Raw genomic sequence first — 56809 nt, forward strand, 5'->3', positions numbered from 1 at the left:
GTCCCGCGCCCCCGCCCCGAGCCAGCAGCGCCAAGAGCCAGCGCCCCAGCCGCCCCATGTCCGAGCCGGCCTACGCGGCGGAGATCCTGGACGAGGAGGAGGAGGCCCGGCAGCAGGGCCGCGGCGCACAGCCTCCGCGCGGTTCCAGGGCGCAGCCTCCACCGGAGGAGTTCGAGGACGAGGATCCGTACACGGGGCCCCGCTGGCTGAAGGACGTGCCGGGCCACTCGCAGAGCGTGCTGGGCGTGGGGCTGGTGGCGTTCTCGCTGTTGCTGTCCATCCTGCCGTTCTTCCCCAGCGTGGGCGTGCTGGGGACCCTGCTGACGCTGGTGGGCAGCGTGTCGCTCGTCGCGCGGGAGCTGCGCCGCGACGGCAACGCGCCCGGCTGGGTGGACTCCGTCCCGCTGGTGCTGATGCGGCCGGAGCTCCCCGCCGCGTTCACGCTGCTGCTGGTGGCGCTGTCGGTGCGGCTCTTGTCCGGGTTCAACCTGCTCTTCCCCATCTGGGCGGCGGGGACGGCGCTCATCGCCGTGGAGCAGTACAAGCTCGTCATCGCGGAGCCGGATGGCGTGGCGCGCGACTTCGACCTGCGCTCGCTCCTGGGCTTCCCGCGGGTGCTCGCGCTGGCGGGCGTGGCGGTGTGCGTGGTGGCGCTCTTCCTGCCGTGGGGCAAGGTGATGGCGGATGGCTCGGCCCTGCCGGACAACGCGCCGGTGCCGGGCAGCGTGCGCGCGGGGCCGTCCGAGCTGCGCGTGATTCCTACGACGCGGCCCTCGGATGACTCGCTCTACAGCGCGGGGGGCGGCGTCGCGTCGCGCTCGGGCTGGGACCTGCCGGTGTCGGAGCTGCCGCTGCTGGTGCTCCTGGCGGTGCTCGTGCTCGCGGCGCTGCGGCCGGACGTGGAGCGCCCGGCCTTCCTCAAGTGGGCGCCGGTGGGCGCGGTGAGCGTGAGCCTGCTCTGGGCGCTCGCGGGGGTGAAGCTCGCGGTGGGCCCCTTCGTGTTCCTCGCGGGCCTGGGGGCGGTGGGCTTCCATGCGGTGCGCCAGGCGCTGGGGCGCGACGAGCCGGCGGAGTATCTGCCGCCGGAGGACGATCCGTACGATCCGGACCAGGACCTGGAGACCGAGCCGGACTCGGGCTACCGAGGCTAGGCCCCTTGCCTTCCATCGGATGGGCTGCCCGGGCGGCGGGCGTGCGGCCCAGGATTCCGTGTGCAATACCCGTCAGGGGGCGGTAGTTAGGGACGGCCCCCGCTGGAGCCCCCGATGAATGCCGTCCTCGTCTCGTTGACCCTCGCCCTGAGCCTTGCCACGGGGCAGTTCGCGCCGCAGCAGGCCGCGAGTGATCCGCTCGCGCCGGCCCAGGAGGCGCGGGTGCAGCAGCTGGCGAAGAAGCTGCGCTGCGCGGTGTGCCAGGGCCTGTCGGTGGCGGACAGCCCGTCGTCCATGGCGCGCGCGCAGTTGGACAAGGTGCGCGAGCTGGTCTCCGACGGGAAAACGGACACCGAGATCGTCGACTACTTCGTGGCGCGCTACGGCGAGTGGGTGTTGCTGGAGCCGCGCGCGGAGGGCTTCAACTGGTTCGTGTGGCTGGGCCCGGTGGCGCTGGTGCTGGGCGGCCTCTTCGTCATCCTGAAGCAGCGTCAGCCCTTGCCCGAGGGCGCCGCGACCGCGGAAGCCGCGCCGGTCCCCTCCCCTTCCACACCCGCGCCGTCCACGGACGAAGCGGACCCCTACCTCCAGGCCGTGCGCCGGGAGCTGGAGCGCTAAGCCATGCAGCCCGAGCCCACCAACTGGTTGCCCGGAATCATCGTCCTCTCGGTCGCCTTCGTGCTGGCGGCCGCGTGGCTCCTCTACATGAAGATGAAGACGGGGAGCGCGCTGCCGGACACCACGCCGAAGACGGACGGCACGGTGGACGACCTGGCGCAGCGGGCGCAGTCGCTCATCGAGCAGCTGCGCACGCTGGAGGCGGAGAAGCACCACTTCACCGCGGAGCACTACACGGCGGAGAAGGCGCGGCTGGAGAAGGAAGCGGCCGCGGCGCTGCGCGCGAAGGACGAACACCAGAAGCGGCAGGCGGCGGGAGTGAAGGCGCCCGCGCGCAACGTGCCCGCGCCCACGGGCTGGGCGTCGCGCAACCCGCAGATGGTGGGCGCGATGTGGGGTGCGGGCGTGGTCGTGTTCTTCGGAGGGCTGGGCTACCTGCTCGTCTCCGAGCAGAAGCCGCGCGAGGAGGGCCAGATGGGCACGGGCGCGACGCCGCCGGGCATGGCCCAGCAGCCGATGCAGCAGATGCCCGAGGTGGACGACGAGTTGGAGCAGGCGCGCCAGCGGCTGGCGTCGAACCCGGGCGACGTGGAGGCCGCGTCGATGCTGAGCCACGAGCTCATCCGTCAGCAGCAGTTCGACGAAGCGCTGAAGGTGACGCTGAAGGGCCTGGCGGTGGATCCGTTCAACGTGGAGCTGCGGGTGCACCGGGGCGTGCTTCGCGCGGCGTCGCAGGGCGACCTGCAGGGCGCGGAGGCGGAGCTGACGGAGCTGGTGGACACGTGGCCGGACGCGCAGGAGGCGCTCATCTTCCTGGGCAGCCTGTCGCTGCGCCGGGGCGACAAGGCCGGCGCGATTGAGCATTTCGAACGCTTCACGGTGGAAGTGCCCAAGAACATGCAGCCCCCGCAGCTGGCCCCCGCCATCGCCCAGCTGAAGGCAGAGGTCGCGCAGCAGCCGCAGTAGCCTGTGCCCGGCAAGGGGCCGGGATGCCGGCCCCGTGAAGTGTGTCACCCCTGGAGGTGGGCCATGGGTGCATCAAGCTGCTGGAAGACCGCTGTCACGCTGTGTGGCGTCGCGTTGTCATCCGCCTGCGCGACCGGCGGTTCCGCGACGTACGTGGAGGGCGCCCTGCGCCCCCGTCACTTTGTCTTTCATGAAGTGGTGAAGTGGGACGGAGGGGAACCCGGGGGCTGGCGGGCAGCGTGCCTCCATGTCGGCATCGCCCGCGACACGGGGGAGCTGCACCTCTGCAGGTTCGGTGTGGAGATGCCCATCGCAAACAAGGCACAGGGGTTTATCTCTACCGAACAGGCACAAAGCCTTTCCGCAAGCTGCGCGAATCAGGCAGCAAGGGCCACCCTTTCCAGGGCGACACCAGCCACTCCGATCAGCATCGCCTGCGAGGAATTCAGGGCCTTCTACGAGCTCACGCTCAACGCAGCGATTGAGGGGGCACGTGTCCCAAAGGCCTGTGCATCCGGAATCAAGCCCATCGTGGTCACACCTACGGGACCCACCAGCCGCGGAGGCATGTAGCCCATGGTTCCATCCATAGAGAAGTTGCTGGAGGTTGCGCGGACCTACTGGCCCTCGCAGGAAGACCCCAATCAGGAACTTTCGCCCGAGGAACAGCGGCTCCATGAGCTCTGGCAGACGAAGTTGGCAGAGCCTGGCGCTTGGGACGTCCTGATCGAGCAACTCAGAACAACGTTTCCAGAGAACGGCGTCGGGAACATCACCACTTCCAGGGACGCATCCTTTTGGTGCGCAATCTATGCAACTCGCACTCGTGAGCCACCCGGCTTGCACTGGGTCTACGTCGGCTGCGCCAGCATCATCGCGCCCGTCTACACCGTGTACCGGGTCCAGTTTGAGTACGGCGAGCGCCGGTTCTTCCGGCAGCTTGACCTGGAGCCTCCCGCGGTAGAGCCAGCGGTCACGATGGCGAGACTCATGGAGTCCACGATGGATTTGAGCCTGCTGCCCCCTGATATCGCCAACCATCCAGCGCCTGTCTTCGTGGGCCGGAAGTCCCCTCCGAAGACAACACTCTTCGATGCGCTCTTCACCAGCTACGCAGACAACCTTCCCTGAGTCTCACCCCAGCCCGCGGATGAGCGCTCCATCCAGGAGCGCGCGGAAGTCCTCCTCCGCCGCGCCGCCCCGGGGCGTCAATTCACCGCGGCCTTCCGCCGACGGAACCGGCGCACCTTCTCCACCAGCTCGTCGGACAGGACACCCTTCACCGCGTTGCGCGTCTGGCGGGCCCACTCCTCGGAGCGGGTGAACCAGGTGCCCGCGAAGCCCGCGCCGTGCGCGCGCAGGGACACCGTCTGGCGCTGCTTCGTCACCCAGTCGGACTTGTACGTCTCCGTGCCTCGCAGGAAGTCGTACTCCGTCAGCCCCATCTCGATGGCGTCCTTGAACGTCTCGCCCACCAGCACCAGGCCCACGCTCCGGTTGCGCCACGCCGGGTCATACCCGGACTGGAAGTACACGAACGTCTGGCCATGCAGGATGCCGTACACGGACGCCACGGCCTGGCCGCCCACCTTCATCGTGTACATCCGCAGCCGGCCCCGCTCCGCCAGCCACTGCGTCGCGTCCCGGTGGAACGCCTCCACCCCGGCGCCCTTGATGCCCTGCGAGCCGCCATCCGACGACCAGCGCAGCGCGTGCAGCCGGAAGAAGTCCGTCATCGGCCCGGCCAACTGCCCCGGCGCATCCGTGCGCTCGATGCGGTAGCCGTCCTGCTTCTCCAGCCACTTGCGCCGGCGCAGGTAGTTGTCCCGGCGGCCCGTGCGCTTGAGGAATGCATCGAACGGCTCGCCCGGCACCAGCGTCTCGTACGGGCACACGTAGCGCTCCGTCACGCGCACATCGCCAAACACCTCGCGCGCCACGCCGAGCGTCGTCGAGCCTTCGCGCAGGTCCGTCAAATCCAACACGTCCCACTCGTCGCGCAGCCCCTGGAGCACGTTGAAGAACGCCCGGGCCACCTCCGCCTCACGGCCCTTGCGCGCCACCACGTCCAGGTAGTCGCTGCCCACGTGCGTCTCACCCAGGAAGCCCAGGCGCCGCACGCGCATCCCGTTCACCCAGCGGTGCTCCAATCCCAGCGGCAGCAGGCCCACCAGCGTGCCCAGCCGGTCGCGCGCCGTCAGCACCAGCGGCCGCACGTCGGGCGCGATGCGCCGGCACCACGGATACAGCCACTCCCACGCGTTGAACGGACCGGCCGTGCTCGCGTCCAAGAGCGAGTTCCACTCCGCCCGCATCCCCGCAAGCTGCGAGGCACTGCCCACCGCCGCCACGTCCAGTCGCGGCATCAACCTCGGCCCCGACGTCAACTCGTCTTCGCGGATCACCGCGTCACCCCGATGCCTTTCCCGAAGCACTGCCCCGGCCCCCGAGTGCCATTGCAACCCGGGAGCCAGCTCCTGTTCCCTCACGACGCGCGCTTGCTCGGACGGCGCTCGGACTTCAGCGCCTCCCGCACCACGTCCGCCACCTGCCCCATCACCTCCGGCGACAGGTCCTGGTGGCAGGGAATCTCCAGGATGGTGCGCCGCAGCTGCGCGACCTCCGGGAACTCCGACGGGTCGCACGCGGGATGGAAGCGCTTCCAGAAGTCGATGGCGTCGATGCCCTTCTCCCGCAGCTTCGCCAGCAGCAGCTCCTTGTCCTGCACCACCATCGGGTAGAACAGGGGGCTGACGCCCGGAGGCAGCTGGTTGAAGAGCGGCGGCGACACGTCGCGCAGCCGGCCCAGCAAGAGGAAGTAGTTGCGGCGGCGCGCCTCGACGATGGACTCCAGGTCCTGCGCCAGGGCGATCCGCTTCGTCAGCGGGCTCATGCCCAGGTCCACGTGCCGCCGGTCGAAGTGCTGCGTGCCCGTGGCCACGCGCTCGACGCTCGCGGCCTTCACCGCGCCGTGCCCCACCGTGCGCACCAGGCCGCGCAGCCCCCGGCCCACCGCCCCGCCGCGCAGCTCCAGGTTCTGCAAGAGCGCGGACACGGTGTGGCTGAACGTCGACGCCAGCGGCGGCGCCGGCGGCTCCGGCAGGCTGTACGAACGCTTGCCGTTGACGACCAGGGCACCCCCATTGGGTACCGGAAGGGTCTTGTAGAGGCAGAAGATGCCCACGTCACCCGTGGTGCCCAGCGGCGTCGCGCCGTCCGACGACAGCAGCGACAGCGCGCAGTCTTCAATCAGCGGGATGCCGTGCTCGTCCGCCAGCTTGCGCATGGCGTCCACCGGCCCCGGGAAGCCCGCGTAGTGGATGAGGTAGAGCGCGCGCGTCTTCTTCGTGATGCGCTTCGCCACGTCCGCCACGTCCACGTCCCAGCGGCTGCCCACGCGGTAGAAGCGCGGGATGGCGCCCGCGTCCACCACCGCCTCCACCTCCACGCCGTGGTGGTAGGCGGGCATCAGCACCTCGCCGCCGTCCAGGCGCAGCATCTTGATGGTCAGCCAGACGGCGTTGCGCGCGAAGTAGAAGTAGCGCGCGTTGGGAGACGAGAACGGCGGCAGCGCCCCCGGACGCGGCGGGGCCATCAACATGGCCGGCCACAGCGTGGGCAGGGACGGAACGAACAGCTTGTCGGTCGTCATCACTTCTTCCATCGCGCCATGACCTCTTTCGCCGCCGGCACCCACCGGAACTTCGCCGAGCACAGGGCCCGGCCGAAGGCGGTGTCGTTGAACACATAGAGCCAGGTGTGCCGGCGGACCTGATCCGTCCAGTCGCGCTTCCACACCATGTCCGGCCCCAGGAAATCGAACTCGGTGAGCCCCCGCTCCAGGCAGTCCCCCAGCACCTCCTCCATCAGGAGCTGCCCCGGGCTGCATTCCTTCAGGGACTCGTCGTAGCCGGGCTTCAGCAGGAAGTAGCGCCCGCCGAACTCCAGGCCGTACTGGAACGCCACCGCGCGCCCGTCCACGCGCAGGAAGTACAGCGCCAGGCGGTCGCGGTAGGCCGAGTCCCGCGCCAGCTCCGTGTAGAAGCCGCGCGTCTTCGCGTCCTGCGCCATGGCCGTGCCATTCGCGCCCTTCCAACCGCTCTGCTCCAGGAGCAGCCCCTCCTCCAGGGTGCCCTCCAGATCCAACCCGCCGGAGACGCGCTCGAAGGTGACCTTCCCCTTCTCCTCCAGCTTGCGGCGCCGGCGGCGGCAGTTGGCCTTGAACTTGGACGGCAGCTTCGCGAAGTACGCGTCCTTCTTCGCGGGCAGGGGCACGTAGGGCGACTGCAGCGACTCCCACTCACCCACCGGCAGGCCGCCCTGCTTCGCGGCCTCCAGCAGGCGGAAGCCCACGCCGCCGTCCGGCACGTCCGTCAGCCGCAGCACGTCCCAGCCGCCCGTCGCGCGCAGGTGCGCGAGGAAGGCCTGGGCCGCGGCATCCGGCTCCCGCGCCAGCATGTCGAAGCGGCAGGAGTGCGCGTTGGCCGCGGAGGTGAGCTGACGGACGCGCACGCCGTACATCGACGTGCGCTCCTCCACCAGCGGCAGCGCGGCGCTGAGCGTTCCATCCTCGCCGCGCAGGAGCAGCACGCGCATGCGCGAGCCGGCGGCGAAGTTGTCCAGCCACAGCCGCAGGAACTCATGCCGGTAGAACAGCTCGTGGGAGGTGGTCTCCACGAGCTGGTTCCACTCGGCTTCCAGGGACATGAAGACCGCCCGGTCGTTGACTTCCACGACCTGGGAGGCGGCCGAAAGTTGAATGGCTTCCATGTGAGAGGGCCCCAAGGTGGTGATGGACGGCGCGGCCTACAACCCGCTGCGCGCCATCTTCAGCAGGCAGGCGGCGACCTTGCGGCTGTCGTGTCGGATCTTGGAACCTTCCTTGAGGAGGTCCGCCTGCACCGGAATCACGCCGGAGGACAGGAGCTCCCGCGTCTCCGCTGTGACCATGAAGGAGCCCTTGCGCGCATAGCGCTGGATGGACTCCTCCGTGGGCGCCCGGCCGTTGACGAGCACCGCGTCCAGCACCGGCCCCACGTGGTCGATGACGGCCTGCACGTGGTCCAGGCAGTTCATGCCGTCCGTCTCACCCGGCTGGGTCATCAGGTTGGCCACCATGACCTTCAGCGCGCGCGTCTCCTTCAGCGCCTGGGCCACGCCGTCCACCAGCAGGTTGGGCAGCACGCTCGAGTACAGCGAGCCCGGCCCGATGGCGATGAGGTCCGCCGAATAGATGGCCTCCAGGAGGCCGTCCACCGGCGGCGGAGAGCGCGGGCTGAGCGACACCCGGCGCACGCGGCCCTGGGCACGGCAGATGTTGCGCTCGCCCACGACCTCCGTGTCGTCGTGCATCTGGGCCACCAACTGCACCGACGCGAGCGTGCTGGGCAGCACCAGTCCCTGCGCGCCCAACAGCTCCCCGGACAGCCGCACCGCCTCCAGGAAGTCGCCCTTGAGCTCCGCCAGCGCCGCGATGAGCAGGTTGCCCACCGCGTGGCCGGCGAGGCCCTTCGCGCCGCCGAAGCGGTACTGGAAGACGTCCTTCAGCGCGCTCTTGCCGCCCGCGAGCGCCACCAGGCAGTTGCGGATGTCACCCGGGGGCAGCATGCCGTGGTTGCGGCGCAGGCGGCCGGAGCTGCCGCCGTCGTCGCTCATCGCCACGACCGCGGTGATGTCCACGCCAGGCTGGCCGCCCTTGGGGGCCGCGCGGCGGGCCAGCCCCTTGAGCACCATGGGCAGGCCCGTCCCGCCGCCCATCGCGACGATGCGCGTGGGACGGTTCTTCGGCGCCTGCAGCAGCTCGTTGCGCTCCACCCCCTGCTGCCTGTTGCGCGCGTCGTCCTGGCTCCACTGCTCTGAGAACGGTGCGTCCACGTCCATGCCCACCATGTTCCGACCCCCTCGCCCATCCCAATCCATGGCTACCCACCCTTGGCATCCCGGCCTCCCCCGACAACCGGAGGCCGCGGACGGTCATCAACGCCTACTACTGAACCTGGCTACCGAGCACCCCGCCCCAACAGCACGTGCCGGACCGTGTGGAAGATGATGCCGACGTCCAGGAACAGCGACCCGTTCTTCACGTAGTACAGGTCGAACTCCAGCTTGTTGCGCGCGTCCTCCACCGAAGCGCCGTAGGGGTAGCGGATCTGCGCCCACCCCGTGATGCCCGGCTTCACCGCCTCACGCACGCCGTAGAACGGAATCTGCTGCTTGAGCTGCTCGGTGAACACCGGGCGCTCCGGACGAGGCCCCACGAAGCTCATGTGGCCCAGCAGCACGTTGAACACCTGCGGAATCTCGTCGATGCGCGTCTTGCGGATGAACTTGCCCACCCGGGTGACGCGGTCGTCGTTGGAGCGCGCCCACACCGCGCCGTTCTTCTCCGCGTCGGTGCGCATGCTGCGGAACTTCCAGAGCGGATACGCCCGGCCGCCCAGGCCCACGCGGTCCTGCCGGTAGAAGACGGGGCCCTTGGAGTCCAGCTTGATGGCCAGCGCCACCAGGATGAGGAAGGGCGACGCCATCAGGAGGAGCATCGAGGCCACCGCCACGTCGAACACGCGCTTGAAGGCCCGCCGCAGGGGCGACACCGTCATCTCATCCGCGAAGGCGAAGTCGCTGGCGCGCAGGAACTGCACCGGGATGCGGCGCAGCACGCGCTCGCAGAAGCCCGCCGCGTCGTACACCCGCCGCCCGTCCAGCCGGCAGCGCAGCAGGGAATCCACCCAGTTGGCGCCGCGCATGTCGTCCGCGGCCTGCACCACGTAGGAGGCGTTGAGGCGCGCCGCCATCGCGTCCAGCGGCTCCTCCACCTTGCGCGGGTCCACCAGGGCCACCACGCGGAAGGACCCCTCGCCGCCGTCTTCAATGGCGCTGGCCACCGCGCGGGCCTTGAGGCCATCCCCCACGACGAGCACCGCGTCGGGCTCACCGACCAGCGCCCGGATGGAGACGCGCACCACCAGGGTGCCGGCCAGGGCGCCCATCGCGCCGCCCAGCAGCGTCCCGGGGGGCAGCACCACCGGCAGGGCCAGCGGAAGGAGCAGCATCACCCCGCCCGCCACCATCGCGGTGACGCCCGCGGCCTTGAGGAAGCGGTAGCCGCGCGTCCGGTCCTCGGCCGCGATGCGCAGGTCGTACAGGTCCAACAGGTACAGCGTGAACTGGAAGGTGACGACGAAGGCCAGGCCCAGCCCCACCAGCGTCGGCCACATCGTGGCGAACGGAGGCTGGGTACCCAGGGGCGCGAAGAGGGCCGCGCAGGCCGCGGCACCCGCGACACAGGCCAACGCGATCGCCGAGGACTCGGCGAGGAAGAACGTCAGTTTCTTGGCTGAAAAATAGTGGTGGAAAACGCGAAGCACGTGACTCCTCCAACCCCAACCCGCCGCCGCTCCAGGCCCCCCGCCCATCGCACCTCATCGGCGCGAGGAGCGGGTCGGGCCACGAATCACTTCACTCGACAACCGACCCGCTACTTCTTCACGTAGTTCTTCAGGTACGGGGTCGCGTTCACTTCCGCCCCGTTGAGCACGCAGCCCACCAGCGCCGCGCCCGCCAGCTGCTCCACCGCCTGGTTCACCACCTTGGAGGGGGTGACGTTGGCGCGGATGACCATCAGCACGCCGTCCATCTGGTGGCCGAGGATGGCCGCGTCCGCGAACGGCAGCGTGGGCGGCAGGTCCACGTACACCTCGTCGAAGCCCTCGCGCACCGCCTTGAGGAACTGCTTCATGCGGGCGCTGGCCAGCACCTGGGTGCTCTCCTCCGGCGTGGCGCCGGCGGGGATGACCGCCAGCCGCGTGGAGTTGAAGCGGCGCACCACGTCGCGCACGTCGCACTCACCGGCCAAGAGCTCCGCCAGGCCCTGCTTGTTGCGCATGCCCAGCGTGGGGGCTACCTGCCCCCGGCGCAGGTCCGCGTCCACCAGCAGGATGCGGCGCTCCGGGTTCGCCCGGGCCGCGGCCAGGGCCAGGTTCACGCTCGTCACCGTCTTGCCCTCGCCGGGCATCGCGGAGGTGAGCGCCACCACCTTCATCGGGCGCTGCTCGCGCATGCGCTCCAGGCGGTAGTACAGGGTGCGGTACTGCTCGGCGGCCGCGGAAGCAGGGGCCGTGAGCGTCACCACCCGCCGGTCCACCGCGTTCGAGGAAGCCGCGCTCTCATCCACGCGGGGGAGGAAGTTCCCGGCCCGCTCCATCGTCGAATCCATCTGAGTTCTCCAATCCTTTCCGTAGGGGGTCGGCAATTAGTTCAGGGAAGTAGGCGAGGAGACGCTGTTCTTGCTCCCAGCCATCGGCATCAGAATCCGCTTCTCCGTCTTGCCTTGCATGTTCGGGACCACCGCCAGGACAGGCAGCGTCAGGCGCTCGCGGACCTCGGTGCCATCGCGCAGGCTGTCGTCGCGCATCTCGAGGACGGTGCCGGTGAGGACGCCCAGCGCCAGGGCCACCAGGGCGGCGATGAGCAGGCCCGTCATGCGGTCAGGGCGAGCAGGCGAGGAAGGCACACCGGCGGGCGAGATGACGTTGAACAGGCTCTTGGCGCTCTTGGCCTCCAGCTCCTGGGCGATCTCCGCCTCCACCTTGCGGCTCACCACGCTCTGGTACTTGGTGCGGGAGATTTCGTAGTCCCGGTTCATGACCGCCAGCTCCTGGGCCCAGCGCGGGGTGTTGTTCAGCCGCGCCTGGTACGCCTCGGCCTGCTTCTGGAGGTCCACGATGTCCTTCTGGATGTTGGTGATGAGCGTGGCCACGCGGGTGCGCTCGTTGCGCTCGGCGAACATGCGGCCCTCCGCGTCCTTGCGCTGGGTGCTGATGTCATTCAGCTCACGCTCCATCCGCTTCACTTCCGGGTGATCTGGCGTCCACTGCGTCTTGGCCTGCGTGAGGGTGCGGGACAGGCCGCTCTCCGTGGCCTCCAGGCGGCCGGCCTCGCTGTCCGCGGCGTTGCGGGCGCGGGCCAGGTCGGAGCGGCGGGCTTCGGCGCTGCGCAGCTCCTCGGACTTCGTCTGCAGCTGGGCGCTGATGCGCTCCAGGCCGCGCATGTTCATCTCCATCTGCTCGGGCAGCTCGCCCAGGTGGTCCACCTTGAACTTGGCGATCTTGCTCTCCCAGGAGGACACTGCCTTGCCCATGGCGACCATCTCCTCGGTGAAGAGGTCGGTGGCGCGGGCCGCCTGCGTCTGGCGGATCTTCAGCGTCTCCTCGGAGAAGATGGCCGGAAGGCGGTTGGCCACCTGCGCCACCACCTGCGGGTCGCGGCCCGCGTAGGTGAGCTCGAAGGCCGTCTCACCCTCGACGCGCACGGTGAGGTCCTTGCGCATCTGCTCCACCGCCGCCTCGATGCCCTTATCGGACACGAGCTCCGGGTAAAGGTTCATCTCCTCGATGGCCTTCTGGAGCACCGGCCGCGCCAGCAGCTCCTGGCGGACGGTGACCAGCCGCTGCTCGATGAGCTCGCTCACCGTGCGCTGGACCATCTCCTCGCCCGGGCGCTGCGGCTCCACACGCACCACCACGGACGCTTCATAAATGCTCGGCCGGGTCATCACGATGGCCGCACCCAACACGAAGATTGCTGCAGCGATCGCCCCCACCAGGGCCTTGCGGCGCCACAGCGCCGAAAGCAACTGGTCCGCCGTCATCCCACGCTCCATGATCCGCTCCTCCATCCTCGTAGCTCTCAAAGGTTGCCTACCAAGCTGTCATGACCAGACGGAGGGCGAACACGTTGCGTGTCAGGTCCCCCGCCACGGCGACATCCGCCGCACCCACCTGCGCGATGCGGTCGAACGCGCCCTGCAGCGCCAGCTTCCGGCTCAGCCGGTACTCGACGCCTCCACCCACCGCATAGCCCTGCGACACGTTCGTGGTGTTCCGCCACTCCGTGTAGTTCTCACCGGGCGCCGTGCCGTTCCGGAAGAAGCTGGCCGCCGCGAAGGCCGACAGCTTCTGCGTGAAACGATGCGCCCCCATCACCGACGCGTAGTCCGCCCACACCGCGCCGGAAAAACCGCTCGCGCCCACCAGGTCGTGGCCCATGGCGAAGCCGAAGTCGCTGCGCTCGCCCTCGCGCACCAGCTCCACCGCCACGCGGGGCAGCCACCCGCCGCGCGTCGCGTCCGAAGGCTGGTAGCGCACCGGCCCGCCCCGGAGGGTGAGCGTGGTGGGCCGCGTCAGCCGGTAGCGCAGGGCCGCGGAAGCGCCGTGCGCCTGGCTGTAGTCCTGGTCGTACAGGAAGCCCTGGTAGCGGTACTCGGCGCCCAGGGACAGCCGGCGCGTGGTGCGGTACCACAGCTCCACGGACGGGGTGTGCGCATAGCCCGCCACCCGCCCCGGCTCGATGATGCGCGTCGCCTCGAACATGTAGTTGCCGCGCACGTCCATCCGCTCCGTGACGCGCCCGGTGAGCCCCACCTTCGTCTGCGCATAGAAGGTGGGCGCCGTGGAGCGCGCCAGGCCGTCACGCGGCAGCGACGTGGGGTCGGTGACGCGGAAGACCCGCGCGCTGGCGTCCAGCCGCAGCCGCCGGGACAGCACGTCCCGGAAGCCCACGCCCGCGCGGTGGTCCACCGTCGTCGTCCCGGAGCCGTGCCGCGCGAGGACGTCCGTGGCGTAGAAGGACTCGAGCGTCAGCTGCTCGTTCTTCACGTCCAGGCCGACCCGCGGCGACAGCTTCGTCATGAACTGCCCGTTGGTGCCAGGGCCGCCCAGCCGGATGTCGTTGTCGAAGCGCTCCTCCGCCGTGAGGCGGAGCCGAGGCTCCAGGATGGTGGCCGCCTGCGCGGCCGGCGCGGCGATGAGACAGCCTGCAATCACTGCCCGCTTCCAGTTGCCCCTCACCGCCGCCCTCCCGTCCTGACCCACGCCCACGTTCGTTGCTTCCCGATGTCTTTCTTTGAAGTCCGCTCGCCCGTCCCGCTTCACGGGACGACGACGGTGTCACCCGGCCGCAGGATGACGCTCTGACCGTCGGGGGAGACCAGGTCGCTGTAGCGCACCGGAATCTGCCCGCCCTTGCCGTCCGTGCGGATGACCACGATGCCGTCGGAGTTGGCGAAGTCCGTGAAGCCGCCGGCCAGCGCGATGGCCTGCAGCAGGGACACGCGGCCGCGCAGCGGGTAGGCGCCCGGGTGGGCCACTTCGCCCGTGACGAACACGCGGCTGCTGTTGACCTCGCGGACGATGACCGTCACGCGCGGCTCCTGCACATACGGAGACAGGCCCGACTTGAGCGCCTCCGCCAGCTCCGTGGGCGTCATGCCCGCGGCTTGAATCTCACCCACCATCGGAATGGAGATGAAGCCGTCGGGACGCACCGGCACCGTGCGCGACAGCTCCTGATCGCGCCACACGCTCACGTCGAGCACGTCCTCGCGGCCGATGCGGTAGGGCTGCTCCGCGTTGTCGACCTTCAGCGTCTGCTGGTGAGCACAACCCGACAGGAGGAGCATCCCCATCACCGTCCAGAACCCCGTGCGCCGCATTCCCATCTTCCGCTCTCCTTCGTTCACTGATGTTCCGCGCGAGCCACCGTTCACACGCCCTGAAGGGCCGGGTGGCTCGCTTCTGGCGGAGGCTCTTAGCAGCGCGTGTGCCAGCGGTCGGGGGGAGGGAAAACCCTTGGAATGCAGTGGGTTACGGCGTGCCACATCAGGCGCACCTGGGCGCATCCGGGAAAAATTCCGGTCCTACCCCGGTGTTCGCCCCTGTGCTTTCTGCCGATCGCTTCCACGGGGTGGAAGAGGATTGCCCAACGTGAGCCCCGTACCTTCCACGCACTTGCGGGCTCCCCCCGGGCCCCCCGTGCCAAAGCCCTGGCACGCGTCTTGATAAGGGTCTGGGTGTCGAACAGCGGTAGTGGTTCAGGGGTCCAATTCAGTCCAGAGGGGGACAGCGGATGGGCAAGGTGGCAGGGGCGGTGGGGGTGGTCTTCATGCTCGGAACCAGCATCGTGGGGCTGATGGGGGCATCGCTGGGCAACGGCATCGAAGCCGGCGTGCTGGGCATGGTGGGCCTGGCCCTGTACGGCGGCAGCTCGCTCTTGAGCGGCAAGGCGGCGGAGCCCGCGGGCGTCGCGAAGCAGGCTTGAGCCCAAGCGCCAGCGAAGTCTGAAACGCTGTAGGAAGCACAGGGCCTTCGGGCCGGATCAGCGAAGTGGGAAGCCAGGCTTCCTCCCGCTGCCGGCCCGTGGGCCCTTGCTGTTTCCGGGCCCTGCCCTTCCCTTCACTTCAAGGCTGGTGGGGCCCGGCCTCCGGGGCGTGGGAGGCGTTCGCCTCCGCCAGCGCGCGCGGCTCCTCGATGACGTCGCGCGGCGGCACCTCCTGCTCCGGCAGCGGCTGCTGTTCGGTGCCCTGGGCCTCCTGGCGGCGCAGGCGCAGGGCCCGGCTCCACAGCGCGATGCCGGCCCACGCGCCCACGAGCGCCGCGGGCACGGCCACGACGTGGGGCCAGTAGAGCGCGACGCCGGCCAGGGCCAGCGGCACCACGCCCGCGCCGAAGACGACCTTGGATTCGGTGCGGCCCAACTCGCGGTGGTTGGTGACGGCGGCGCCCACGGTGTTGCCCAGGCGCACGGCGCCCGCGGCCGCGCGGCTCATGCTGCCCCGCCGGCCGCGAGGTCTCCGCTGCGCGCGAGGCAGCGCGGGCGCGGCGCTCATGCGGCGGTCCCGTCCGCTGAGCACCACCTCCGTCGCGTGCTCCAGGTCCTGGAGGTACATGTCCTCCATGCACCGGGCGAAGGGGGCGTCCTCCACGGCGACGTCGATTTCGGAGTTGCCCAGCCAGCTGGCGGGGTTGAGGTTGGACGAACCGACGCGCGCCCAGGTGCCATCCGCCACCGCCGTCTTGGCGTGGAGCATGGTGCCATTCCATTCATAGACGCGGATGCCGGCCTCCAGGAGCGGGCGGTAGCCGGCCTGGGTGAGCGGGCGCAGCGCGGGGATGTCGCTGCTGCCGGGCACGAGCAGCCGCACGTCCACGCCGTCGCGCGACGCGGCCCGGAGCGCCTGTACATAGGTGGCGGTGCCCACGAAGTACGCGTCGGTGAGCCACAGCCGCTTGCGCGCGAGCGACGCGATGAGCTGGTCCACGCGGAAGAGGCCCGCGCTCCAGGGCACGCCGGCCACCACGCGCAGGGACACGTCGCCCCTGGGCAGGGAGGCGCGGGCGGACAGGCAGCCCTCTTCATCCAGAGGAGGGCCCACGGTGCTCCAGCCCTGGGCGAAGGCGCGCACCAGGTCCGCCACCGCGGGGCCGCGAATCTCCAGGCCGGTGTCACGCCACGGGGCCACGCCCTTCTGTTCGTCGCCCACCCACTTGTGGCTCACGCACAGGCCGGAGACGAAGCCCACCTCGCCGTCCACGGTGAGCGTCTTGCGGTGGTTGCGGCCCAGCCACGCCAGGGGCCGGTCGAACTGGAAGGGATTGAACGAGCGCACCTCCACGCCCGCCTCGCGCAGGGAGCGCCAGTAGCGGCGGGACGCGGGGCCCTGGCAGCCCAGCCAGTCATAGAGGACGCGGACCTGCACGCCGTCACGGGCCCGGGCGGCCAGCGCGTCCGCGAAGGCACGGCCCACGTCATCGTCTTCGATGATGTAGTTCTCGAAGAGGATGGAGCGCTCGGCCTGCTGGATGGCGCGCAGCCACGCGGGGTAGTTCTCGCGAGCGTCTCGAAGGAGACGCACGTCGTTGCCCGTCACGAGCGGCGCGCCCGCGGCGCGGGAGAAGACCTGTTCGGCCAGGTTGTGCTGCCGGCCGCTGATGCCCGATGACTTCACGATGGCCACGGCGTGTCTCCTCGGGAAAACGGGGCGCGCCCGAAGGCTCTGGGTGAGGTGCGGTTCCCTGGGGACGGTCGCAAGGGTTTCGCGTGAAGGGATTCCGGCGCGCTCGCGCGGGCGTCGAGGGCCTGGCTGCCCGGCTGTCCTCCCCTCGAGTCCGGGGGCCTGGGGATGCGCTGTGTGGCGCGAGGATGCATGAGCAACCTCACTTCCTACCCTTCCCGCGCGTCTCCGCCCAGGGGGACGGGCGACGAGGAGCCGAAGGCGTGAACGAACAAGCCCCTGCCCTGCCCCGCCTGTCGTTCGACTTCCCGGACGGCGCCGACTTCAGCAACGGCGTGCACCACGAGTGGCTCCTGACCAACGGCAGAGGGGGCTACGCCTCCGGCACGGTGGTGGGCTGCAACACGCGCCGCTACCACGGCCTGTTCATCCCCACCTTGGAGAAGCTGGGCCGCACGGTGCTGATGGCCCGGCTGGAGGAGACGGCCCTGGTGGACGGAGAGCGCTACCGGCTCACGTCCGAGGAGCACGACGACGGCACCACGCTGGAGGACGGCGCGAGGCACCTGCGGCACTTCCACCTGGAGGGGCTGATTCCCGTCTGGGAGTACGCGGTGGGGCGTGCGCGGCTGAGGCGCCGCTGCGTGATGGTGCACGGCGAGGACACGGTGTTCCTTCAGTGGGAGCACCTGTCCGGTCCGGAGGTGACGCTGCACCTGCGGCCATACCCGGTGCTGCGCCCGCATGACGGGCCGCTGTTGAAGGAGATCGGAGCACCCATCGTCACGCTGCGAGGCCCGCTGGTGGAGCTGCGCAACGGAGAGGACGGCCCGCCCCAGCGGATGCGGCTGTATTCGGACGGGCCCACGCCGTACGTGAGCCTGGCGGAGACGTCCAGGCCGCAGCACCTGCGGACGGAGAAGGCGCGCGGCTACGACTTCACGGAGGTGCAGCACTCGCCGGGCCACTTCACGGCGACGCTAAAGCCCGGGGGCACGCTGTCCTTCGGGCTCACGGTGGAGGCGCCGGGGCACCTGCTGGAGCGCAATCCCAAGGAGGTGTTCGAGCGGGAGCTGGGCAGACAGGAGCGGCTGTTGGAGCGCGCCCCGGAGCATGGGCGCACGGGAGTGCCGGCGCGTCTGGTGTTGGCGGCGGACCAGTTCATCATCGATCCGCCCAGGCCCGCGGACGCCGCGTGGGCGCGGTCGATGGGCCTGGACGCGAGGAGCGTCATCGCGGGCTACCCGTGGTTCACGGACTGGGGCCGGGACACGATGATCAGCCTGGACGGGCTGACGCTGGCCACGGGGCGCTACCGCGAGGCGGCGGCCATCCTGCGTACGTTCCAGCATTACGTGCGCGACGGGCTGATTCCGAACTACTTCCCGGACGGAGAGAACGAGGGCGTCTACCACACGGCGGACGCAACGCTCTGGTTCTTCCACGCGGTGGACCGCTACCTGGAGGAGACGGGAGACGAGGCGCTGTTGCGGGACCTGTTCCCGACGTTGCAGGACATCGTGGCGCACCACCAGAAGGGCACGCGCTTCCACATCGGCGTGGACCCGGCGGACGGGCTCCTGAGGCAGGGTCAGGAGGGCTACCAGCTCACCTGGATGGACGCGAAGGTGGAGGGCTGGGTGGTGACGCCGCGCCGGGGCAAGGCGGTGGAGATCAACGCGCTGTGGTTCAACGCGCTCAGGCTGATGGCGGGCTGGGCTGAGCGGCTGGGATTGGAATCAGGACCGTACCGGGCCGCGGCGGAGAAGGCACAGGGCAGCTTCAACCAGCGCTTCTGGAACGAAGCGGCCGGGTGCCTCTACGACGTGGTGGACGGAGAGGACGGCCGAGAGGACGCGAGCGTGCGGCCGAACCAGGTCTTCGCCATCTCGCTCAAGCATCCGGTGCTCAAACGGGACAAGTGGGCGCAGGTGCTGGAGATGGTGCGCCGCGAGCTGGTGACACCGGTGGGCCTGCGAAGCCTGGCGCCGGGGAGCAAGGACTACAAACCGAAGTACGACGGAGACCTGCGGGCCCGCGACGCGGCCTACCACCAGGGCACGGTGTGGGGCTGGCTGATTGGCCACTACGTGGACGCGACACTGAAGGTGTCCCCGGACATCAAGGCCGCACGGGCCCTGCTGTCTGGAATGGAGGACCACTTGTCGCACGCGGGGATTGGACAGATTTCGGAGATCTTCGACGCGACGGAGCCCTACCGTCCGCGAGGCTGCTTCGCCCAGGCCTGGAGTGTCGCGGAATCGCTGCGGGTGTTCAGCAAGACAAGCGTGGGGTGATCAGGGATAACAGCACCTAACGAAAGTCAGGACTGGGCTGGCAGAGCGCAAGGGGCGTCCCCAGGTTGAGGGGCATGGTCCGCGAACTCGTCCCCGACGCCTTCTGGCAGCGCGTGGCACCGCTGCTGCCGCCGCCCCGGCCCAAGAAGAAACTGGGCCGTCCTCGGGCGGATGACCGCGCGGCGCTGGAAGCCATCGTCTTCGTGCTCCGAAGTGGCATCCCTTGGGAGATGCTGCCTCGCAAGCAGTTCGGCCTGTCGGGCATGACGGCCTGGCGCAGGCTGGAGGAATGGACCCGGGCTGGCGTGTGGGAAAAGCTCCAGGCGCGATTGCTGGATGAACTGGGCCTGCGCGGCAAGGCGGACTTCTCCCGCGCCGCTATCGACTCCTCGTCCGTCCGGGCGTCAAAAAGGGGGCCCTCACGGGCCCAAGCCCGACGGATAGAGCGAAGGCGGGTAGCAAGCATCATCTTCTCGTAGACGCCCAGGGGCTGCCGCTCACCGAGTCCGTGACGGCCGCCAACGTCCACGACACGCACGAACTTTTCCCGCTCGTCGACTCCGTGCCTGCGGTGCGGATGCCTTCGGGGCAGCGCCGCTTCCGCCCGGGAAAACTCCACGCCGACAAGGCCTACGCCTCCAGGAAGAACCGGAGCGGGCTTCGTCTACGCAGCATTGCCGCCCGCATCGCGCGTCCCGGCGTTGAGTCCAAGGAAAGGCTCGGACGCTACCGATGGGTCGTGGAGCGCACGCTGGCCTGGAAGAACCAGTTGCGCCGCCTTCGCGTCCGCGACGAGCGCAGGGACGATGTCCACTTCGGCTTTCTCGTCCTCGGCTGCTGCATCATGCTCCTACGACGCCTGTGTCCTGGCATTTGTTAGGAGCTGTAAGACTACGGGTCAATCTCTCTCAAGAGGCGCACGAAGCTCGCATCAGAAGCCAACTGCGTACGCGTCTCCCAGTCGAGTTGCCTCTGTTCGTTCGGAGGCGCCGACGCTCGCGAGGCCAGCACAGAAAAGCGCCGTGCCTGGATCTCCACGACGTCCTTGTCCCGGTCCCTCAGCACGGGTTCCCCGGTCGCGCCCACGGGCAGCACGGTGGAGAACGAATAGGACAGGAGCCCTGCGCTCGTGGTTTCCATGGGGAACTCCACGACGATCCAGCATCCCGTCGGGACCCGAGCTTCCTGGAAGGGCCAGGTCACCGCCCCCAGGTCGTGAAAGCACAGCCAGACCCTGCGGAGCTCCGTGTCAGCTGTCTCGCTGAGGGGCGAGTCCAGGTCGAGCACCAGCCCCCAGGGGAGTACGTCCCACCGGATCGCCGTGACCCGCGAGCCTTGCGCGATTCCGATTCTCTCGGCGCCATCAAGCACCACTACCTCTTCAGCCATGGTTTCGTTACTCCCTGTAAAGTGGTGGAGGACGCCGCTTCGGGGGGAAACATGCTCAAGCTCATCCGGCACATCCTCAACGGCAACGCATTGACGGCCCTGGCCATCCTTGTCGTGGTCCTCCTGGTGTGGTGGGTGTTCTCCCTCGTCACCGCGTCCACGACCGGACACGCACCACCGGAGCCAGCCGACCCTTCTGGCTCGCCGGGCTACGCGAAGGTGGCGCTGGGGCTTCTCGCGGCGGCTCTGGAGATGTGGGGGCTGTTCGCGCTCAGCAACAGCGATGGGCCTCCTGCTCCCAAGGGTGGGCTCCTCCACGTCGTGGCCACGGGCCAACAACCTGACCGCGACATCGTCCTGCGCGTGGATGACCAGCCCGTGGCGCCGGTGCTCCACGTCGACCATCACCTCGCGTTTCCGGTCCCCAGCGGTCGCCATGCGGTCTTCCTGAAGGACTCGGCCGTCGACGGTTCCCGCGACTTCGAGGTCGATATCCGCGAGGGCGATGCCCTCATGCTGTCCGTCCATCCGGACCTTTGCACCGTGCAGATCGACATGTCGGCCCTGACCTACGGCCGACCCTCGCGCTCCACTCCGACACCGCTAGAGGGCGTCGTCATCCGGCCCCTGCCCGTGGTGGGGGTGTTCACCCGGACGGAGCGCCCCATGCCGCTTCCTCCGGGAGCAGTCCTCTCCTTCAACGAGCTGCCGGATGCACTCTCCCCAGGGCTGAGCGCCAGCATCCTGCTCCCCTCCCCTGCACCATGTCCCAGAACGACCGGACCCTCTGGGCCGAGGCGCGGAAACGCTTCCCCGGACTCGACGACGCCGCACGGCGCGTAGGCTACACGGAAGCGGACCCCACACGGCGTGAAGTCGCTGCGATGGACGAGGAGCGGCTCTTCGAACTCTTCAAGCAACAGGGCGCGGCGCTGGCGCGCAAAACGCCCCCGTGAGCTAGGGTGCGCCGCCATGGCGACTCCGCGGTACTGGTTGATCAAGAGCGAGCCCTCCGTCTACGCGTACGCGAAGCTGGAGGAGGACGGCAGGACGGAGTGGACGGGCGTGCGCAGCTTCGAGGCGCGCAACAACATCCGGGCCATGACGCCTGGGGACCTGTGCCTCTACTACCACTCCAATGAGGACAAGGCCGTCGTCGGCGTGGCGTGCGTCCTCTCCAAGCCGGGCCCCGACCCCACCGCTCCCGGCGAGGACTGGGCCTCCGTGGACGTGGGCCCCGTGGTCGCGTTCACCACGCCGGTGACGCTGGCCACCATCAAGGCCACGCCCGCGCTCAAGGACTTCCCGCTCATCACCCGCAGCCGTCTCAGCGTCACGCCCACTCCGGTCGAGCATTTCAAGCTCGTCCTCGAGATGGGCAAGACGAAGCTCCCGAAGACCTCCGCTGCCAAACCCAAGCCGAAGGCCAAATCCAGAGCAACCCCATGAGCACAGCCCGCGAAGTCCGCGCCGACTTCGACCGAGCCACCATCGTCGTGTATCAGGCCTACTCGGACGCCATCGCCGACGTGGCCGTGAAGCAGCAGAAGTTCGGCCCGCCGTTCTCCGTGGGCCGGATGACGTGGATCAAACCCAGCTTCCTGTGGCTCATGCACCGCTCCAACTGGGGCCGCAAGAGCGGCCAGGAGCGCACGCTCGCGGTGCGCATCAAACGCTCCGGCTGGGAGGAAGCACTCGCTGCCGGCGTCCTCACCGGCTTCGAACCCAAGGCCCACGGCTCGCCGGACGCGTGGCGCAAGGCCTTCGACACCGCGCCCGTCCACATCCAGTGGGACCCGGAGCGCAGCTTGCGCGGCGCGGGCCTGCCCCACGACAGCATCCAGGTGGGCTTGAGCCGCGCCGTCATCCAGCGCTTCGTGGACGACTGGACCGTGTCCATCACCGACCTCACGACACTGGTCCAGAAGCTGCGCAAGCACATGGACGACGGCCGCGCGGATCAGGCCACGCGCCACCTGCCGAAGGAGTCCGTCTACCCGGTCCCTCCGGACCTCGCCCGGCGCCTGGGGATGTGAAGGCCCCCGCGCCTTCGACGCGAGTTGTTATGTTCCGGGCATGGCGGACATCCCCTCCCTGGAGACCCTGCGGACCCAAATCGAACGCATCGATGAGGACGTCCTCGATGCGCTCCAGCGGCGCATGGCCCTGGCCGACGATGTGGCGCGCGCCAAGCTGGTGACGGCCTGGCCCTTCCGGGACCCGCAACGCGAGGACCTGCTCCTGCGCAAGCTGCGCGGCCGGGCGGCCGAGCGCGGCCTGGATCCGCACGAAGTCGAGCGCCTCTACCGCGTCATCCTGGACATGTCCGTGGCCCGGCAGCAGGCCCTGGTCACCCGCCTGGACACCACGCCCCTGCGCGTGGGCTACCTGGGCGTCGAGGGCTCCTACAGCCACCTCGCCGCCCGCCAGCGCTACGGCCACCGGCCAGGCGGCGTGCTCCTCACCGGCTTCGACACCGCACGCCAGGCCGTGGAGGCCCTCAAGCAGAGCGAGCAGGACGTGCTCCTGCTGCCCATCGAGAACACCACCGCCGGCAGCATGAATGAGACGTACGACGTGCTCGCCGCGGGCGGCGGCGTCATCACCGGCGAGGTGGTGAGCCAGGTGGACCACCGGCTGCTGGGCGCGAAGGGCGCGAAGGTGGAGGACCTGCGCGAGGTGCTCTCCCATCCGCAGGCCCTGGCGCAGTGCGAGGACTTCCTGCGCACGCACGTGCCCTGGGCGCGCGCCGTGCCGGGGCCGGACACCGCCATCGCGGCGCAGATGGTCGCGGACCGCAACGACCCGACCGTGGCCGCCATCGCCAGCGAGTCCGCGGCGGGCCGCTTCGGGCTCGTGGTGCTCGCCAGCAACCTGCAGCCCGCCGGCGCGGACTTCACGCGCTTCGTGGAGGTGTCGCGCCAGCCCACGCCGCTCGCGCCGGACGTGCCGTGCAAGACGTCGCTGCTGGTGGTGCTGGAGCACCGCCCGGGCGCCCTGGGCCAGGTGCTGCAACGGCTCACGCAGCGCGGGGTGAACCTCTCCAAGCTGGAGTCGCGCCCCATCCCCGGGGCGCCGTGGAAGTACCGCTTCTACCTGGACGTGGAGGGCCACGCCGCGTCCGCCTCGGTGACGGCGGCGCTGGAGGACCTGCGCCCGCTCACGTCGTCGCTGCGCGTGCTGGGCACCTATCCGCGCGCGGAGCCCATCGATGGCTGATGCCGCCCCACGCCGCATCGCCTTTCAAGGTGAGCGCGGCGCGTACGGCGACGAAGCCACGGGCGCCCTCTTCGGCGCCTCCGTGACGCGCATCCCCTGCCCCACCTTCCGCGCCGTCTTCGAGGCCGTGGCCGAAGGCACGGTGGATGGCGCCGTGGTGCCCATGGAGAGCGCGCTCGCGGGCCCCGTGGCGGAGGTGGTGGACCTGCTCCTGGAGTTCACGCCGGCCCTCTCCGGCGAGCTGCGCCTGCCCGTGCGCCACTGCCTTCTCGCGCCGCCGGGCCGCACGCTGGAGGGCCTCACGCGCGCGCTGTCCCATCCGCAGGCGCTGGCGCAGTGCGGAGGATGGCTGCGAAAGCACCACCTGCACCCCGTCCCCGAGGCGAACACCGCCGTGGCGGCGCGGCGCGTGGCCCAGGAAGCGCTGGAGGGCACGGCGGCCATCGCCAGCCGGACCGCGGCGGAGCTCTACGGCCTCACCGTGCTCGCGGAGGGCATCGCGGACTCGCCGGACAACGCCACGCGCTTCCTCGCGGTGGGCCCGGCCGTGCCGCCGAAGCTGGGTTCGCGGTGGAAGACGTCCCTGGTGCTTACGCTCGACAACGGCCCTGGCGCGCTCGCGGGCGTGCTCACGGCCTTCGCCGCGCACGGGGTGAACGTCGCGCGACTGGAGTCGAGGCCCGGCGGCGTCCGCGCATGGGACTACCGCTGGTGCCTGGACGTGGAGGGCGCGGTGGACTCCGCGCCCGTGAAGGCGGCCCTGGCGGAAGCCCGGAGCGCGTGCACGTCGCTCCGGGTGCTGGGCAGCTACGCGCTCAGCGACTGAGGGCCTGGGCCGGGGCGGTGGCCTGCGTCCCGTCGCCGTTGCGCACGGCCTCCGTGTACGCGGTGCGCACGATGTTCGTGTAGCGCTGGAGCGCGGCCAGTTGCTCCAGGCGCAGCGCCTGCGGCCCGTCGCACAGCGCCTTCTCCGGCGTCGGGTGGAAGTCCACCAGCACCATGGACGCGCCCGCGATGAGGCCCTGGCCAATGGCGTGGAAGATGTCCGGCAGCCCGTCCGGCGGGGCCTCCGCGCGGCCAATCGCGTGCGAGGGGTCCACGCACACCGGCATGCGCGTGAGGCGGCGCACCACCGGCACGTGCGCGAAGTCCACCATGTTGCGGTGCGGGTCGCCCAGGTGCGTCTTCACGCCGCGGAGGCAGAAGACGATCTTCGGGTTGCCCTCGCTGGCCACGTACTCGCACGCGTTGAGGGACTCCTCCAGCGTGATGCCCATGCCGCGCTTGAAGAGCACCGGGAAGGTGCGCTGCTGGCCAATCACCTTGAGCAGCTCGAAGTTCTGCGCGTTGCGCGTGCCCACCTGGAGCATCACGCCCGTGGGCGCTCCCGACTTCTTCAGCGCGTCGTTGATCTCGTCGATGTGGCGCGGGTGCGTCACCTCCATCGCGATGACCTTGATGCCGTGCTTGCCCGCGGAGTCGAACACCCAGGGCAGGCACTTCGCGCCCAGGCCCTGGAACTCATACGGGTTGGTGCGCGGCTTGTACGCGCCCATGCGCGTGGTGGTGATGCCGCAGCGAGCGAGCGCCGCCATCATCGCGTCCACGCTCTCCAGCGAATCCACCGCGCACAGGCCGGCGAACAGGTTCACCGAGCTGTCGCCGAAGCTGACGCCGTTGTAGTCGAAGCCCGCCGTGGTGCGCTGGCCACCGTGCCGGCCGATGATGCGGTACTTCTGCGAGACGCGGACCACCTGACGCACGCCGGGAAGCTGCTGGAACGGCTCCAGCGGCACCTGCGCGGTGGAGCCCAGGAGGTACAGCTCCGTGATGGTGGACTCGGCGCCCTGGACCACATGAGCACGCGGGGTGACGCCCTCGTACTGCGAAGCGAGTTGGAGGACGGCGTTCACGACGGATTCCGGGGAATCCGGCTCGAGCATCACGATCATGCGAAGGGTTCTCCTGGGTGGGGGGGCCGCTTCGGCATTCAACACCGGCCTCCCACCCTTTCCCTCCGCTTTTGTAAAACTTTGATGAGAGCGGCCTCAAGAGGAGGCGGGGCGCAGCCGGGTCGCCAGCTGGGTGTAGTGCTCCCGCTGGGTAGGGTCGCCCAGGTGCTCCCACACGTCCGCCAGGGCCTTGGCCGCCTCCACGTAGGCGGGCGACAGCTCCAGGGCCAGTTCGAAGACCTGACGGGCCAGCCGGTAGCGGGCCTTGTCCGGCCGCCGGCCCTGGGTCAGGAGCGCGTTACCCAGGTGGTAGATCTCGATGGCGGCGGCCTCGCGGTAGCCGGGGGTGGGGTTGAGTTGAACCGCCCGGTGCATCAGGAGGGAGGCGGCCTCCGGCTCACCCAGCTCCAGTTGGCAGAGCGCGGCCTCGCGGTGGGGGTCCGCCGCGGAGGGATCCAGCTCGATGGCGCGCTGGAAGCCCTTGAGGGCCTCCTCGGTGCGCCCCAGCTGCTTGAGGGCGAAGGCCTTCGCGGTGAGCGCGGGGAAGTGGCGTGGATCCACGGCGAGGACCTGGTCGAACGACTGGACCGCGGCCTCGTGGTTGCCGGCCATGGAGCGGTGGACGCCCTCGTTGAACGACGCCAACAGCAACGACCTGGACATCTTCGGTTCCCCCATGGGACTGGGTTCGCAAGGCGGCGCGCTTCACGCGGCCCGAAAGCGCAAGCCTGTCACCGGGGGCCCACGCCTCGCAAAGGTGCGCCCCATTTCCGGCTGATGGCACCCATCGCGTCCGGCTGATGACGCGGGCGGCCTCCGCCGGGACGCGGGGTTCCTCCGTCCGGAATTCGCCACTGTCCCCCGCGGGCCCTCCTGCGCTACGTCGCCGGAAGTCCAGGGTGGACTGCTCCCCGAGGCCCTCATGCTGGTGTTCGAGATCGTCATCGCGCTCTTGCTGGGAGGCGCGGGACTGGCGGCGCTGTCCCGGCGGCTCGGCACGCCCTACCCCGCGCTGGTGGCGCTCGCCGGGGCGGTGCTGGCGCTGGTGCCGGGCAGTCCGGAGCTGGTGTTGGATCCGGAGCTGGCGCTCACCCTGTTCGTCGCGCCGGTGCTGCTGGACGCGGCGTTCGACGCGTCTCCGCGCGACTTGCGCGCGAACTGGCGGCCGGTGGCGAGCCTGGCCCTGGGGGCGGTGGTGCTCACGGTCATCGCCGTCGCGGTGGCGGTGAGGTGGATGGTCCCGTCGATGCCCTGGGCCGCGGCCATCGCGCTGGGCGCCATCGTCGCGCCCCCGGACGCGGCGGCGGCCACGGCGGTGCTGAAGCAGCTCAAGCCCCCGCACCGGCTGATGGTCATCCTGGAGGGCGAAAGCCTCTTCAACGACGCGAGCGCCCTGCTCATCTACCGGCTCGCGCTGGGGGCCGTGGCCGCGGGCGGCGTGCTGGGCTGGAGCGCGGTGCCCACGCTGCTCGTCGTCACGGTGGCCAGCGTGCTCCTGGGCCTCGTGCTGTCGCGGGTGAGCCTGCGCATCAACGCCAGCGTCGAGGACGTGTCCACGGCGGTCATCACCCAGTTCGGCAGCACGTTCGCGGTGTGGATCCTCGCGGAGCGGCTGCACCTGTCCGGCATCCTGACGACGGTCGTCTATGCGATGACCATCTCCCGCACGGCCTCCGTGGTGACGCCCGCGCGGATCCGCATCCCGTCCTATGCCGTATGGGAGGTGGCGACGTTCGTGTTGAACGTGCTGGCCTTCGTGCTCGTGGGCTTCCAGTTGAAGGGCATCGTCGCGCGCTTCGACCGGGAGACGTGGTGGGAGTACACGGCCATCGCGGCGGTGGTGACGGTCGCGGCCATCCTCGCGCGCATCGCCTGGGTGATGGGGGCGGCGGCGTTCAACCGCTGGCGGCAGCGCCAGTCGAAGTCCAGCACCGTCACGCTCTCGCCGGGCGCGGCCGTGCTGGTGGGCTGGTGCGGGATGCGAGGCATCGTGACGCTCGCGGCGGCGCTGGCGCTGCCCACGGGGCATGACGGGGTCGCCGCCTTCCCCTACCGGGACCTCATCCTCTTCACGTCGTTCTCCGTGGTGCTGGGGACGCTCGTGGTGCAGGGGATGACGCTCAAGCCCCTGATGACGCGGCTGAAGCTGGACGACGACGGCGAGGTGGACCACGAGGTGCGGCTCGCGCGGGTGGAGACGCTGCGCGCGGGGCTGGAGGCCACGCAGGACTCGCCGGGCACGGAGCTGGCGACCCTGGTCCGGCGCCGGTACGAGCTTCAGTTGCGGCGCGCGCGCCAACTCCTGGACGAGCACGTCCTCGTGGGCACCGCGAGCCCCAGCTCTCCCTGGGGTCCCCCCACCGCGGACGCGGAGATGGTGCGCACCGCGATGGCCGCGAGCCGGCGGAAGCTGGCGGAGCTCCGGGCCACCGGCACCATCGGGGACGCGGCGTTCCAGCAGGTGGAGCAGGAGCTGGACTGGTCGGAGCTCGACCTGCAACAGATCCTCCGGGCGGAGTCACCCGAGTAGTGCTCAGCCGCGCGCCTCCTCCTCCATGGCGGCGAGGAACCCGGTGGTGAAGTCCGGGTAGCGTGGCGTCCAGCCCAGGGCCTCCAGCTTCGCGGCGCTGATGGCGCGGTCGCCGCGCAGGGATTCATGGAGGGACTCGAAGGGCACGCGCGGCGGCATGGGCAGGCCCATCTGCTGACAAAGATAGGAAGCCGTCTCCTCCTGCGTCGCGGGCCGGCGGTCGGCCACGCAGTAAACCTCGCCAGGCGCGCCGCGTTCGAGCACCACGCGCACCGCGTCCACCAGGTCATCCACGTGGATGCGGGACAGGCGTCCCCCACCCGACTCCGGGATGCGCAGCGTGCCCGCCTTCAAGCGTCCGGAAGTCCCGCGCCCCGGGCCGTAGATGCCCGCGATGCGCATGACGCTCGCACCCAGGGGCAGGAAGACGTCCTCCGCATCCAGGCGCGCGCGGGAGACCGGGGAGGTCCGGTCGACCGGCGTGGACTCGTCCACGTGTCCACGAGCGGAGCCATAGACGCCGGTGGACGACAGGTAGACGAGCCGCGAGGGCCGCGAGCGGGACAGTGCCTCCGCGAAGCGGGCATCCAGCCCGGCATCCGGAGGAACGGAGTCCACGACGTGCGCGCCCGCTGCCCGTGACAGCGCGTCATCCATGGACACCACGCGGACGCCCGCGCCCTCCAGCACCGAGCGCCGAGCGGCATCCCGGGTCGTGGCCAGGACCTCCCGGCCCGCGCGGGCCTCCGCCACCGCGAAGCGCGTGAGCGTGTAACCACAGCCAAGCAGGAGGAGCGGAGCGGTCATGGCCCCCCGCGATACCGGGCAACACCCGCTCCGCGCAAGGCCCGCACAAAGGGAACAGCCCTCCTCCCGTCATCCGGAAGAAGGGCCGTCACCTCACTTCGTCAGTCGCGGCTCAGAACTCCGCGCTCGCGCGCGGGTCGATGATGCCGCACTCCTTGATCTTGTAGAGCAGCGCCTTGTAGCTGATGCGCAGCTTGCCCGCCGCGCGGCGCTTGTTCCACGCGGTGCGCTGGAGCATCGCGAGGATGGCCTCGCGCTCCGCGAGCATCGCCGCGCGCTTGCCGATGTCCTTGAGCGACAGCTCCCCGGCAGGAGGCGGCGGGGGCGGAGGCTGCGGCGCATCGAACGGATTCGCGTAGCGCTGCGGCGCCACGGCGTTGAACGGAGTGGCCTCCGCCACCGGGACCGGCGTCATCACCGCGCCGCGCGCGGGCATCTCCAGCACCTGCACCCCCGAGCCCGACGCCATCGAAGACATGGCCGGAGGAGCCGCGAAGACGCGGGCGGACTCGTCCACGTGGCGCGACGGAGGCGGCATGAAGTCGTCCCCACCGCCGAACGACGTGGGCAGCGACGGGGCGCTCGCCGGAGCACGGCCACCGGCGTGGATTTCGTCCAGCACCAGGGTCGGGTCCTTCAGCACGCACAGCCGGCGGACCATGTTCTCCAGCTCGCGCACGTTGCCCGGCCACTCGTAGTCGCTGAACGCGTGGAGCACCTCCGAGGGCAGCTCGGACACGTTCGTCATGAAGCCCTTACCGTACTTCTTGAGGAAGTGGTCGGTGAGCGGCACCACGTCCTCGCGGCGCTCGCGAAGGGGCGGCAGGCGGATGGCCACCACGTTGAGGCGGTAGTACAGGTCCTCGCGGAAGTTGCCGAGCGCGATCTCCTTCTCCAGGTCGCGGTTCGTCGCCACCACCACGCGGCTGTCCACGCGGACGCTCTTCTTGCCGCCGACGCGGAAGAACTCCTCGTCCTGCAGCACCTGGAGCAGCTTCGCCTGGAGGCGGATGGCCATCTCGCCAATCTCGTCCAGGAAGATGGTGCCCTGATCCGCCAGCTCGAACTTGCCCGGCTTCTCCGCCGTGGCACCCGTGAAGGCGCCGCGCTCGTGGCCGAACAGCTCGCTCTCCAGGAGCTCACCCGGCAGCGCCGCGCAGTTCACCTTGATGAACGGCCGGCCATGGCGCTGGCTGCGCGCGTGGATCTCCCGGGCAATCACTTCCTTGCCCGTGCCGGACTCACCCAGCAGCAGCACCGGCACGTCCGTGTCCGCGATGCGCTCCACCAGCGCACGCGCGCGGCGCATGGCCGGCGACGTGGAGATGAGCACGCGGGCCTCGGCCGCGGCCTCCGCGGACGTCAGCACCACGCGGGGCGCGGGCGCGGTCGCCTGACGCTCCGGCACGCGGGTCCCCAGGGCGCGCGCGAGCACGTCCTGCAGCTCGTCGTTGCCAAAGGGCTTCGCCAGATAGTCGGAGGCGCCCATCTTCAGCGCGCGCACCGCGTCGTCCGCGCCCGACAGCGCGCTCAACACGATGACCGGCGCGGTGCCGCCCGTGCTCCGGTAGCGGCGCAGCACCTCCAGACCACTCATCTCCGGCATCACCACGTCCAGCAGCACCGCGTCGAACGAGCCGCCAGAGAGCATCTCCAGCGCCTGCGAGCCGCTCGACGCACAGCGCACCTGGTAGCCCGAGCTGCCCAACAGCTCGGACAGGAACGTGCGCACCGACTCCTCGTCATCCACCACCAGCACCGCGATCCGATCCATCCCCACGCCTCCGCTCGCCCTGTGCATCAAACCCTCGTGAACTGAATCAAACCGACATCAGACGGGCCGGACCGGCAGCCCGCCGAAGCTCGCGTGTACGCCTCAAGGTCTGCAGTGCCGCGCCCAACAACTGGGTGGGAGCCCCCACCGTGTCCGGGAAGCTCACCGCCCCCAGCTCCAGCGCCGTGCGCACCACGCGACCCTCCATCTGGAACCGGGCGGCCTCGAACCGGGCCTCCACCCGCGCCAGCACCTCCGGCACCGACTCCGCGGGCGTGCCCGGCAGCAGCATGGCGAACTGACTGTCGCCCACCCGCGCCACCGCGTCGGCCTCGCGCACCGTCTGCCCCAGCACCACCGCGCTGTAGACGAGCAGCCGCTCCGCCATGCTCTTTCCGTGCTCCTTGCGAAGCGCGCTCCACCCCGTCACCTCCGCCGCCACCACCGAGAATGTCCCGCCGTAGCGCTCCGTCCGGCGGGCCTCCAGCCCGATGATGGCCAAGAGGAAGGGCCGGTTGTAGAGCCCCGTCACCGGGTCGTGCAGCGCCAGCGCCGTGCCGGCCTCCTCACCCGTGGCCGCGCGCTCCACCGACTGCTTGAGCCGCATCTGCGCGTGCAGCTTCATGGACAGCTCCGCGCCATCCACCGTGCGCGGCACCACGTCCACGCACTGCCCCTTCTCCACGCAGAAGCGCCACGCGTCCCGGTCGTGTGAATCCACCAGGTACATCATCGGCACCGTGCCCTTGCCCACCTGACGCAGGCGCCGCGCCGTCTGGATGGCCGCGAAGTCCGGCGGCTGCGCGGCCAGCAGCACCGCGTCCGGGCGGATCACCTCGAACAGGGGCACCGCCGCGTCGAAGCGCGTCAGGGGCACCACGCGGAAGCCGGACTCCCCCAGCAGCGCCCGGGTGCGCTCCAGGTCCTCCGCGCGAGGCTCCACCAGCAACACCGTGGGAGGCTGGCCCGACTTTCCCGCTCGCTTGCGCTTCACACCCACCGCCGTGCCCTCCCTTCCAGCATTTTCTTCCCCACCACCCTGCCTGCCTGCCCAGATTTACAGCCCCGCTACTTTCGCGCCCTACGTATCCCCTTGGATTTCTTAGGGGAGGGCACTTCGTTACCCATCCTGGCCCACGGTTTTAGCAATGGGTATGCCATTCATCACCTCGCGGATCCGGACTTCCAGGGTCTCCGCGTCGACGCGATGCTTGAAGGCGGGCACCCCATCGATGAGGACCACGGGGATGTCGTAACGCCACGCCTCGAAGAGGTCCGGGCTCTGGAGGATGTCGGTGACGTAGAGCTCGAACGGCAGCCGGGTCCTCACCTCTTCGACCACGGCGAGGGCCTTCTCACAGAGGGAACACCGGGGTTTCGAGTAGATATCGACTCGCATGCGTTGCAGGATGGGCGCTCGATGCGCGGCGTGTGTGGTGATTTTTCGACGATGCCCCTCAAGGACCTGGTCGTCCACCTCGGGAATCGCCGGGCCACCGGCACCCTGAACGTGGAGCGGGGAGACGTGCGCAAGCAGCTCCTCTTGCGCGACGGCAACGTCATCACCGCCAGCTCCAACCAGCCCCGCGAGTACTTCGGCCAGTTCCTGATCAACCAGGGCCACCTGACGGAGGACCAGTTGGAGCGCGCGTTCTCCACGCAGGCGGAGACGCACATCCTGCTGGGGAAGATCCTGATCATGACGGGCACGGTGTCGGAGGCCACCGTGCGCACGGTGCTCTCCCACAAGTTCCGGGAGATGCTGCTGGACGCCTTCACCTGGGAGGAAGGCGGCTTCGACTTCCGCCCCACGGACGCGGCGCCGGAGCTGGAGGGCCTGGACGTCAGCGTGGACCTGCTGGACGTGCACCGCGAGGGCGAGTTCCGCGAGACGGCGTGGCAGGCCATCCGCGCGGTGTTCCCCTCCGGCCGCGTGCGCCTGGAGGTGGACGAGCGCAAGCTGACGGACCGCAAGGCCGGCAGCATGGACGAGCGCATCGTGCAGCTCGCGAAGGAAGGCCTCAGCATCGACGGGATGGCGCTGGCGCTGCACGCCACCGACTTCTTCCTCTACCAGCGGCTGTACGCGCTCTACCGGCAGGACGCGCTGCGGGTCTCCGACGAGGCCCCCCTGCCCTCCCCGGAGCCCGGCGCGAACACCGTCGTCGTGGTGGAGGAGGACGAGGACGACCTGGACTCGGGCGGCGTCATCGGCTCCGAGTCCTCCTCCGACGAGGTGCTCCAGGCCGCCCAGCTCTTCCTGGACGCGGGCAACCTGCGCGATGGTGAAGCGCTGGCCCGGCGCGCGCACGAGATCGCGCCCACCGAGCACACCACGAAGCTGCTGCGCGACGCGGAGGGCCGGCTGCTCACGGAGCTGCGCAAGGCGCTGATGGAGCCGTCGCGGGTGCCGGCGCTGATGGTGACGCCCGCGCACCTGAAGACGCTGCCCCTGACGTCACCGGAGCGCTACCTGCTGTCGCGCATCGACGGGCGGCGGGACGTGGCCGCCATCGTGCACGTGTCGCCCCTCCAGGAGCTGGAGGCGCTGAAGTTCTTCCAGGGCTTCGTGGACACGGGGCTGGTGAAGCTCACCGCGCGCCCGCTGTCCTGACGTTCGCGCCTCAGTGCTTGCCGGCGGCGCCCGCGGGGGCCGTCACTTCCACGGGCGCGGGGATGCGCTCCAGCGCCAGGCGCAGGGCCTCGCGGCCCAGGTACGAGCCGCGGATGCGCCACTTCGGGTCGTTCACGATGAGGGCGGCCACGGCCACGCGCGGGTTGTCCTTGGGCGCGAAGCCCACGAACCACGAGTAGTCGCGGAAGGGCTCGCGGTCCGCGAGCGTGCCCGTCTTGCCCACCGCGTCCTTCACCTGGAAGCCGCGCTCGCGGAACACGCCGCGCGCGGTGCCGTGGGTGACGGTCTCCTCCAGCATGCGCGTGAGCTCGTGCGCGGCGGTGGGGGTGAGCACGGGCTCCGGCTCCGGCAGGGGCATGAAGGGCTCCGGCTCCACCAGCACGGGGTCCACCCAGCGGCCCTCGTTGGCGGCCACGGACGCCAGCAGCGCGCCGTGCAGCGGGGACAGGTACACGTCACCAAAACCCGCGCCGGTGTTGGCGAGCGCGAAGCCATCCTCCGGGATGTACGCGAGCGACACGTCCAGCGGCTGGGCGAAGGGGATCTCGCGGTTGAAGCGCAGCCGCGCCGCCATGCGCTTGAGGGCGTCCGCGGTCAGGTGCTTGCTGGTCATCTTGGCGAAGATGACGTTGGCGCTCTTGCCCATGGCCAGCGCCAGCGAATAGCAGGCGCCGTCGCGCTCGGTGTCCTCCAGCTGCCGCTCGTTGAGGCGCCGCTTGCCGCCGTGGAAGCACGCCTCGGTGTCGGGCGACACGCCGGCCTCCAGGAGCGCGCTGCCGGTGACGATCTTGAAGATGCTCGCGGCCGGGTACACCGCGCGGATGGGCAGCCCGCGCAGCTCCGGCTTCGCCTCCGAGTGCTCCGCCATCGCGAGCACGCGGCCGGTGGAGGGCTCCAGCACCACCGCGGCGCCGTAGGGCACCTGGTAGTTCTGCATGATCTTCGTGAGGGACGCCTGGAGGCCGGGGTCGATGGTGAGCACCTGATCCGGCGCGCTCTTGCCACCCTTCACCACCAGCTTGTTGCCCTCCAGCTTCGCGCGGGCCACCAGGTCCTGCGCGCGCGGCAGGCCCTGGAGCTTGCCGAACGGCGGAGCCTTCTCCCGCGAGGGCACCGGCATCGGAGGCACCATCCCGGGCTCCAGCGCGGAGGCGTCCTTCGCGGCCAGCGCCTCCGCCAGCGCGCGGGCATCCACGGGACGTGGGTCCTCGGTCGGAGCGGTCGCCACGGCTTCACCGGCGGTCCCGGAGTCTGGAGCCTGCGCGACGGTCCCCGCGTCCGGCGAAGCCGAAGCCTGGGTGCCGCGCTGCTCGGACTCCACCTTCTCCACCAGCGCACGGGCGCCCACGGGCCCCGCGTCCGTTCCCAGGGCGCTCACCGACCGCGCCAGGGCCTGGGCATCCGACGGGGAGGCGGGTGACGGCGCGGTGTTCGCGTCCGGCCCGGGCGCGGAGGCGCCCAGCAGCAGCGTGAGGGGGAACAGTGGCAGGGCGGCGAGGAGGCGGCGAATCGTCATGCTTCAGGGCTCTCCTTGGGGGGCAGGGAGCAGGCCGCCGGATCCTAGTCGCTGAGGGCGCGCTGTCCACGGCTTGCCTCCTCGACTGCTGCCTTCGTCCGCCAGATTCCTGGGAAGGTGCCCGGAGGTCCAGTAGGGTCCTGTGCACCTTGGACGGACTCAAAGAGACATTGGTGATCTGGGCAGCCGAGCTGCGTCGGGCCATGAAGAGCGGCCGGGCCATCGTGCTGCTCGGGCTCTACAGCATGTTCTCCGCGCTGGTGCTGCTCGTCGTGGGCTTCGTCACCCGGGAGTTGCAGGCCCAGGTGAACGCGAAGCTCGCCGAATCCGGCGGCGACTCGGAGATGGCCACGCAGGCCGCGGAGCAGATGCACCAGGGGGTGCTGGGCTTCCTCGCCAGCAACGACGCCGCGATGATGGAGGCGCTGGCGAAGGTGCCCATCGTGGTGCTCATCGTCTTCAAGATCAGCCTCTTCTTCCTGCCCGCCTACATCGCGCTGATGGGCTTCGACCAGGTGAGCGGCGAAGTGGGTCCGCGCTCCATGCGCTACCTCACGGTGCGCGCGCGCCGCTCGTCGGTGCTCCTGGGCAAGTTCCTCTCCCAGGCCACGCTGCTGGTGGGGCTGGTGCTGATCATCGACCTGGCCATCTTCATCTACGCGCGCATCATCAACGACGACTTCGCCTTCGGGGTGCTGGTGCTCAACCTGCTGAAGTTCTGGAGCGCCACCATCGTCTTCTCGCTGGCGTACGTGGCCCTCACCACCCTGTGCTCCAGCCTCTTCCGCAGCCCCGCGGTGAGCCTCGTCTTCAATTTCATCCTGCTCTTCGTCTTCTGGCTGATGGACTCCGTGGGGCGCGCCGTCAGCGAGGAGAACGTGCTGCGCTTCCTGCGCTACCTGTCCCCGTCGTACTACTCGGGCAACCTGCTGCACCCGAGGCTCGCCGAGTTCGCCATGAGCGGCGCGGCCTACGTGGCCTTCGCGGCCGTCTTCCTCTTCGGCGCCTACGGCGTCCTGCGCGCGAGGGACCTGTGAGCGACCTGGCCATCCAGCTGAACAACGTCTCCAAGCGCTTCGGCCCCAAGGTCGCCGTCAACGCGGTGAGCCTCCAGGTGCGGCAGGGGGAGGTCTTCGGTCTCATCGGCCCCAACGGCGCCGGCAAGACCACGACCTTCTCCATGATGTGCGGCTACCTCTACCCGTCCGAGGGCTCGCTCCAGGTGATGGGCGTGTCCCCCACCGCGCCCGGCGCCCTCAAGGGCCGCGTGGGCGCGCTGCCCCAGGACGCGGTGCTGCCCCCCGGCTGGGAGGTGGGCGCGCTGCTCATGTACTGGGCCCGCCTGTCGGACCTGCCCCAGCCGGAACACGAGGCCCGCGGCGCCCTGGAGAAGGTGGGCCTGATGGAGGCCTGGAAGGTCCAGACGCAGGCGCTCAGCCACGGCATGGCCAAGCGCGCCGCCATGGCCCAGGCCCTGATGGGCCGCCCGCCGCTCGTCCTCCTGGACGAGCCCACCGCCGGCCTGGATCCGCGCATCGCCGCGCAGGTGCGTCAGGTCATCAAGGACATGAAGGGCACGCAGACGGTGGTCGTCTCCAGCCACAACCTCCAGGAGCTGGAGGAGCTGTGCGACGCGGCGGCCATCCTCGACAAGGGCACGCTCGCCCAGGCCGGCACCATGTCGGAGCTCACCGGCCAGGGCGCCGAGTTCCGCGTCCAGATCGCCCGGGGCGACGTCATCATCCCCGAAATCACCTCGCTGCCCGGCGTCACCGACGCGCGCATGGAGGGCCCGGACGTGCTGCGCGTGCGCTTCGACGGCCAGGCCCACAAGGCCGAGGAGGTCATCAGCCGCACCGTCGGCCACCTCCTCCAGCACCAGGTGCTCATCCTCGGCGTCAGCCGCGGCCGCCGCCTGGAGGACCGCGTCCTTCAGCTGCTGTAGGCCCGCGCCCCACGGACGCTCACCCCGCCTTGCGCACCCAGCCCACATAGTGGGCGCCCCGGCGCTCCATGCGGACCAGCTCGTTGCCCGTCGCGTCGCACCAGGCGGGCAGGTCCGCCTCCAGCCCACGGTCGGTGGAGACGAGCTCCACCAGCGTCCCGGGCGCGAGGCGCCGCATCGCCTTGGCGATCTCCAGGATGGGCACCGGACAGAGGGCCCCGGACGTATCCACGCGCACACCGGCTTCCATTCGCGCGCATCCTTTCATGGCGCCTGGAACGCTGGCGGCGAAAGTGGCACGACACGCGCGCTGAGAGGGAATTTTGGTGTCCCCAGCGTCGTTGTCCGCCCCTTCGAGGCCTCTGGATATCGGGCGGACGCAGGCGGTCATCGCGGCTTGCGTGTCTGGAATTCCCTCTGTTAAGTACCCCGCCCTTTCCCTACCCAGACACCCGCTTGGGGCCCGGAGTCGGACCTATGGCGCAGGAGCATTCCCAACCCATGAAGCCCAATGTCATCGTGGCCCTGCTGGTCGGCCTGGTGCTCGGGTTCGTTGGCGGCCGTGCCGCCACCGGCTCGAAAACCACCACCGGCAATACGCCGTCCGTCGCGCAGGCTGCCAACAAGCCCGCGCGCGCCGTGGACCCCACCGTCTTCAAGGTGCCCGTGGACGGCGCCCCGACGAAGGGCAGCGTCAACGCGCTCGTCACCATCGTGGAGTTCTCCGACTACGAGTGCCCGTTCTGCAGCCGCGCGCACAACACCGTCGAGCAGCTCCAGAAGGACTACGGCAACAAGCTGCGCGTCGTGATGCGCCAGAACCCGCTGTCCTTCCACCCGCACGCCCGTCCCGCGGCCCTCGCGGCGCTCGCGGCCGGTGAGCAGGGCAAGTACTGGGACATGCACGACCTGCTCTTCGCCAACAACAAGAAGCTGGATGCGGAGAGCCTGGAGGGCTACGCCAAGCAGATCGGCCTGGACGTGGCGAAGTGGAAGGCGGACATGGCGGATGAGCGCCTGGGCGCCACCATCGACAAGGATTCGGCCCTGGCCCAGCAGATGGGCGCCAGCGGCACGCCGGCCTTCTTCATCAACGGCCGCTTCCTCTCCGGCGCGCAGCCCATCGACAACTTCAAGGCCCTCATCGACGAGGAGCTCGCCAAGGCCGAGGGCCTGGTGAAGAGCGGCGTCGCGCCGTCGCAGGTGTACGCGCGCACCATCGAGAAGGGCGTCGACCGCGCCCCGGCCCGCCCCTCCCAGCCGCAGGCGGAGCCCCCCGCCGCCGCGAAGAAGATTGAAATCCCCTCGGACTCCCCCTCCTTCGGCCCGGCCACCGCGAAGGTGACCATCGTCGAGTGGTCGGACTTCGAGTGCCCGTTCTGCAGCCGCGCGGTGCCGACGCTCAACAAGATCAAGGAGACCTACGGCAAGGACGTGCGCGTGGTGTTCCGCCACCAGCCGCTGCCCATGCACTCGCACGCGAAGCTCGCGGCGCAGGCTTCCATGGCCGCCCACGAGCAGGGCAAGTTCTGGGAGATGCACGACAAGCTCTTCGCCAACCAGCGCGCCCTGGAGCGCGGTGACCTGGAGAAGTACGCCCAGGAGCTGGGCCTGGACATGAACAAGTTCAAGGCCGCCCTGGAGTCGAGCAAGATCTCCGACAAGGTGTCCGCGGACTCCTCCGCGGGCATGGCGGTGGGCGCCAACGGCACCCCGGCCTTCTTCATCAACGGCCGCTTCCTCTCCGGCGCGCAGCCCTTCGAGGCCTTCAAGCCCCTCATCGACCAGGAGATCGCCAAGGCCGACAAGGCGCTCGCCGCCGGCACCAAGGCGGAGGACCTCTACGCCAAGCTGAACCAGGACAACGTGAACGCCGCTCCGGCCGCCCCCGCGGCGCCCGCCGAGCCGGCCGTGCAGAAGGTGGAAGTGGGCAACGCCCCGGTGCGCGGCCCGAAGAACGCGCCCGTCACCATCGTCGCCTGGTCCGACTTCGAGTGCCCCTTCTGCAGCCGCGCCGTGCCGACCCTCGAGCAGGTGGAGAAGGTCTACAAGGGCAAGGTGAAGATCGCCTTCAAGCACCAGCCCCTGCCCTTCCACCAGAACGCGAAGCTCGCCGCCGTGGCCTCCATGGCCGCGAACGAGCAGGGCAAGTTCTGGGAGATGCACGACAAGCTCTTCGCCAACCAGCGCGCGCTGGACCGCGCCAGCCTGGAGAAGTACGCCGAGGAGCTGAAGCTGAACGTGCCCAAGTTCAAGGCGGACCTGGACTCCGGCAAGTTCGACAAGCAGATTGAAGCGGACATGGCGGACGGCTCCGCCAAGGGCGCCAACGGCACCCCGACGTTCTTCATCAACGGCCGCACGCTGGTGGGTGCGCAGCCCTTCGAGGCCTTCAAGAAGGTCATCGACGAGGAGCTGAAGAAGGCCGGCGTGGCGATGGCGGCGGAAGCGAAGTAGCCCTCCCCCGCTCCTGAAGCACCCAAGGCCGTCGGCTCCCACAGCGGGAACCGGCGGCCTTCGTGTTTCAGCGGGTGCCCGGTGGGACTTCAGGACACGGCGATGGCGTCGATCTCCACCTGGGAGCCGCGCGGCAGCGCGGACACCTGCACGGTGGCGCGGGCCGGCGGCGAGCCGGAAAAGGCGCGGGCGTACACCTCGTTCACCTTGGCGAAGTCGCCCAGGTTGGTGAGGAAGATGGTGCAGCGCACGACGTGGCTGAAGTCCAGGCCGCTGGCGGCGAGCACGGCCTGCAGGTTCTTCATCACCTGCTCGGCCTGCGCGACGACGTCACCGGGGACGAGCTCCATCGTCTTCGGGTCCAGGGGAATCTGGCCGGACAGGAACGTCATCTTCCCGGCGTCCACCTGCACGGCCTGGGAGTAGGGGCCAATCGCCTTGGGGGCGTCGTCGGAGTGGATTGCCTTGCGCGCCATGCAGCACACCTCGCGTTGAGGCGGCCCTCCCAAAGGGGACGAGGGCCGCGGGTCCGCCGCGGGCTGTAGCACAGGACAGCGCTAGATTCGCTCGACGGAGTAGACGCCCGTCAACCGCTCGATGGAGCGCATCAGGTCCGTCAGCTGCTTGAGGTCGGAGATGGTGACCTCGAAGGTGTTGACGGCCCGGTCATCCCCGGTGGCCCGGCAGTTCGCCTGGGAGATGTTGACGCTCTTCTTGGAGAACGTGTTGGTGATGTCCGCCAGGAGGCCCGGCCGGTCCGCCGTCAGCACGCGCAGCGTGACGGGCCGCTTGAAGTCGCCCTTCACGTCCCAGGACACGTCCACGCGCCGCTCGGGGTCCGTGGCCAGGGCCTTCTCACACCCCACCGTGTGCACCGTCACCCCCCGCCCGCGGGTGATGAACCCCGCGATGGGGTCCCCGGGAACCGGGTTGCAACAGCGCCCGAAGCGCACCAGCACGTCGTCCACGCCGCCAATCTGGACGCCGCTGCGGCTGTTGCGCCCCACCAGCCGCTTGGCCAGGTCCGTCATGCGCGACAGGCCCGGCAGCATGGAGGCGTTGTTCCCCGAGCCGCTGCCCGTCCCGCCGCCATCCGACGGGCGCGGAGGCGGCTCCGCCTGCGCCAGCTTCTCCTGCGGCACCAGGCGCTGCACCAGCTGCTGCGGCGTCACCTTGCCGTAGCCGATGGCGACCAGCATGTCGTCCTCGACGCGGAAGCCCAGCTCCTCGGCGACCTTCTTCACCTCGCCGGAGCGCATCAGCTTGTTGAAGTTGAGCTGGAAGCGCTTGAACTCGCGGTCCACCAGTTCGCGGCCCAGCTGCAGGCTCTTGTCGCGCTGCTGCTGCTTGATGAAGCCGCGGATGCGCTGCTGCGCGCGGCTCGTCTTGACGAAGGTGAGCCAGTCCTTGGACGGGTGCGCCTGCGGGCTGGTGAGCACCTCCACCGTGTCGCCGTTCTTCAGCTTGTAGCGCAGGGGAACAATCTTCCCGTTCACCTTGGCGCCCACGCACCGGCCGCCCACGTCGCTGTGGATGGCGTACGCGAAGTCCACCGGCGTCGCGCCGCGCGGCAGGCTGCGCACGTCGCCCTTGGGCGTGAAGACGAAGACCTCGTCGGTGAAGAGGTCCACCTTCACCGTCTCCAGGAACTCCTTGGGGTCCTTGAGGTCCTGCTGCCACTCCATCAACTGGCGCAGCCAGGCGAACTTCTCGTCGTCCTTGGAGATGGGCGCGCGGCCTTCCTTGTAGGCCCAGTGCGCGGCGATGCCCTCTTCCGCGATCTTGTGCATCTCCGCGGTGCGGATCTGCACCTCCACGCGCTCGCTCAACGGACCAATCACCGTGGTGTGCAGGGACTGGTACATGTTGGGCTTCGGGATCGCGATGAAGTCCTTGAAGCGCCCGGGCACCGGCTTCCACATCTGGTGCACCATGCCCAGCGCCTCGTAGCAGGAGGGCACCGACGGCGCGATGATGCGGAACGCGATGATGTCGTGGATCTGATCGAAGTCGATGCCCTGCGACTTGATCTTCTTCCAGATGCTGTAGACGTGCTTGAAGCGCCCGCTGACGTCGCCCTTGAGGCCGCGCTCCTGGAGCTTCTCGCGCATCAGGTCGCAGGTGTCCTCGATGTACTTCTCCCGCTCCTTCTTGCGCTTGTTGAGCTGCTCCTCCAGCGCGAAGAACTCCTGGGGCTTCACGTAGCGGAAGGACAGGTCCTCCAGCTCCGTCTTGATCCAGGAGATGCCCAGGCGGTTGGCCAGGGGCGCGTAGATGTCCAGCGTCTCCTGTCCGATGCGGGCCTGCTTCTCCTCGGACATGTGATCCAGCGTCCGCATGTTGTGCGTGCGGTCCGCCAGCTTCACGAGGATGACGCGGATGTCCTGCGCCATCGCGATGATCATCTTGCGGAAGTTCTCCGCCTGCTTCTCCTCCTGGGAGAGCGTCGCGGACGCGGAGAACTTGGACAGCTTCGTCACGCCGTCCACCAGCTGGGCGACCTCCGGGCCGAACAGCTCCGTGAGCTCCTCCGCGGTGGCGAGCGTGTCCTCGATGGTGTCGTGGAGCAGGCCGGTGACGATGGACGCCTCGTCCAGCTTCAGCTCCGCCAGGATGCCCGCCACCTCCAGCGGGTGGATGAGGTAGGGCTCTCCCGACTTGCGGAGTTGCCCCTGATGGACCTTGGCCGAGTAGACGTACGCCTTCTTGATGATGTCCAGGTCGGGGTCCGGGTGGTACGACGCAACCCGCTGCAGGATGTCGTTCAGGCGAATCATCGAGGCGGTGACAATCGTAACTGCCTCAAACAGCAGGGGCAACGTTACCCTGGAACATCGCATGCCCCGGCCGGGTCCCTGGAGGCCCGGGCGCCTTGGAGATGGGTCCGAGGCTTTCGTTGACCCGGCGTTTCACGCCCCCCTAGATTGGCCCTCTGCCCATGTCTCAGCTTCTGCTGTCCGCGCTCCCGGTGGTCTGCCCGAATTGTGACGGCTTCAACCCGCCACGCTCGGCCACCTGCGTGCTGTGCGGCCAGGCGATGGAAGAGGCTGCTCCGGCCCCCCGTCCGGCGGCCACGACCCCGCCCCGGCCGGCGATGCCGCCCCCTGCTGGCACGGGCCCTGGCCGCCCCGCCGCCGTCGCGAGCTTCACGCGCCCGGGGGAGCCCGTCTCCCCGCCCACACCGCCTCCGCCGCCCAGCGCCGTGCCGCCCGGGCTCAAGCCCTCCGCGCGCACCCCGCCGCCCACCGCCGCCCAGGGACTGATGGTGGAGGCTCGCCGGGCAGCGCCGCCTGTCGGGACGCCGCCGCCCCCCCGCGCGGGCTACGGGCCGGCCCTGCCGCCCGCGAACACCCGCCCGCCCCCGCCCGTGCCGGACAACGCCCTGCCCCCTCGTGGCGGCACGGGCGCCACGGCGCCGGTTCCGGCGGGCACGCCCCCCGCGACGACGGGCGCCACCGCGCGCCCCGCGCCAGTGGCGTCGCGTTTCGGGCTGGCGGTCATCGCCGGGACGACGCGCGGCCAGCGCTACAAGCTGCCGGTGACGGGCTGCGTGGTGGGCCGCCAGCGCGGCGCCATCCTCTTCCCGGACGACGTCTACGTGTCGCCGCTGCACGCCACCTTCCTCGTGAAAGACGGCGCCCTCTTCGTACGCGACGAGTCGAGCGCGTCGGGCGTCTACGTCACGTTCGCCGGCACGGAGCCGCTGGCGCCGCGCGCCCTCTTCAGCGCCGGCCAGCGGCTGTTCCGCTTCACCGGCCGCGTGGAGGCCCCCGCGCCCGTGGCGGGCCGCCCCACCCCGTATGGCTCGCCCGTGCCGCTCGGCCAGGCGCTCTACGGCGTGGAAGAGGTGCACATGGGCGGCAGGGCGGGCCGCGCGGTGGTGACGGCCGCGGCACTGCTCACCATCGGACAGGCCCACTGCGACCTGGCGTACCCGAATGACGAGGGGCTCGCCGGCCGGCACTGCGAGCTGAGCCCCACGGCGACGGGCGCGATGCTGCGCGACCTGTCCGGCGGCCTGGGCACCTTCGTGCGCATCCCGCCCGCGACGGAGCGGCCCCTGCGTCCGGGCGACCGCGTCCGCCTGGGTCAGCACGTCATGCAGGTGGAGACGCTGGGCTGACGGGAAGGGGCCCGCCCCACGGGAGCGGGCCGGGCGCTACCCGCGGCACTCAGGGCGACGAGGGACGCGCCACCGGGCTGCCGAGCCGGAGCTCGATGTACGCGCGCGCACGCGAGTCGGGCATGTCGGTCAGGTGGCGCACCCACCAGCCGCGGGCCTCGTCCGTGTTGTCGCGCTGCCAGTACAGCTCGCCCAGCTTGAGGGCCAGCTCCGCCTCCGGGTTGAAGTTGAAGGCTTCCTTGTAGCTGGAGGTCGCGCGGACCAGCTCGCCGGACATCACGTCGCGGTCCCCGTCCTGCGTCAGCTTGCGCGCCTTGTCCACGTTGCGCGCGTTGCTGGGGATCTGCCGCAGGTAGTCCGGCTGATCCGAACCGGAGGTGAGCAGCCGGGGCGCGTTGGGCGGCGCCACGTACTGGTTGCCCTCGGAGCCGCTGCCCGCGCCAATGCCGAAGTAGTAGACGAAGAAGCCCACCGCCCCCAGCACCAGCACGGTGGTGAGCGCCTTGAAGAAGAGGATGATGCCCTCGCCGCCACTAGAGACGGGCGCGACCACGGAGGTCTGGGTGCCCTCGGGCGCGAGCGTGGACTCCTCCGAGACCGGCGTGCGCGAATGCCCGTGCGAGTGCGGCAGGCCCTGCACGGTGGCTTCCACCGTCACGTCGTTCCAGGCCGTGTTGTTCCGGGCGTTGTTGTGCGCGGCCTGGGACTTGCGCGGGATGGGGGCCAGCACACCCGAGGCCTGCGGACGGCGCCCGCCCGTGTCGTTGGCGGCGGCGCCCCCGCGGCGGCGCTCCTTGTCGACCGCGAGCAACTCCGTCTTGAAGGCCGCGGCGTTGGCCGGCCGGTCGTCCGGGTCCTTGGACAGGACGCGGAGGATGAGCCGCTCCATGCCCGGGGAGATGCGCGCGTCCGGACGGCGGCGCGTGGGCGGAGGTGGCTCCTCGGTGAGGTGCTTGGTGGCGAAGCCCACCGCCGAGTCGGACTCGAAGGGGAGCAGGCCCGTCATCAGCTGGTAGAGGATGACGCCCACCGCGTACAGGTCCGAGCGGTGGTCGAGCACCGCGCCCCGCGCCTGCTCCGGCGACATGTACTCCGGGGTGCCGCACACGAAGCCCGCGCGCGTGAGGGCCGGGCCCTCGTCCTGCGAGTCGGTGATCTTCGCGATGCCGAAGTCCAGCACCTTCACGAAGTCCGGCTCGTTGCGGCGCTGCTCCACCATGATGTTCTCGGGCTTCAGGTCCCGGTGGATGACGCCCGCGCCGTGCGCGTCCGACAGCGCGCTCAGAATCTGGAGGGCGATGCGCACCACGCGCGCCTCGCCCAGCGGCCACTCGCGGCTGAGGATCTGGTGCAGGTCCTGCCCGGCCACGTACTCCATCGCGATGAAGAGCGCGCCGTCGTCCGCCTGACCGAAGTCCAGCACGCTGATGGAGTTGGGGTGGTTCAAGCGGCTGGCGGCCTTGGCCTCGCGCTGGAAGCGCGCCACGGTGCGCTCGTCCGACAGCAGCGTGTGGCGCAGCACCTTCAGCACCACCACCTTGTCCAGCGCGAGCTGACGGGCGCGGTACACCTTGCCCATGCCGCCCTCGCCGATGAGGGCTTCCACCCGGTACTTGGCGGCAATCGTCTTGCCCACGTATTCGTCGCCGCCCTCCGCCGAGCGCAGGAGCGTCGCGCCGCAGGCGGGGCAGTAACGGGAGGAGTCTTCGGCGTCAGCGCCGCAGGAAGGGCAGTACACGTCAGCGTCCAGTCAGTGGGGCCGGGACTTCACCATGCCCTTCGGGTGGGGAGCAAGCCGTGCGCTGTCGGGCCCCCCAACGCGGCGCGGGCCTGCTAGAAGGGACGCTCGCATGGACGCCGTGGACTATTGCCCCCGCTGTGACACCGAGAATTCCCGGGATGCCACTGTCTGCCGAGCTTGTGGCTCGGCGCTGCGCTCCGGGACCATGGTGATGGCCGTGGCGCACATCTCGTCGCGCCCGCAGGTGTCCATCCGCGTGGTGCGCGCGGATGGAGGCCCGGAAGCGCTCGTGCGCATGCAGCGCGACACCCTCACCTGCGGCCAGCAGGCGGACATCGCGCTCAACGACGACCCGTTCATCATGCCCGTGCAGGCGCGCTTCTTCTTCTCCGGCGCCCGGCTCGCCATCGAGGACGTGGGCGGCGCCAACGGCGTCTTCGTGCGCCTGCGCAATGAGCGCGAGCTGCCCGCCGGAGGCGAGCTGCGCCTGGGCCGTCAGCGACTGGTGCTGGAGCCCATCCCCGCCGCGGCGCTGGGGCCCGGCGGCACGCAGGTGTGGGGCTCGCCGGATCCCGGCTACCGGCTGCGGCTCATCCAGCTCCTGGAGGGCGGCCTGCGCGGCGCGGCCTACCCGCTCAAGGACGGCGACAACCTGCTGGGTCGTGAGCAGGGCGACATCGCCTTCCCCACGGACGGCTTCGTGTCCGGGCGGCATGCGCTGCTGCAGGTCAGGGGGGACCGGCTGATGGTGCGCGACGTGGGCTCGTCCAACGGCACCTTCATCCGCCTGGCGGGGCCGACCTTCGTCGACAACGGCGACCACTTCCTCATCGGCCGTCAGCTGCTGCGGGTGGAGATCCAGCCCGTGGTGGCCTGAAGCGACGGTCCTTCACCGAAGCGAAGCCAAGGACCGCACGGGAGCACCGTGCGGCCCCTGGGAAGCCACGGCTCAGCCGTAGGACTTCTCCTTCTTCTCCTGCTCTTCCTTGCAGCGGATGCAGAGCGTCGTCACCGGACGCGCATCCAGGCGCTTGGGGGAGATGTCCTCCTCGCAGCGCTCGCAGATGCCGAAGGTGCCGTCTTCCACGCGCTTGAGGGCGCCGTCGATCTTCTGCAGGAGGAACTTCTCGCGGTCCCTCAGGCGGAAGACCATGGACTGGGTGTACTCGGAGGCGGCCTGGTCGATTTCGTCAGGCAGGTCGTCCGTGTCGAAGGACGATTCCTCCACCAGGGTCTTCTTCGCGCTTTCGAGCAGGCTCGCTTTGCTGTCCTCGAGCATCTTCTTGTAACGCTTGAGATCTTTCTGGTTCACAGCCTGCGGCTCCAGTTGGACGGGTAGAGGGGGCCTGCCCCCGAAAAAAAGGGCCCGAAAGCTTTATTCATGCAGCTGCCAGTGTCAAGCTGACCTGCTTCAAAACGAAGGGTGCACGAGGGGCGCCTTGAGCGACAACACGAAGTTCGATCGGGAATTCATGCGCTCGGCGCTCTCCCTGGCCGCCAAGAGCGAGGTCGACCACTTCCTCTACATCTGCGACACGCCCATTGCGCCGGAGGACCTCCGGGGTAAGCCCGCGCGCAAGAAGCTGGTGTACGCGGTGACGTTGGAACCGCTGGCGCAGGAGTTCCTGCGCAAGAAGGTCCGCGCGCTGGTCATCCCCGCGTACGACTACTCGCGCACGGAGCGGGTGAAGGTGGCGCTCGTGTCCGCGCTATCGCAGGGCGCGTTCAAGGAAGGCGACCTCGTGCTCTGCATGACGGGCAAGGTGGGCCGCGCGCCGGACACGCTGATGCAGATGCGCATCGGCGGGTCGCTGGACGACCGGCTGGCCATCGAGGGCGTGAAGCTGGGCGAGGAGTTCAACTCGCAGGTGGTGGACGCGCTCATCCAGTTGGCGCTGCAGATTGGCCAGGAGGGCTTCGAGGGCCACCCCATCGGGACCATCATCACGATTGGTGACCACACGAGCGTGCTGGAGAAGAGCCGGCAGCTCACCATCAATCCGTTCCAGGGCCTGTCGGAGTCCGAGCGCAACGTGCTGGACCCGAAGATCCGCGACGCCATCAAGAACTTCTCCGTGCTGGACGGCGCGTTCGTCATCCGCGAGGACGGCGTGGTGCTGTCCGCCGGCCGCTACCTGTCCTCCAATGACGACACGGTGAAGATTCCCCTGGGCCTGGGCGCGCGCCACGCGGCCTCCGCGGGCATCACGTCCACCACGCACTGCATCGCGCTCACGGTGAGCCAGACGTCCGGCGCGGTGCGGCTCTTCAAGGGCGGCAACATCGTGCTGGAGCTGCACCAGACGGCGCGGCGGACCTGAAGAGGGGCCCTGCCCTGTTCACCGTTCCTCGCGGTAGATGTCCGCCAGGGCGTGCGCCTTCTCCACCTCGTCGCGCGCCGCCTCCAGCGCCATCACCCGGTCGAAGCGCTCCACCTGCTCGCGCAGCGCTTCGGTGACGACGCCGCCCGCGGCCATGCGCGCGGACGCGCTCTCCCGCTCGATGCGCAGGTCCGCCACGCGATCGCCCAGCTCGCCGGCCGCGCCCAGGAGCAGCTCCGAGTCCCGCTCCGCGCGCCGCAGCGATTCGCGCGTGGACTCCAACAGGCGCTCGGTCTGCACGCGGTCGCGCTCCAGCACGCCCACGCCCTTCGCGTCGCCCCGGTCATGCGCCGTCTGCCGGCGTCCGGCGATGTCACCCAAGCGGGCCGTGTAGCGCGTCACTCCACGGGAAAGCTCGCCCTTGAGGGCCAGCAGCGTGGCGGCGGACTTGCGCACCTCGGCCGCCTGGCGCTCCAGGTCCTCGATGAGCCGGTCGAACGTGGCCAACGGGTCCACGGTCGCGGGAGGCGTCTTCTTGCGTTTGAGGAAGCCGAACATGGCGCGTGCCCTGAAGCCTACCCGAACGGGCGGCAGAGCAAGCGCACCCGCTCCAACGCCTCGGCCACCGGACGACCGCCGCCGGACAGCACGGCCAGGTATCGCGCGGGCGTGAGTCCGTAGACGGACAGCAGGTGCTGCAGGAGCACCACGCTCTCCGTCGCGCGCCGGTCCGCGGAGGCGAGCGACGCGGCCTCGCCCACCGCCTCCAGGATGTCCGTCACCCGCGCCACGAGCTCCGCCCCGGGCGCCTCCGGCACGGGGGACGCGGCGGGCGTGGAAGGAAAGAGCGCGTCGAAGGACGCCTCCACGGCCACGCCCGCCCCGGGTGCGCGGCCCGCAGCCACCGCCTCCAGCGCGTCCAGGTGCGGGGCCAGGGCCTCCAGGGCCTCCAGCGAGGCCGGCACGTCGCGAGGCAACAGCGTGCGCCAGGGCGTGTCGAACTCCGTGCGCGCCCAGCGGATCTCCTCGTCGGAGAGCGGGTGGTAGAAGGCGCGGCCTCCGGCGGCGCGCTGCTCCAGCACCAGGGACTTGAGGTCCGGGTTCTCCTCGCCCAGCGAGATGAAGCTCAGCGCGATGTCCAGGGCGCCCATGGGCGCGCGCGTGCGGCGGATGAGATCCAGGTCCACGCGGTCCTCGCCGTCGGTGATGAGCACCACCGTGGCGCGCGCGAGGTACGGATCGCGCCCCTGCGCGGCGCGGATGGAGTCGAAGGCGGACAGGAGGGCCAGCGAGATGTCCGTCTGCCCCTCCGCGGGCGAGTCCCGGAAGAGCTTCTCGATCTGCCGGGTCGCCTCCGCGGCGGTGTCCACGCGCGCCAGCTCCGTGGGCACGTCGTTGAAGAAGCTGAAGTAGAGCGGGTCGAAGCTCTCTCCGCGCCGCGCCTTCACGCGCAGGTTGTTCAGCTCCGCGATGATCAGCGCGTCCCGGAAGCGCGCCCGAGCGCCGTGCATGGAGCCGGAGGCGTCACAGACGTAGACGCGCACGGCGGTGCGCTTCACCTTGCGCGGCTTGGGGGGCGGCGCGTCGTCCAGGTAGGTACGCACGAGCTGCCGGTGCCCCGCGAGGTCCTGGAGCAGGCGCCGTGGATCCGTGATGACGAAGTGGTGGACCTCATCCAGGCTGCCCGTCGTGGCGAACGACATCGTCTGCGTCGGATAGGGCACCTGACGAGGGACGGCCCGCACGGAGGCGGCGTCCTTCTCGATGATCTCCTCCGACAGCGCGTCCTCCACGTCGAAGAAGCGCGCGCACCCCGCCGCCAGGTCGAACGTGGCCAGCTGTTCCGGATTCAGGGAGAACGCCAGGTCCGCGAGCTGCTCGTCCGGCGCGTCCTCCGCTTCGCGTCCGGAGTCCGCCTCGGCATCCGCCTCTCCCAGCCACTGGAGCCGCGTGCCCGCCTCGGCCTCCTCCACCATCCGCGTCAGCCGGGACTCGGGAGGAAGCAGCGGCGTCAGCGCGCGCCGCGCCGCCGAGGCCAGCTCCGCGTCCCCCGCTTCGATGGCGCGCTCGTAGAGGCCCTGCAACGAACGATAGGCCCCTCGCGGATCCTTCTGCGCCGTCTCCCGGACGCCGCGCACCAGTGCCTCCAGGGAGCGCGTGGGCGGAACCTCGCGCACCCGCTCGCGAGCCTCCGCCACGTCATTGCGCAGCGCCATGCTCCGCGCGCGGTCCGCGTCCGTGGTGCCCAGGCGCAGCAGCATCTCGTGGGCCAGGTCCAGGTCGCGCCGCTTCTGCACCAGGTCGATGACGTTGTCCCGCGCACGAGCGGCCAGCAGCTCCGCGACGGCCAGCCGCGCATTCGCTGGTGGCCGCTCCCGGGTCGTCCCAGCCGGGCGCTCGAAGATCTCGAACGGCGCGTCCTCACCGCCCTGGGTCTCCAACGGACGGCTGAAGAGCTCCGCCACCTTCACCGCGCGGGCCAGCCGCACGAAGCCGCGGTCCAGCGCGGTGAGCGCCCCCGAAGGCATCTCCCCGGAGCGGTAAGCCTTCTCCACGAGGCGCAGGCACTCCTCGTACTCCTCCAGGGCCTGGTTCGCGCGCGTCGCGAGCCCCTGCGCGAGCGCCCCCGCCCTGCCCCGCTGGGTGCCCAGCGCGAGCAACAGCCGGGCATCCGCGGCGGTGTGGATGCCCACGCGATCCAGCTCGCGGTCGAGCGCCACGAGCACCGGCAGGCCCAGGTCCTCCGGCCCCTTCAGCTTGCGGCCGAAGGGCCAGGACCACGCGCCACCCCGGGCCGCCATGGGCTGGCGGAGCGCATCCAGGCGCTGCCGCAGAGGAGTGAGCCGACGCGCCAGCACGTCTCAGCGCCGCCTTCCGAACAGGGCCCCCGCGCTCACGGCGCGGTCCGCCGCTCCAGCACCTGCCGGCTGAAGCGTCCGAAGTCCTCGTCGATGCCGCGAAGCTGGGCGGACAGCTTGCGCGCGCTCTCTCCCAGCTCGCCCGGGAGCGTCTCCAGCATGCCCAGCGTGGCCTTGAGCCGCACCAGTTCACCCTCCTTGAGCGCGAGCTGGGGGAAGCGGCTGCGCACCAGCCGCTCGAAGGTGCGCTCCGCGTCTGCGCGGCCGTTGAGCGCCTCCGGGGCGGGCAACGCGGACAGCAGCTGTGTCAGCCAGCTGCGCAGGTACTTGATGCGCGACTGGAGGAAGGACAGCTCCGCCTCGGCCACCGCCGCGCGCACCGTGTCGGAGAGGAACGCGGAGGCGGATGGGGGACGCGCCGCCATCAACTGGCCGTCCAGGCCCACGAGCGCGGTCAGCTCGCCGTCGGGAGCCTGCGCGGACAGCTCGCCACGGTAATAGGTGTACGCGTCGCCGTTGAGCACGGCGTTGGGGGCCGGAGGCGGGCTGGCCACCTCGCGCGACAGCACGCGGGCATGCTCCCGGAGGCGGTTCTCCATCAGGTCGCGGCACTCGGCGAGCACCGGCTCCGCCGTCACGCCCTCGCGCCGCAGGTTCTCCGCCACCGCCTGCACCGCGCGGCCGTACTGCTCGATGCGCTCGAACGGGGTCGCGCCCAGTACCTCGCGCGCGTACGCTACGCTCAGCGGCCGGAGCAGCTCCTGCTTCAAGCCCGCCTGGGACGAATCCAACGCCGTCAGGGCGTTCTCCAACTGGGTGAGCCGCCGCGAGTCCGCGGACAGCGCATCCAGCGGATCCTTGCGGCCCCGGGGTGCCTGCGCAGGGAACGCCGCCGACACCCGGCGCCGGAGAGCGGCCACCACCCGGCGGCGCGTGTCCTTGTCCGCGTCACGCAGCCGCTCGTGGAGGGAGGGTACCGCCTCGCTGAGCATCGCCGCCAGCGAGCCCATCACACCCAGCTCCTCCTCCAGGTTCTCCGCGAGCCCGACCAGCCACTCCATCTTGACGCTGTCCTCGAATGCGAGCCCCTCCGCGGCGGACGCGCTCATCTCCAGCGCCTGCTCCAGGAACCGCGCGGCCGACTCACACAGCGCGGGGTAGCCCGGCTTCAGCTCCGGCACCGCCCGGCTCAGCTCCAGGACGTCGCGGATGGCGATGAGCAACGCCACGCCGCCTCTCCCCTCCCCCTGTCCCGCCGTCATGCCCCGCGACAGCCGCTGCTCCAGCGCGGCCACCAGCGCACGCGCCGCCACCAGCAGCGGCGCCCGGTTCTGGCCGTGACGCGGCCCGGGCACCAGCTTGCCCAGCACGCCGCGCGCGGTGGAGGACACCACGCCCGCCTGCCAGTTGCGGCTCAGCCCCTCCGCCGCGTTCACGTCGTCCGCGGCCGCGAGCGTCGTCGCCTCGCGCTCCACGCCGCCGCCCAGCTCCTGGCGCACCTTGCCCAGCACCTCGTCGAAGGTGCGCTGCTCCAGCCGGACGATCTCCAGCTGCGCCCGCTCGCGCGGGTCCACCGCCGCCTTGAGCAGCGCGTCCGCCTCCGCCGCGGGCGGGCCGCCCAGGAGGAAGAACCAGCGCAGCGCGTCCAGGTCCTCCACCGTCGCTTCGAGCGGCCGGTCCGGACGGCGGTAGATCTGATCGCGCACCACCGCGGCCTTCAGCGTCCAGAGCGCCTTCACCACCGAGCGCTGGGAGAAGTACTTCGTGGGCACGTAGTCCGGCAGCTTCGACACCTGCGCCACGAGCGCGCGCTCCAGCGCGTCCGTGAGCATCTCCACGCCCTCCAGCACGTGGCCGGGCACCTTCACCTGGGCCACCGCGTCCTGGAGCAGGTCCAACTGCTGGAGCGTCAGCGTGGCGCGCAGGTCCGGCCGCGTCCCGTGCACGAAGCGGTGCAGCATGGCGGCCCGGCTCTCCCGCCGGGCGAAGGCCTTGGGCACGAAGCTGATGAAGCTCAAGCGGTCCGCGAAGGCCAGGAGCAGCTCCGGCGAGCGCGCCAGCACCTCCGTGAGGTACCGGTTGCTCGTCATCACCACGCACTCGGTGCGGCCGGTCGTCACCTTGCGGCCGTGCTTCAGCTCCCGCTCGTACATCACGTTGAGGATGGAGCGCAGCAGCATGTCCCGGCCGTCGAAGACCTCGTCCAGGAACGCGTGCACCGCGCCCAGCATGCCCTCGTCGGTGAGGTACTCGGTGCGCCCCGTCTCCGTGAGCACCTTGAAGTCCACCGGACCGATGAGGTCCGTCTGCAGCGTCGTCTCCGCGATCTGCTTGGAGAACAGCGACGGCAGGCCGGACACCTCGTCGGTGATGCGCCCCAGGACGGCGCTGGCGACCGCGCTCTTCGCCGTCCCGGGCGGCCCCACCACCAGCACGTGCTCGCGGCAGAGCAGCGCCAGCTCAATCTGCGTGAACAGCGTTTCCCGCTCCAGGTACGTCTCCCGCAGCTCCCCGAAGAAGCGGCGAAAGGACTGGGCGGCCTGCAGGTTGGGAGGAGGCGAAGTCACGAAGGGGCCAGAGGAGGATGCGGGGAAGGCAGCATGCTACCCGCGCCCCTCCCCCTATTTGAAGTGCACCGCGCAGGCCCCATCGGGGCAGTCGCGACCCGCGATGCGGAAGCGGTAGCGGGCCACCACCCCGTACACCGCGTCCGCCAGCTGCCGAAGCCCGGGCACGTAGTACACGTAGAGCAGCCGCCCCAACGGCCGCCGGCCCAGCGCGCGGACAATGGCCTCCGCGCCCTCCAGCACGCGGCCGTCCGCCTGGATGAGCTGCATGGCCTTCTCGCAGCGCTCGAAGCTCACCCCCGGGAAGGCGTCCAAGACGCCCTCGTCGCGGAACGAGAGCAGCTGCGTGCCCTGCCCGCCCACCAGCTTGCGCATCTCCCGCGCGGCGCCGCTGCACACGCGGCAGTGGCTGTCGTAGAGCACCACGTCATGGCCCGGCGGTGTCGTCTGGAGCGTCGTCATGGGTCCCCTCCCCCTTGTCCCCAGTATGTCAACGCGGCTTGAGCATCTCATGCAGTTGTCCGTGCACGCTGCGCCAGATGTCGTGCTGCCGTTCAATAGGATCCATCAGCGCCATGCCCACCGACGTCGCCGGGGAGCTGCCCTGGAAGGCCGAGTACTGTCGGATGCGCGTGCCGCCGCTGCCGTCGTCGTCGAAGACGAACTGGTTGGTGCCGCGCAGCGGGTGTCCGTCCAGCGTGGTGATGTGGACGACGCGCTCCGTCTCGTTGAGCTTCACGGTGATGGGCGCCCACACCGGCGGCGGCCCCTGCTCCTCCAGGAACAGCCGGGCGCCGTCCGTCAGCGCGCTCACCGCCGGCCGCAGCGAGATGCCCGCCGCGCCGAAGAGCAGCTCCGGATTGCTGACGAAGGCCTCGAAGGCGTCCCGCGCGGATACGCCGGGGATGGTGCTGGCGTAGTCGGTGAGCGCCGTGGGAGCACCGGCGATGGGCGGGCTCGGGTCCAGGTGCCCCAGCTGCGAGCGCGCGTAGCGGTCCATCGCGGGACCCTTGTCCAGCGTCACGCTGACGGCGGCGGCGTTCGTCTGTTCCAGGAGCCGCGCCCCCTGCTTCAGCTGTTCCTGGAAGGAGCCCGTGGGCTTCGGCGGGAACGCGCCCCCCACGCCGAAGTCGAAGCCGTTGCCCTCCCGCGCCCGGGGCGCCACCTGCGGCGCCCGCGTGGGAGACGGGGCCGGCGCGCCGCTCCCCCGAAACACCTCCACGGAGTTGGCCGGAGCGGCCGACGTCCGTGAAGGCGCCTCCGTGCGCGGGGCCAGGGGGAGCGATGCGCCCTCGGGCGCCAAAAGGTCGGGGAGGACGCCGGACAGCAGGGAGTCGATGCGGGACATGGAGGGACACCTTCGGGGTGGACTGCGAGGAACCCATCCGCCCCTTGCAGCGCCTCCGCCATGCGCCCCCCGCGTGAATTCGCGGGGTTGCTCCCGGCCCTCATCCCGCGTCCGGCACACCCGTCCACCGCCGCGGAGAAAAGAAGAAGGCCGGCGCCCCTCGTGGGAGCACCGGCCCTCGGACTTCAGCCTCGGCCAGACGGCGGGAGGCGCAAGGAACTACGACTGGCGGAACTCGGCGTCCACCACGTCGTCCTTCGCGGACGGCTGGGCGCTGGAGCCCGGAGCCGCGGAGGGCTCGGCGCCCGGAGGAGGCGTGGCGCCCGGCGCGCCGCCGGTGGCCTTGTACATCTCCTCCGCCGCCTTGTAGCTGGCCTGCTGGAGCTTATCGAGGGCCGCCTTGATGGCGTCCTTGTCCTGCCCCTCGCGGACGCGGTTCAGCTCCGCGACACCCTCCTCGACGGCCTTCGCCACGTCGGGGGTGAGCTTGTCCTTGTTCTCCTTGATCATCTTCTCCGCGGCGTAGGCCTGGCTCTCCGCCTGGTTCTTCACCTCCACCAGTTCGCGGCGCGCCTTGTCCGCGGCTTCGTTGCTGCGCGCGTCGTCGACCATCTTGGTCACTTCGTCCTTCGACAGACCGGACGAGTGGCTGATGGTGACCTTCTGCTCCTTGCCGGTCGCCTTGTCCTTCGCGCTGACGTTGAGGATGCCGTTCGCGTCGATGTCGAACGTCACTTCAATCTGCGGCACGCCGCGCGGCGCCGGGGGCATGCCGGTCAGGTGGAAGCGGCCGAGGCTGCGGTTGTCGCCCGCCATCTCGCGCTCACCCTGCAGCACGTGGATCTCCACCTGCGTCTGGCCGTCCGCCGCCGTGGAGAAGGTCTCCGACTTGCGCGTGGGGATGGTCGTGTTGCGCTCGATGAGCTTCGTCATCACGCCGCCCAGCGTCTCCACGCCCAGCGACAGCGGCGTCACGTCCAGCAGCAGGATGTCCTTCACCTCGCCGCCGAGCACGCCCGCCTGCACCGCGGCGCCCAGCGCCACGACCTCGTCGGGGTTCACGGAGCGGTTCGGCTCCTTGCCGAACAGCTTCTTCACCGCCTCCTGCACCATGGGGATGCGCGTGGTGCCGCCCACCAGGACGATCTCGTTGAGGTCCTTGGGATCCAGTCCGGCGTCCTTGAGGCACTTGCGGCACGGCTCCAGCGAACGCTCCACCAGCGGGCCAATCATCTGCTCGAACTTGGCGCGCGTGAGCTTCACGTTCAGGTGCTTCGGGCCAGATGCGTCCGCCGTGAGGAACGGCAGGTTGATCTCCGTCTGCGTCGCGCTGGACAGCTCGATCTTGGCCTTCTCCGCCGCCTCCTTCAGGCGCTGGATGACCATCTTGTCCTTGCTGACGTCGAGCCCGGTGTCCTTCTTGAACTCGCTGATCAGCCAGTTCATGATCTCCAGGTCGATGTTGTCACCGCCCAGGTGCGTGTCGCCGTTGGTCGCGAGCACGTCCACCACGTTCTCGCCCACCTCCAGGATGGACACGTCGAAGGTGCCGCCACCGAAGTCGTAGACGGCGATCTTCTCGTCCTTCTTCTTGTCCATGCCGTACGCGAGCGCCGCCGCGGTCGGCTCGTTCACGATGCGCTTCACCGTCAGACCGGCGATCTCACCGGCATCCTTGGTGGCCTGGCGCTGGGCGTCGTTGAAGTACGCCGGGACGGTGATGACCGCCTCCGTCACCTTGTCACCCAGGTAGTTCTCCGCGGCGCGCTTGAGCTTCAGGAGCACCTGAGCGCTGATCTCCGGCGCGCTGTACTGCTTGCCGGCGATGTCCACGCGCGCGTCGCCGTTGGGGCCACGGCCCACCTTGTAGGGGACGAGCTTCGCCTCCTCGGTCGTCTCCTCGAAACGGCGGCCCATGAAGCGCTTCACCGAGTAGACGGTCTGCTCCGGGTTGGTGATGGCCTGGCGCTTCGCCACCTGACCGACCAGGCGCTCCCCGTCCTTCGTGAACGCGACCACGGAAGGCGTGGTGGGGGCTCCCTCTTCGTTGACGATGACCTTGGGCTCGCGACCCTCCATGATCGCCACCACGCTGTTCGTGGTGCCCAGGTCGATTCCGATAATCTTGCCCACGGTTCCCATCCTCTGGAAATGACTGCGTTTTTCCTGCGAAATCCCGATGTAAGCCCAACGTAACCACCCCCCCCGGCGTGTCAAACGCGAGGGCGGGTTTCCCCGTAGGCCCGGGCACCCAGCGCAAAGGTGATGACGCCCGCTGCGTAGCGCAGTGCGCAGGCCCCCAGGGCTCCACGGGCCGCTGCGTCACCCAATCGCCATCCGCGCGCCACGGGTGCGTAACGCGCTCTACACCGCCGTCACCCCGCGGTAGCAACCGGGCGGGCATTTTGGACACCAGCGGACCGTTCAACCCCTCGGAATCACTTCAACCCGTCCGGCTGACACCGCGCGTCAGGGGTTGGCGAGAAAAGTGCACAGTCCGAACCGCGTCATCGCTGTCATACCGCTCCCCGCCCCTCTGGAGTCGTCCATGCTGGTTCAGCCCCTGCGTTCCACGGACTTCCGCCGCTCCCCCGCGGCGCTTCCGTCCGCCGAACCGAAGGTCGCGGTGCTGCTGAACGCGAACGCCCGCAAGGTGGACGCCCGGGTCGTCAAGCTGCTGTCGCACGTGGTGCCGGAGGAGGACCTGTTCCTGTCGCGCTCGCCGCTGGACGCGCGGCGCATCGCGCAGACGGTGCTGGAGCGGGGCTACCCCACCGTCTTCACGGGCGGCGGCGACGGCACCTTC

General features: G+C 70.1%; 50 protein-coding genes (2 of these 50 only partly in view). 21 read left to right on the plus strand and 29 right to left on the minus strand.

Translation table 11 applies throughout. The annotated features are described in order from the left end of the window. The 4 genes from JYJ93_RS28105 to JYJ93_RS28120 form a co-directional block, all read left to right on the plus strand. Positions 1-1151, plus strand: the 3' portion of a protein-coding gene (locus JYJ93_RS28105; RefSeq protein ID WP_242543952.1) for a zinc ribbon domain-containing protein. Its footprint begins 82 nt before the window's first position; 1151 of the gene's 1233 nt are visible here — the last part of the coding sequence; the start codon falls outside the window, past its left edge; its stop codon occupies positions 1149-1151. Between the two features lie 114 nt (positions 1152-1265). Beyond that, positions 1266-1769 carry a cytochrome c-type biogenesis protein gene (locus JYJ93_RS28110; RefSeq protein WP_206797181.1) on the plus strand — a complete coding sequence of 168 codons (504 nt, stop codon included), beginning with the start codon at positions 1266-1268 and terminating at the stop codon, positions 1767-1769. A 3-nt stretch (positions 1770-1772) separates the two neighbouring features. Beyond that, positions 1773-2735: a tetratricopeptide repeat protein gene (locus JYJ93_RS28115; protein WP_206797183.1), complete on the plus strand. Its 963-nt coding sequence runs from the start codon at positions 1773-1775 to the stop codon at positions 2733-2735. Positions 2736-3311: 576 nt separating this feature from the next. Further along, entirely contained in the window at positions 3312-3866 is a 555-nt protein-coding gene (locus tag JYJ93_RS28120) for a hypothetical protein (protein ID WP_206797185.1), read from the plus strand. A gap of 77 nt (positions 3867-3943) precedes the next feature. Here JYJ93_RS28120 and JYJ93_RS28125 read toward each other — a convergent pair whose 3' ends face one another. The 9 genes from JYJ93_RS28125 to JYJ93_RS28165 all read right to left on the minus strand — a co-directional run bounded on the left by JYJ93_RS28125 (position 3944) and on the right by JYJ93_RS28165 (position 14232). Then, complete coding sequence (locus JYJ93_RS28125; RefSeq protein WP_206797187.1) at positions 3944-5140, minus strand: GNAT family N-acetyltransferase; 1197 nt, start codon at positions 5138-5140, stop codon at positions 3944-3946. Positions 5141-5220: 80 nt separating this feature from the next. Further along, positions 5221-6399, minus strand: a complete 1179-nt coding sequence (locus tag JYJ93_RS28130) for a DegT/DnrJ/EryC1/StrS family aminotransferase (RefSeq protein WP_206797189.1) — start codon at positions 6397-6399, stop codon at positions 5221-5223. After that, positions 6387-7505 carry a GNAT family N-acetyltransferase gene (locus tag JYJ93_RS28135; protein ID WP_206797191.1) on the minus strand — a complete coding sequence of 373 codons (1119 nt, stop codon included), beginning with the start codon at positions 7503-7505 and terminating at the stop codon, positions 6387-6389. Before JYJ93_RS28135 ends, JYJ93_RS28130 begins: the two co-directional genes overlap by 13 nt. A gap of 36 nt (positions 7506-7541) precedes the next feature. Next, a complete protein-coding gene (locus JYJ93_RS28140) occupies positions 7542-8624 on the minus strand; it encodes a gluconeogenesis factor YvcK family protein (protein WP_206797193.1) in 1083 nt (360 codons plus the stop codon). 110 nt (positions 8625-8734) lie between these two features. After that, positions 8735-10102 (minus strand): polyisoprenyl-phosphate hexose-1-phosphate transferase ExoE, encoded by a 1368-nt coding sequence (gene exoE, locus JYJ93_RS28145; RefSeq protein ID WP_206797196.1) that lies wholly within the window; start codon positions 10100-10102, stop codon positions 8735-8737. A gap of 110 nt (positions 10103-10212) precedes the next feature. Continuing rightward, the gene (locus JYJ93_RS28150) at positions 10213-10950 is read right to left on the minus strand and encodes a CpsD/CapB family tyrosine-protein kinase (RefSeq protein ID WP_193430684.1); all 738 of its coding nucleotides are present in this window, start codon (positions 10948-10950) and stop codon (positions 10213-10215) included. Between the two features lie 36 nt (positions 10951-10986). Continuing rightward, positions 10987-12396 carry a Wzz/FepE/Etk N-terminal domain-containing protein gene (locus JYJ93_RS28155; RefSeq protein ID WP_206797198.1) on the minus strand — a complete coding sequence of 470 codons (1410 nt, stop codon included), beginning with the start codon at positions 12394-12396 and terminating at the stop codon, positions 10987-10989. A gap of 37 nt (positions 12397-12433) precedes the next feature. Then, entirely contained in the window at positions 12434-13582 is a 1149-nt protein-coding gene (locus JYJ93_RS28160; RefSeq protein WP_269012373.1) for a hypothetical protein, read from the minus strand. Positions 13583-13662: 80 nt separating this feature from the next. Beyond that, positions 13663-14232: a polysaccharide biosynthesis/export family protein gene (locus tag JYJ93_RS28165; protein ID WP_206797216.1), complete on the minus strand. Its 570-nt coding sequence runs from the start codon at positions 14230-14232 to the stop codon at positions 13663-13665. Positions 14233-14639: 407 nt separating this feature from the next. Between JYJ93_RS28165 and JYJ93_RS28170 the strand changes: the two genes are divergently transcribed. Then, positions 14640-14831: a hypothetical protein gene (locus JYJ93_RS28170; protein ID WP_206797218.1), complete on the plus strand. Its 192-nt coding sequence runs from the start codon at positions 14640-14642 to the stop codon at positions 14829-14831. A 139-nt stretch (positions 14832-14970) separates the two neighbouring features. Here JYJ93_RS28170 and JYJ93_RS28175 read toward each other — a convergent pair whose 3' ends face one another. Then, positions 14971-16527: a phospholipase D-like domain-containing protein gene (locus JYJ93_RS28175; RefSeq protein ID WP_206797220.1), complete on the minus strand. Its 1557-nt coding sequence runs from the start codon at positions 16525-16527 to the stop codon at positions 14971-14973. 260 nt (positions 16528-16787) lie between these two features. On the opposite strand from JYJ93_RS28175, the gene JYJ93_RS28180 reads away from it, so the two are divergent. Beyond that, positions 16788-18821, plus strand: coding sequence for an amylo-alpha-1,6-glucosidase (locus tag JYJ93_RS28180; protein WP_206797222.1), 2034 nt, complete (start codon positions 16788-16790; stop codon positions 18819-18821). A 74-nt stretch (positions 18822-18895) separates the two neighbouring features. After that, positions 18896-19701, plus strand: a protein-coding gene (locus JYJ93_RS28185; protein WP_206797224.1) for an IS5 family transposase whose coding sequence is annotated in 2 segments (ribosomal slippage) — positions 18896-19241 and positions 19241-19701 — 807 coding nt in all. Because the reading frame shifts where the segments join, the coding sequence is not laid out codon by codon here. Positions 19702-19712: 11 nt separating this feature from the next. On the opposite strand, the gene JYJ93_RS28190 is transcribed toward JYJ93_RS28185, so the two are convergent. Then, positions 19713-19961 carry a hypothetical protein gene (locus tag JYJ93_RS28190; protein WP_206797227.1) on the minus strand — a complete coding sequence of 83 codons (249 nt, stop codon included), beginning with the start codon at positions 19959-19961 and terminating at the stop codon, positions 19713-19715. Between the two features lie 300 nt (positions 19962-20261). Here JYJ93_RS28190 and JYJ93_RS28195 point away from each other — a divergent pair, with 300 nt between their 5' ends. From JYJ93_RS28195 to JYJ93_RS28215, 5 genes are all read left to right on the plus strand, one after another. Beyond that, positions 20262-21053 carry a hypothetical protein gene (locus JYJ93_RS28195; protein ID WP_206797230.1) on the plus strand — a complete coding sequence of 264 codons (792 nt, stop codon included), beginning with the start codon at positions 20262-20264 and terminating at the stop codon, positions 21051-21053. Between the two features lie 129 nt (positions 21054-21182). Further along, complete coding sequence (locus JYJ93_RS28200) at positions 21183-21659, plus strand: EVE domain-containing protein (RefSeq protein WP_206797231.1); 477 nt, start codon at positions 21183-21185, stop codon at positions 21657-21659. Next, positions 21656-22246 carry a DUF4291 domain-containing protein gene (locus JYJ93_RS28205; RefSeq protein ID WP_206797233.1) on the plus strand — a complete coding sequence of 197 codons (591 nt, stop codon included), beginning with the start codon at positions 21656-21658 and terminating at the stop codon, positions 22244-22246. Before JYJ93_RS28200 ends, JYJ93_RS28205 begins: the two co-directional genes overlap by 4 nt. 40 nt (positions 22247-22286) lie before the next feature. After that, entirely contained in the window at positions 22287-23429 is a 1143-nt protein-coding gene (gene pheA / locus JYJ93_RS28210) for a prephenate dehydratase (RefSeq protein WP_206797235.1), read from the plus strand. Continuing rightward, positions 23422-24255 carry a prephenate dehydratase gene (locus JYJ93_RS28215; RefSeq protein ID WP_206797237.1) on the plus strand — a complete coding sequence of 278 codons (834 nt, stop codon included), beginning with the start codon at positions 23422-23424 and terminating at the stop codon, positions 24253-24255. Before pheA ends, JYJ93_RS28215 begins: the two co-directional genes overlap by 8 nt. Here the strand turns inward: JYJ93_RS28215 and JYJ93_RS28220 are convergent. Together JYJ93_RS28220 and JYJ93_RS28225 are read right to left on the minus strand one after the other, a co-directional pair. Then, the gene (locus JYJ93_RS28220) at positions 24245-25381 is read right to left on the minus strand and encodes a 3-deoxy-7-phosphoheptulonate synthase (protein WP_206797246.1); all 1137 of its coding nucleotides are present in this window, start codon (positions 25379-25381) and stop codon (positions 24245-24247) included. The genes JYJ93_RS28215 and JYJ93_RS28220 overlap by 11 nt on opposite strands. A gap of 96 nt (positions 25382-25477) precedes the next feature. Next, positions 25478-26044, minus strand: coding sequence for a tetratricopeptide repeat protein (locus JYJ93_RS28225; protein WP_206797257.1), 567 nt, complete (start codon positions 26042-26044; stop codon positions 25478-25480). Between the two features lie 259 nt (positions 26045-26303). Here JYJ93_RS28225 and JYJ93_RS28230 point away from each other — a divergent pair, with 259 nt between their 5' ends. Further along, positions 26304-27911, plus strand: coding sequence for a Na+/H+ antiporter (locus JYJ93_RS28230; RefSeq protein ID WP_206797259.1), 1608 nt, complete (start codon positions 26304-26306; stop codon positions 27909-27911). A gap of 3 nt (positions 27912-27914) precedes the next feature. Here the strand turns inward: JYJ93_RS28230 and JYJ93_RS28235 are convergent, their stop codons facing one another. The 4 genes from JYJ93_RS28235 to JYJ93_RS28250 form a co-directional block, all read right to left on the minus strand. Beyond that, a complete protein-coding gene (locus JYJ93_RS28235; RefSeq protein WP_206797264.1) occupies positions 27915-28718 on the minus strand; it encodes an NAD-dependent epimerase/dehydratase family protein in 804 nt (267 codons plus the stop codon). Between the two features lie 112 nt (positions 28719-28830). Further along, complete coding sequence (locus JYJ93_RS28240; protein ID WP_206797265.1) at positions 28831-30492, minus strand: sigma-54 dependent transcriptional regulator; 1662 nt, start codon at positions 30490-30492, stop codon at positions 28831-28833. Positions 30493-30538: 46 nt separating this feature from the next. Then, positions 30539-31492, minus strand: coding sequence for a diguanylate cyclase (locus JYJ93_RS28245; protein WP_206797267.1), 954 nt, complete (start codon positions 31490-31492; stop codon positions 30539-30541). A gap of 120 nt (positions 31493-31612) precedes the next feature. After that, on the minus strand, positions 31613-31891 hold the full coding sequence (locus JYJ93_RS28250) for a glutaredoxin family protein (protein WP_206797270.1): 279 nt from the start codon (positions 31889-31891) through the stop codon (positions 31613-31615). Between the two features lie 21 nt (positions 31892-31912). Between JYJ93_RS28250 and JYJ93_RS28255 the strand changes: the two genes are divergently transcribed. Beyond that, on the plus strand, positions 31913-33106 hold the full coding sequence (locus JYJ93_RS28255) for a DUF4388 domain-containing protein (protein WP_206797272.1): 1194 nt from the start codon (positions 31913-31915) through the stop codon (positions 33104-33106). A gap of 10 nt (positions 33107-33116) precedes the next feature. Here the strand turns inward: JYJ93_RS28255 and JYJ93_RS28260 are convergent, their stop codons facing one another. Then, a complete protein-coding gene (locus tag JYJ93_RS28260; protein ID WP_206797276.1) occupies positions 33117-34643 on the minus strand; it encodes a penicillin-binding transpeptidase domain-containing protein in 1527 nt (508 codons plus the stop codon). 170 nt (positions 34644-34813) lie between these two features. On the opposite strand from JYJ93_RS28260, the gene JYJ93_RS28265 reads away from it, so the two are divergent. Continuing rightward, the gene (locus JYJ93_RS28265) at positions 34814-35680 is read left to right on the plus strand and encodes an ABC transporter permease (RefSeq protein WP_277989486.1); all 867 of its coding nucleotides are present in this window, start codon (positions 34814-34816) and stop codon (positions 35678-35680) included. Then, a complete protein-coding gene (locus JYJ93_RS28270) occupies positions 35677-36588 on the plus strand; it encodes an ABC transporter ATP-binding protein (RefSeq protein ID WP_206797280.1) in 912 nt (303 codons plus the stop codon). The genes JYJ93_RS28265 and JYJ93_RS28270 overlap by 4 nt, the downstream gene beginning before the upstream one ends. Positions 36589-36607: 19 nt before the next feature. Here the strand turns inward: JYJ93_RS28270 and JYJ93_RS28275 are convergent, their stop codons facing one another. Then, positions 36608-36838 (minus strand): sulfurtransferase TusA family protein, encoded by a 231-nt coding sequence (locus tag JYJ93_RS28275; protein WP_014395774.1) that lies wholly within the window; start codon positions 36836-36838, stop codon positions 36608-36610. A 251-nt stretch (positions 36839-37089) separates the two neighbouring features. On the opposite strand from JYJ93_RS28275, the gene JYJ93_RS28280 reads away from it, so the two are divergent. Beyond that, a complete protein-coding gene (locus JYJ93_RS28280) occupies positions 37090-39045 on the plus strand; it encodes a thioredoxin domain-containing protein (RefSeq protein WP_206797285.1) in 1956 nt (651 codons plus the stop codon). An 89-nt stretch (positions 39046-39134) separates the two neighbouring features. On the opposite strand, the gene JYJ93_RS28285 is transcribed toward JYJ93_RS28280, so the two are convergent. Then, the gene (locus JYJ93_RS28285) at positions 39135-39521 is read right to left on the minus strand and encodes a RidA family protein (protein ID WP_120564408.1); all 387 of its coding nucleotides are present in this window, start codon (positions 39519-39521) and stop codon (positions 39135-39137) included. 81 nt (positions 39522-39602) lie between these two features. Then, on the minus strand, positions 39603-41822 hold the full coding sequence (locus tag JYJ93_RS28290; RefSeq protein ID WP_206797286.1) for a bifunctional (p)ppGpp synthetase/guanosine-3',5'-bis(diphosphate) 3'-pyrophosphohydrolase: 2220 nt from the start codon (positions 41820-41822) through the stop codon (positions 39603-39605). Positions 41823-41983: 161 nt separating this feature from the next. Here JYJ93_RS28290 and JYJ93_RS28295 point away from each other — a divergent pair, with 161 nt between their 5' ends. After that, complete coding sequence (locus JYJ93_RS28295; protein ID WP_206797292.1) at positions 41984-43168, plus strand: FHA domain-containing protein; 1185 nt, start codon at positions 41984-41986, stop codon at positions 43166-43168. A gap of 49 nt (positions 43169-43217) precedes the next feature. On the opposite strand, the gene JYJ93_RS28300 is transcribed toward JYJ93_RS28295, so the two are convergent. Beyond that, on the minus strand, positions 43218-44834 hold the full coding sequence (locus JYJ93_RS28300; RefSeq protein WP_347402715.1) for a serine/threonine-protein kinase: 1617 nt from the start codon (positions 44832-44834) through the stop codon (positions 43218-43220). A 184-nt stretch (positions 44835-45018) separates the two neighbouring features. Between JYJ93_RS28300 and JYJ93_RS28305 the strand changes: the two genes are divergently transcribed. Further along, positions 45019-45786 (plus strand): FHA domain-containing protein, encoded by a 768-nt coding sequence (locus tag JYJ93_RS28305; RefSeq protein WP_206797309.1) that lies wholly within the window; start codon positions 45019-45021, stop codon positions 45784-45786. A 72-nt stretch (positions 45787-45858) separates the two neighbouring features. On the opposite strand, the gene JYJ93_RS28310 is transcribed toward JYJ93_RS28305, so the two are convergent. Beyond that, entirely contained in the window at positions 45859-46221 is a 363-nt protein-coding gene (locus JYJ93_RS28310) for a TraR/DksA C4-type zinc finger protein (RefSeq protein WP_014395767.1), read from the minus strand. Positions 46222-46348: 127 nt separating this feature from the next. Here JYJ93_RS28310 and JYJ93_RS28315 point away from each other — a divergent pair, with 127 nt between their 5' ends. Further along, positions 46349-47230, plus strand: a complete 882-nt coding sequence (locus tag JYJ93_RS28315; RefSeq protein ID WP_206797318.1) for a diadenylate cyclase — start codon at positions 46349-46351, stop codon at positions 47228-47230. A gap of 18 nt (positions 47231-47248) precedes the next feature. Here the strand turns inward: JYJ93_RS28315 and JYJ93_RS28320 are convergent, their stop codons facing one another. From JYJ93_RS28320 to dnaK, 6 genes are all read right to left on the minus strand, one after another. Further along, a complete protein-coding gene (locus JYJ93_RS28320) occupies positions 47249-47788 on the minus strand; it encodes a hypothetical protein (RefSeq protein WP_206797320.1) in 540 nt (179 codons plus the stop codon). 17 nt (positions 47789-47805) lie between these two features. Next, positions 47806-50088, minus strand: coding sequence for a vWA domain-containing protein (locus JYJ93_RS28325; RefSeq protein WP_206797322.1), 2283 nt, complete (start codon positions 50086-50088; stop codon positions 47806-47808). Between the two features lie 35 nt (positions 50089-50123). Further along, a complete protein-coding gene (locus tag JYJ93_RS28330; protein ID WP_206797332.1) occupies positions 50124-52655 on the minus strand; it encodes an AAA family ATPase in 2532 nt (843 codons plus the stop codon). A gap of 54 nt (positions 52656-52709) precedes the next feature. Beyond that, a complete protein-coding gene (locus JYJ93_RS28335; RefSeq protein WP_206797333.1) occupies positions 52710-53117 on the minus strand; it encodes a DUF393 domain-containing protein in 408 nt (135 codons plus the stop codon). Positions 53118-53145: 28 nt separating this feature from the next. Continuing rightward, on the minus strand, positions 53146-54003 hold the full coding sequence (locus JYJ93_RS28340) for a hypothetical protein (RefSeq protein ID WP_206797335.1): 858 nt from the start codon (positions 54001-54003) through the stop codon (positions 53146-53148). A 219-nt stretch (positions 54004-54222) separates the two neighbouring features. After that, entirely contained in the window at positions 54223-56136 is a 1914-nt protein-coding gene (gene dnaK / locus JYJ93_RS28345) for a molecular chaperone DnaK (RefSeq protein WP_206797345.1), read from the minus strand. Positions 56137-56551: 415 nt separating this feature from the next. Between dnaK and JYJ93_RS28350 the strand changes: the two genes are divergently transcribed. Further along, positions 56552-56809, plus strand: partial view of a diacylglycerol kinase family protein gene (locus tag JYJ93_RS28350; RefSeq protein WP_120588312.1) — the beginning only. Its footprint extends 831 nt past the window's final position; only the first 258 of its 1089 coding nucleotides appear in the window; it begins with the start codon at positions 56552-56554; its stop codon lies off the right edge, out of view.

This window comes from Corallococcus sp. NCSPR001 (assembly GCF_017309135.1).
GTDB lineage: Bacteria > Myxococcota > Myxococcia > Myxococcales > Myxococcaceae > Corallococcus.

Excerpts from the sequence above, each read along its gene's own strand:
- JYJ93_RS28110 (WP_206797181.1), top strand. The coding sequence starts at position 1,266 with ATGAATGCCGTCCTCGTCTCGTTGACCCTCGCCCTGAGCCTTGCCACG.
- JYJ93_RS28115 (WP_206797183.1), top strand. The coding sequence starts at position 1,773 with ATGCAGCCCGAGCCCACCAACTGGTTGCCCGGAATCATCGTCCTCTCG.
- JYJ93_RS28120 (WP_206797185.1), top strand. The coding sequence starts at position 3,312 with ATGGTTCCATCCATAGAGAAGTTGCTGGAGGTTGCGCGGACCTACTGG.
- JYJ93_RS28130 (WP_206797189.1), bottom strand. The coding sequence starts at position 6,399 with ATGGAAGAAGTGATGACGACCGACAAGCTGTTCGTTCCGTCCCTGCCC.
- JYJ93_RS28135 (WP_206797191.1), bottom strand. The coding sequence starts at position 7,505 with ATGGAAGCCATTCAACTTTCGGCCGCCTCCCAGGTCGTGGAAGTCAAC.
- JYJ93_RS28140 (WP_206797193.1), bottom strand. The coding sequence starts at position 8,624 with ATGGTGGGCATGGACGTGGACGCACCGTTCTCAGAGCAGTGGAGCCAG.
- JYJ93_RS28150 (WP_193430684.1), bottom strand. The coding sequence starts at position 10,950 with ATGGATTCGACGATGGAGCGGGCCGGGAACTTCCTCCCCCGCGTGGAT.
- JYJ93_RS28155 (WP_206797198.1), bottom strand. The coding sequence starts at position 12,396 with ATGGAGCGTGGGATGACGGCGGACCAGTTGCTTTCGGCGCTGTGGCGC.
- JYJ93_RS28165 (WP_206797216.1), bottom strand. The coding sequence starts at position 14,232 with ATGGGAATGCGGCGCACGGGGTTCTGGACGGTGATGGGGATGCTCCTC.
- JYJ93_RS28170 (WP_206797218.1), top strand. The coding sequence starts at position 14,640 with ATGGGCAAGGTGGCAGGGGCGGTGGGGGTGGTCTTCATGCTCGGAACC.
- JYJ93_RS28190 (WP_206797227.1), bottom strand. The coding sequence starts at position 19,961 with ATGGAAACCACGAGCGCAGGGCTCCTGTCCTATTCGTTCTCCACCGTG.
- JYJ93_RS28195 (WP_206797230.1), top strand. The coding sequence starts at position 20,262 with ATGCTCAAGCTCATCCGGCACATCCTCAACGGCAACGCATTGACGGCC.
- JYJ93_RS28200 (WP_206797231.1), top strand. The coding sequence starts at position 21,183 with ATGGCGACTCCGCGGTACTGGTTGATCAAGAGCGAGCCCTCCGTCTAC.
- JYJ93_RS28205 (WP_206797233.1), top strand. The coding sequence starts at position 21,656 with ATGAGCACAGCCCGCGAAGTCCGCGCCGACTTCGACCGAGCCACCATC.
- pheA (WP_206797235.1), top strand. The coding sequence starts at position 22,287 with ATGGCGGACATCCCCTCCCTGGAGACCCTGCGGACCCAAATCGAACGC.
- JYJ93_RS28215 (WP_206797237.1), top strand. The coding sequence starts at position 23,422 with ATGGCTGATGCCGCCCCACGCCGCATCGCCTTTCAAGGTGAGCGCGGC.
- JYJ93_RS28220 (WP_206797246.1), bottom strand. The coding sequence starts at position 25,381 with ATGATCGTGATGCTCGAGCCGGATTCCCCGGAATCCGTCGTGAACGCC.
- JYJ93_RS28225 (WP_206797257.1), bottom strand. The coding sequence starts at position 26,044 with ATGTCCAGGTCGTTGCTGTTGGCGTCGTTCAACGAGGGCGTCCACCGC.
- JYJ93_RS28230 (WP_206797259.1), top strand. The coding sequence starts at position 26,304 with ATGCTGGTGTTCGAGATCGTCATCGCGCTCTTGCTGGGAGGCGCGGGA.
- JYJ93_RS28235 (WP_206797264.1), bottom strand. The coding sequence starts at position 28,718 with ATGACCGCTCCGCTCCTCCTGCTTGGCTGTGGTTACACGCTCACGCGC.
- JYJ93_RS28240 (WP_206797265.1), bottom strand. The coding sequence starts at position 30,492 with ATGGATCGGATCGCGGTGCTGGTGGTGGATGACGAGGAGTCGGTGCGC.
- JYJ93_RS28250 (WP_206797270.1), bottom strand. The coding sequence starts at position 31,891 with ATGCGAGTCGATATCTACTCGAAACCCCGGTGTTCCCTCTGTGAGAAG.
- JYJ93_RS28255 (WP_206797272.1), top strand. The coding sequence starts at position 31,913 with ATGCGCGGCGTGTGTGGTGATTTTTCGACGATGCCCCTCAAGGACCTG.
- JYJ93_RS28260 (WP_206797276.1), bottom strand. The coding sequence starts at position 34,643 with ATGACGATTCGCCGCCTCCTCGCCGCCCTGCCACTGTTCCCCCTCACG.
- JYJ93_RS28275 (WP_014395774.1), bottom strand. The coding sequence starts at position 36,838 with ATGGAAGCCGGTGTGCGCGTGGATACGTCCGGGGCCCTCTGTCCGGTG.
- JYJ93_RS28280 (WP_206797285.1), top strand. The coding sequence starts at position 37,090 with ATGAAGCCCAATGTCATCGTGGCCCTGCTGGTCGGCCTGGTGCTCGGG.
- JYJ93_RS28285 (WP_120564408.1), bottom strand. The coding sequence starts at position 39,521 with ATGGCGCGCAAGGCAATCCACTCCGACGACGCCCCCAAGGCGATTGGC.
- JYJ93_RS28290 (WP_206797286.1), bottom strand. The coding sequence starts at position 41,822 with ATGATTCGCCTGAACGACATCCTGCAGCGGGTTGCGTCGTACCACCCG.
- JYJ93_RS28295 (WP_206797292.1), top strand. The coding sequence starts at position 41,984 with ATGTCTCAGCTTCTGCTGTCCGCGCTCCCGGTGGTCTGCCCGAATTGT.
- JYJ93_RS28305 (WP_206797309.1), top strand. The coding sequence starts at position 45,019 with ATGGACGCCGTGGACTATTGCCCCCGCTGTGACACCGAGAATTCCCGG.
- JYJ93_RS28320 (WP_206797320.1), bottom strand. The coding sequence starts at position 47,788 with ATGTTCGGCTTCCTCAAACGCAAGAAGACGCCTCCCGCGACCGTGGAC.
- JYJ93_RS28335 (WP_206797333.1), bottom strand. The coding sequence starts at position 53,117 with ATGACGACGCTCCAGACGACACCGCCGGGCCATGACGTGGTGCTCTAC.
- JYJ93_RS28340 (WP_206797335.1), bottom strand. The coding sequence starts at position 54,003 with ATGTCCCGCATCGACTCCCTGCTGTCCGGCGTCCTCCCCGACCTTTTG.